The sequence below is a fragment of the Sphingomonas lacusdianchii genome (assembly GCF_022664395.1).
In the GTDB taxonomy this organism is placed as follows: domain Bacteria; phylum Pseudomonadota; class Alphaproteobacteria; order Sphingomonadales; family Sphingomonadaceae; genus Sphingomonas; species Sphingomonas lacusdianchii.
On the sequence record NZ_JAKRET010000002.1, the window covers coordinates 1 to 57,671 of the forward strand.

44 protein-coding genes and 2 pseudogenes (1 of these 46 running past the window's edge) are annotated in these 57,671 nt (G+C 66.1%); 28 read left to right on the forward strand and 18 right to left on the reverse strand.

The genetic code is table 11. The features are described from left to right. A partial coding sequence (locus MF607_RS02630) for an IS5 family transposase (RefSeq protein ID WP_242115925.1) occupies nucleotides 1-380 on the forward strand: 380 nt, incomplete at its 5' end. On the opposite strand, the pseudogene MF607_RS02635 reads toward MF607_RS02630, so the two are convergent. Next, nucleotides 380-823 (reverse strand): annotated as a pseudogene (locus MF607_RS02635) (aldo/keto reductase); the annotation flags it as partial. The gene MF607_RS02630 and the pseudogene MF607_RS02635 sit on opposite strands and share 1 nt — an antisense overlap. A 316-nt stretch (nucleotides 824-1,139) precedes the next feature. Then, nucleotides 1,140-1,439, reverse strand: coding sequence for a transposase (locus MF607_RS23030; protein WP_431311889.1), 300 nt, complete (start codon nucleotides 1,437-1,439; stop codon nucleotides 1,140-1,142). A 163-nt stretch (nucleotides 1,440-1,602) separates the two neighbouring features. On the opposite strand from MF607_RS23030, the gene glpK reads away from it, so the two are divergent. The 10 genes from glpK (at nucleotide 1,603) to MF607_RS02685 (ending at nucleotide 15,399) form a co-directional block, all read left to right on the forward strand. Beyond that, entirely contained in the window at nucleotides 1,603-3,087 is a 1,485-nt protein-coding gene (glpK, locus tag MF607_RS02640; RefSeq protein WP_242115926.1) for a glycerol kinase GlpK, read from the forward strand. Further along, nucleotides 3,084-3,815, forward strand: coding sequence for a triose-phosphate isomerase (tpiA, locus tag MF607_RS02645; RefSeq protein WP_242115927.1), 732 nt, complete (start codon nucleotides 3,084-3,086; stop codon nucleotides 3,813-3,815). The genes glpK and tpiA overlap by 4 nt, the downstream gene beginning before the upstream one ends. Before the next feature lie 70 nt (nucleotides 3,816-3,885). Further along, nucleotides 3,886-4,920 (forward strand): class 1 fructose-bisphosphatase, encoded by a 1,035-nt coding sequence (locus MF607_RS02650; RefSeq protein WP_242115928.1) that lies wholly within the window; start codon nucleotides 3,886-3,888, stop codon nucleotides 4,918-4,920. A 366-nt stretch (nucleotides 4,921-5,286) separates the two neighbouring features. Beyond that, entirely contained in the window at nucleotides 5,287-6,804 is a 1,518-nt protein-coding gene (locus MF607_RS02655; protein WP_242115929.1) for a glycerol-3-phosphate dehydrogenase, read from the forward strand. Further along, nucleotides 6,801-7,583, forward strand: coding sequence for a DeoR/GlpR family DNA-binding transcription regulator (locus tag MF607_RS02660; protein ID WP_277925692.1), 783 nt, complete (start codon nucleotides 6,801-6,803; stop codon nucleotides 7,581-7,583). Before MF607_RS02655 ends, MF607_RS02660 begins: the two co-directional genes overlap by 4 nt. 36 nt (nucleotides 7,584-7,619) lie before the next feature. Then, nucleotides 7,620-8,873, forward strand: a complete 1,254-nt coding sequence (locus tag MF607_RS02665; protein WP_242115930.1) for an MFS transporter — start codon at nucleotides 7,620-7,622, stop codon at nucleotides 8,871-8,873. Beyond that, nucleotides 8,870-11,251, forward strand: coding sequence for a glycoside hydrolase family 31 protein (locus MF607_RS02670; RefSeq protein WP_242115931.1), 2,382 nt, complete (start codon nucleotides 8,870-8,872; stop codon nucleotides 11,249-11,251). Before MF607_RS02665 ends, MF607_RS02670 begins: the two co-directional genes overlap by 4 nt. A gap of 207 nt (nucleotides 11,252-11,458) precedes the next feature. Then, nucleotides 11,459-13,771, forward strand: a complete 2,313-nt coding sequence (locus MF607_RS02675; RefSeq protein ID WP_242115932.1) for a TonB-dependent receptor domain-containing protein — start codon at nucleotides 11,459-11,461, stop codon at nucleotides 13,769-13,771. A 23-nt stretch (nucleotides 13,772-13,794) separates the two neighbouring features. Next, nucleotides 13,795-15,108, forward strand: a complete 1,314-nt coding sequence (locus MF607_RS02680) for an alpha/beta hydrolase family protein (protein WP_242115933.1) — start codon at nucleotides 13,795-13,797, stop codon at nucleotides 15,106-15,108. A gap of 63 nt (nucleotides 15,109-15,171) precedes the next feature. Beyond that, on the forward strand, nucleotides 15,172-15,399 hold the full coding sequence (locus MF607_RS02685; protein ID WP_242115934.1) for a hypothetical protein: 228 nt from the start codon (nucleotides 15,172-15,174) through the stop codon (nucleotides 15,397-15,399). Nucleotides 15,400-15,504: 105 nt separating this feature from the next. Here the strand turns inward: MF607_RS02685 and MF607_RS02690 are convergent, their stop codons facing one another. From MF607_RS02690 to MF607_RS02725, 8 genes are all read right to left on the reverse strand, one after another. Next, a complete protein-coding gene (locus MF607_RS02690; RefSeq protein WP_242115935.1) occupies nucleotides 15,505-17,103 on the reverse strand; it encodes a PepSY-associated TM helix domain-containing protein in 1,599 nt (532 codons plus the stop codon). A 6-nt stretch (nucleotides 17,104-17,109) separates the two neighbouring features. After that, nucleotides 17,110-17,406 carry a hypothetical protein gene (locus MF607_RS02695; protein WP_242115936.1) on the reverse strand — a complete coding sequence of 99 codons (297 nt, stop codon included), beginning with the start codon at nucleotides 17,404-17,406 and terminating at the stop codon, nucleotides 17,110-17,112. Then, nucleotides 17,403-17,678 (reverse strand): hypothetical protein, encoded by a 276-nt coding sequence (locus tag MF607_RS02700; protein ID WP_242115937.1) that lies wholly within the window; start codon nucleotides 17,676-17,678, stop codon nucleotides 17,403-17,405. Before MF607_RS02700 ends, MF607_RS02695 begins: the two co-directional genes overlap by 4 nt. After that, a complete protein-coding gene (locus MF607_RS02705) occupies nucleotides 17,675-18,493 on the reverse strand; it encodes an alpha/beta hydrolase (RefSeq protein WP_242116434.1) in 819 nt (272 codons plus the stop codon). The genes MF607_RS02700 and MF607_RS02705 overlap by 4 nt, the downstream gene beginning before the upstream one ends. A 2-nt stretch (nucleotides 18,494-18,495) precedes the next feature. Beyond that, nucleotides 18,496-20,655 (reverse strand): TonB-dependent siderophore receptor, encoded by a 2,160-nt coding sequence (locus tag MF607_RS02710; RefSeq protein ID WP_242115938.1) that lies wholly within the window; start codon nucleotides 20,653-20,655, stop codon nucleotides 18,496-18,498. 296 nt (nucleotides 20,656-20,951) lie between these two features. After that, nucleotides 20,952-21,182, reverse strand: coding sequence for a hypothetical protein (locus MF607_RS02715; RefSeq protein ID WP_242115939.1), 231 nt, complete (start codon nucleotides 21,180-21,182; stop codon nucleotides 20,952-20,954). Nucleotides 21,183-21,322: 140 nt separating this feature from the next. Further along, nucleotides 21,323-22,321 carry a cupin domain-containing protein gene (locus MF607_RS02720; protein WP_242115940.1) on the reverse strand — a complete coding sequence of 333 codons (999 nt, stop codon included), beginning with the start codon at nucleotides 22,319-22,321 and terminating at the stop codon, nucleotides 21,323-21,325. A 15-nt stretch (nucleotides 22,322-22,336) separates the two neighbouring features. Further along, on the reverse strand, nucleotides 22,337-23,230 hold the full coding sequence (locus tag MF607_RS02725) for a VOC family protein (protein ID WP_242115941.1): 894 nt from the start codon (nucleotides 23,228-23,230) through the stop codon (nucleotides 22,337-22,339). 101 nt (nucleotides 23,231-23,331) lie between these two features. On the opposite strand from MF607_RS02725, the gene MF607_RS02730 reads away from it, so the two are divergent. The 12 genes from MF607_RS02730 to MF607_RS02780 all read left to right on the forward strand — a co-directional run bounded on the left by MF607_RS02730 (nucleotide 23,332) and on the right by MF607_RS02780 (nucleotide 39,402). Then, nucleotides 23,332-24,219 carry a LysR family transcriptional regulator gene (locus MF607_RS02730; protein ID WP_242115942.1) on the forward strand — a complete coding sequence of 296 codons (888 nt, stop codon included), beginning with the start codon at nucleotides 23,332-23,334 and terminating at the stop codon, nucleotides 24,217-24,219. 157 nt (nucleotides 24,220-24,376) lie between these two features. Further along, nucleotides 24,377-25,933, forward strand: a complete 1,557-nt coding sequence (locus MF607_RS02735) for a bifunctional 3-(3-hydroxy-phenyl)propionate/3-hydroxycinnamic acid hydroxylase (RefSeq protein WP_242115943.1) — start codon at nucleotides 24,377-24,379, stop codon at nucleotides 25,931-25,933. Continuing rightward, on the forward strand, nucleotides 25,930-26,334 hold the full coding sequence (locus MF607_RS02740) for a GlcG/HbpS family heme-binding protein (RefSeq protein WP_242115944.1): 405 nt from the start codon (nucleotides 25,930-25,932) through the stop codon (nucleotides 26,332-26,334). Before MF607_RS02735 ends, MF607_RS02740 begins: the two co-directional genes overlap by 4 nt. After that, on the forward strand, nucleotides 26,334-27,179 hold the full coding sequence (locus MF607_RS02745) for a fumarylacetoacetate hydrolase family protein (RefSeq protein ID WP_242115945.1): 846 nt from the start codon (nucleotides 26,334-26,336) through the stop codon (nucleotides 27,177-27,179). Before MF607_RS02740 ends, MF607_RS02745 begins: the two co-directional genes overlap by 1 nt. Before the next feature lie 46 nt (nucleotides 27,180-27,225). Then, complete coding sequence (locus tag MF607_RS02750) at nucleotides 27,226-29,436, forward strand: TonB-dependent receptor (protein WP_242116435.1); 2,211 nt, start codon at nucleotides 27,226-27,228, stop codon at nucleotides 29,434-29,436. Next, the gene (locus tag MF607_RS02755; protein ID WP_242115946.1) at nucleotides 29,436-30,305 is read left to right on the forward strand and encodes an alpha/beta hydrolase; all 870 of its coding nucleotides are present in this window, start codon (nucleotides 29,436-29,438) and stop codon (nucleotides 30,303-30,305) included. The genes MF607_RS02750 and MF607_RS02755 overlap by 1 nt, the downstream gene beginning before the upstream one ends. After that, nucleotides 30,305-31,921, forward strand: coding sequence for a glycosyl hydrolase family 79 N-terminal domain-containing protein (locus MF607_RS02760; RefSeq protein WP_242115947.1), 1,617 nt, complete (start codon nucleotides 30,305-30,307; stop codon nucleotides 31,919-31,921). Before MF607_RS02755 ends, MF607_RS02760 begins: the two co-directional genes overlap by 1 nt. Nucleotides 31,922-32,172: 251 nt before the next feature. Further along, nucleotides 32,173-33,480, forward strand: coding sequence for a family 1 glycosylhydrolase (locus MF607_RS02765; protein ID WP_242116436.1), 1,308 nt, complete (start codon nucleotides 32,173-32,175; stop codon nucleotides 33,478-33,480). Then, nucleotides 33,477-36,806 (forward strand): glycosyl hydrolase, encoded by a 3,330-nt coding sequence (locus tag MF607_RS02770; RefSeq protein ID WP_242115948.1) that lies wholly within the window; start codon nucleotides 33,477-33,479, stop codon nucleotides 36,804-36,806. Before MF607_RS02765 ends, MF607_RS02770 begins: the two co-directional genes overlap by 4 nt. Then, nucleotides 36,803-37,270, forward strand: coding sequence for a hypothetical protein (locus tag MF607_RS02775; RefSeq protein ID WP_242115949.1), 468 nt, complete (start codon nucleotides 36,803-36,805; stop codon nucleotides 37,268-37,270). The genes MF607_RS02770 and MF607_RS02775 overlap by 4 nt, the downstream gene beginning before the upstream one ends. A 23-nt stretch (nucleotides 37,271-37,293) precedes the next feature. Beyond that, nucleotides 37,294-37,419 carry a hypothetical protein gene (locus MF607_RS22645; protein WP_277925694.1) on the forward strand — a complete coding sequence of 42 codons (126 nt, stop codon included), beginning with the start codon at nucleotides 37,294-37,296 and terminating at the stop codon, nucleotides 37,417-37,419. 855 nt (nucleotides 37,420-38,274) lie between these two features. Next, nucleotides 38,275-39,402 (forward strand): pyridoxal phosphate-dependent aminotransferase, encoded by a 1,128-nt coding sequence (locus tag MF607_RS02780; protein WP_242115950.1) that lies wholly within the window; start codon nucleotides 38,275-38,277, stop codon nucleotides 39,400-39,402. A gap of 41 nt (nucleotides 39,403-39,443) precedes the next feature. Here the strand turns inward: MF607_RS02780 and MF607_RS02785 are convergent, their stop codons facing one another. Continuing rightward, nucleotides 39,444-39,776 carry a UrcA family protein gene (locus MF607_RS02785; protein ID WP_242115951.1) on the reverse strand — a complete coding sequence of 111 codons (333 nt, stop codon included), beginning with the start codon at nucleotides 39,774-39,776 and terminating at the stop codon, nucleotides 39,444-39,446. 179 nt (nucleotides 39,777-39,955) lie between these two features. Between MF607_RS02785 and MF607_RS02790 the strand changes: the two genes are divergently transcribed. The 3 genes from MF607_RS02790 to MF607_RS02800 all read left to right on the forward strand — a co-directional run bounded on the left by MF607_RS02790 (nucleotide 39,956) and on the right by MF607_RS02800 (nucleotide 46,653). Continuing rightward, nucleotides 39,956-42,529 carry a TonB-dependent receptor plug domain-containing protein gene (locus tag MF607_RS02790; RefSeq protein WP_242115952.1) on the forward strand — a complete coding sequence of 858 codons (2,574 nt, stop codon included), beginning with the start codon at nucleotides 39,956-39,958 and terminating at the stop codon, nucleotides 42,527-42,529. Nucleotides 42,530-43,061: 532 nt separating this feature from the next. Beyond that, nucleotides 43,062-45,443: a TonB-dependent receptor gene (locus MF607_RS02795; protein ID WP_242115953.1), complete on the forward strand. Its 2,382-nt coding sequence runs from the start codon at nucleotides 43,062-43,064 to the stop codon at nucleotides 45,441-45,443. A gap of 115 nt (nucleotides 45,444-45,558) precedes the next feature. Then, nucleotides 45,559-46,653: an esterase-like activity of phytase family protein gene (locus tag MF607_RS02800; RefSeq protein WP_242115954.1), complete on the forward strand. Its 1,095-nt coding sequence runs from the start codon at nucleotides 45,559-45,561 to the stop codon at nucleotides 46,651-46,653. A gap of 70 nt (nucleotides 46,654-46,723) precedes the next feature. Here the strand turns inward: MF607_RS02800 and MF607_RS02805 are convergent, their stop codons facing one another. Then, entirely contained in the window at nucleotides 46,724-47,968 is a 1,245-nt protein-coding gene (locus tag MF607_RS02805; protein ID WP_347340855.1) for a sigma 54-interacting transcriptional regulator, read from the reverse strand. Between the two features lie 152 nt (nucleotides 47,969-48,120). Here MF607_RS02805 and MF607_RS02810 point away from each other — a divergent pair. Next, nucleotides 48,121-48,420 (forward strand): annotated as a pseudogene (locus tag MF607_RS02810) (transposase); the annotation flags it as partial. 351 nt (nucleotides 48,421-48,771) lie between these two features. Here MF607_RS02810 and MF607_RS02815 read toward each other — a convergent pair. The 6 genes from MF607_RS02815 to MF607_RS02840 all read right to left on the reverse strand — a co-directional run bounded on the left by MF607_RS02815 (nucleotide 48,772) and on the right by MF607_RS02840 (nucleotide 55,957). Continuing rightward, on the reverse strand, nucleotides 48,772-49,407 hold the full coding sequence (locus MF607_RS02815) for a carbonic anhydrase (RefSeq protein WP_242115955.1): 636 nt from the start codon (nucleotides 49,405-49,407) through the stop codon (nucleotides 48,772-48,774). After that, complete coding sequence (locus MF607_RS02820) at nucleotides 49,404-50,993, reverse strand: SulP family inorganic anion transporter (RefSeq protein ID WP_242115956.1); 1,590 nt, start codon at nucleotides 50,991-50,993, stop codon at nucleotides 49,404-49,406. The genes MF607_RS02815 and MF607_RS02820 overlap by 4 nt, the downstream gene beginning before the upstream one ends. Nucleotides 50,994-51,119: 126 nt before the next feature. Next, nucleotides 51,120-51,815 (reverse strand): carbonic anhydrase, encoded by a 696-nt coding sequence (locus MF607_RS02825; RefSeq protein ID WP_242115957.1) that lies wholly within the window; start codon nucleotides 51,813-51,815, stop codon nucleotides 51,120-51,122. 100 nt (nucleotides 51,816-51,915) lie between these two features. Further along, nucleotides 51,916-53,286, reverse strand: coding sequence for an ATP-binding protein (locus tag MF607_RS02830; RefSeq protein ID WP_242115958.1), 1,371 nt, complete (start codon nucleotides 53,284-53,286; stop codon nucleotides 51,916-51,918). Continuing rightward, on the reverse strand, nucleotides 53,264-53,974 hold the full coding sequence (locus tag MF607_RS02835) for a response regulator (RefSeq protein ID WP_242115959.1): 711 nt from the start codon (nucleotides 53,972-53,974) through the stop codon (nucleotides 53,264-53,266). The genes MF607_RS02830 and MF607_RS02835 overlap by 23 nt, the downstream gene beginning before the upstream one ends. Nucleotides 53,975-54,184: 210 nt before the next feature. Further along, on the reverse strand, nucleotides 54,185-55,957 hold the full coding sequence (locus MF607_RS02840; RefSeq protein ID WP_242115960.1) for a M14 family metallopeptidase: 1,773 nt from the start codon (nucleotides 55,955-55,957) through the stop codon (nucleotides 54,185-54,187). Nucleotides 55,958-56,269: 312 nt separating this feature from the next. Here MF607_RS02840 and MF607_RS02845 point away from each other — a divergent pair, with 312 nt between their 5' ends. Next, nucleotides 56,270-57,671 carry the 5' portion of an MFS transporter gene (locus tag MF607_RS02845; protein WP_242115961.1) on the forward strand. 170 nt of this gene lie beyond the right edge of the window, so only the first 1,402 of its 1,572 coding nucleotides appear in the window; the start codon lies at nucleotides 56,270-56,272; its stop codon lies beyond the right edge, outside the window.

Sequence of the window (57,671 nt, forward strand, 5' to 3'; positions counted from 1 at the left end):
AGCTCCATGCGGTCGCCGACGCGAACGGGCGCCCGTTGAGCTTCTTCATGACAGCAGGCCAGGTCAGCGACTACACCGGCGCGGCAGCTCTGCTCGATGATCTGCCAAAAGCACAGTGGCTGCTCGGTGACCGTGGCTATGATGCAGACTGGTTCAGGGACGCCCTGCACGCCAAAGGCATCCAGCCCTGTATCCCGGGCCGAAAATCTCGCAATCAACCAGTCAGATACGACAAGCGCCGCTACCGACGACGCAGCCGCATCGAGATGATGTTCGGCCGTCTGAAAGACTGGCGGCGTGTCGCCACCCGCTACGACCGCTGCCCAATCGCCTTCTTCTCGGCCATCGCTCTCGCCGCCACCGTCATCTTTTGGCTGTGATCAACGAGTCCTGACCCTAGATTGCTGACGCCCCAGCGCAGGATATTGCCTGCCGCGACAAGCCGCTCCATTGCCTCGACCGTCTCCGCCAGCGGCACGTTGCCGCGCCAGTGCAGCAGGTAGAGGTCGAGCCGATCGGTGCCGAGCCGTTCGAAGCTCGCCTCGCACGCGCGCGGCAGCCGGTCGCGTGAAGCGTTCTGCGGATAGGCCTTGCTGACAAGAAACACGTCGTCGCGCGTACCCGCGATGGCTTCGCCGACGAGGCGTTCGGACTCGCCGTCGGCATACATCTCGGCGGTGTCGATCAGCGTCAGGCCGAGTGATAGCCCCTCGCGCAACGAAGCGATCTCCTGCGACAGCCGGCCAGCGTCCTCCGCCATCATCCAGGTGCCTTGGCCGAGCGCGGGGACGGTCGTGCCGTCGGGAAAGCGAATAGTCTTCATGCGGCAAGGAACGCCTGACGTCGTCGATCGGATCACCTCGCGGGGCCGGCCGGATCGTTTGATCGGGCGTTTCCGCCCGTGTCAGCTGACTCCCAGCCCGCACGCCGCTGATTGTGCGTCCTGGGGCCGATCAAAGCGGCAAGATAGGTGTGCAAACACTGTTTGCGGACTGTGCCAATTCTCTGTAGCAACGGGCTGTGCAGACGGTTTCTGCATGTCAGTAATATCACGCACTTAATAGTGCCTTGTCTGGGGCGTGGAATCCTGCCGCCCTAGCCATCTGCATGAAATCCAAGCCAATCGGCTGCTAAGTGTTTCAAGGTGCTGGGTGACTATCAGGGTCAGCCGTTGGCACATGCACAATTGCGCATCGGATTGTGACAATGCTCTGGCCGGGAAGGCCGCGGTTTTGGACTGTCTTCAACACGTTTACCGGCGTGCGCATATTTTCTGGTGGCGTTGGATTCATCGTTTGTTGGATCTGCCACCGCACCCCTGTTCGCGCAATCCACATCATGCCTACGAAGAAGGCCTGGTTGTCACCGGCGGGACGACAGCCACGTCCGCGCTCGGCGGGTAACGGCGGCCCGATGAGCGACCATTCCTCATCGGACAAACCGATCCGCTCGCACTAGCCTGCCTCCGAATGCCAGCCTTGCATCACTAGCCAAGTGCGCCGTGAAGCTCTGTCCAGGATGCCCCACGAGACGTGACAAACGAAATTGTTGACGTTCGTCCGAAAATTGATACGCCTTCAAACGAAAATAGGGGAGGCGGCGGTGGCATCGCACATTCTGGTGATCGATCAGGGTACGACCTCTACGCGTAGTATCGTCTTCGATGGTGCGGCCCGGCGGGTGGCGATCGCGCAGGCCGAGTTCCCGCAACATTATCCCGCGCTGGGATGGGTCGAGCATGACCCGGAAGATATCTGGCGCGATGCGGTGGCGACCGCGCAGCAGGCGATCGAGCACAGCGGCGTCGACGCGTCGGCGATCGCGGCGATCGGCATCACCAACCAGCGCGAGACCGTTGTCGTGTGGGACCGCGCGACCGGCGAGCCGATCCATCGCGCGATCGTATGGCAGGACCGGCGCGGTACTTCATTGTGCCAACAGTTGAAAGCGGACGGTGCGGACGATCTGGTGCGCCAGCGGACCGGCCTGCTGATCGATCCCTATTTCTCCGCGACCAAGCTCGCGTGGTTGCTCGATCACGTCGAAGGCGCACGCGCGCGGGCCGAGCGTGGCGAACTGGCGTTCGGGACGATCGATAGCTTCCTGTTGTGGCGGCTGACCGGCGGTAGCGTCCATGCGACGGATGTGACGAATGCGAGCCGGACGATGATGTTCAACATCCATCGGGGCGAATGGGACGCGGAATTGTGTCGCCTGCTGCGCGTGCCGATGGCAATGCTGCCCGAAGTGCAGGATAACGCACACGTCTTCGGTACGACCGACCTGTTCGGGGCGGCGATCCCGATCGCCGGCATGGCGGGCGACCAGCAGGCGGCGCTGTTCGGTCAGGCCTGTTTCCGGCGCGGCATGGCGAAGTCGACCTATGGCACGGGCTGCTTCATGCTGCTCAATACGGGCGAAGAGGCGGTGGCATCGCAGCACCGGTTGCTGACGACGCCCGCCTATCGACTGGATGGCAAGACGACCTATGCCCTTGAGGGATCGATCTTCGTCGCGGGCGCGGCGATCAAGTGGCTGCGCGACGGCCTGGGCGTCATCACCCATGCCCGCGAGACCAACGACATGGCGACGCGCGTGCCCGACAGCCATGGCGTCTATATGGTGCCCGCCTTTGTCGGGCTGGGCGCGCCCTATTGGGAGCCGGATGCACGCGGAGCGATCTATGGCCTGACGCTGGACGCGACGGCGGCGCATCTGGCGCGGGCGGCGCTGGAATCGGTCGCGTATCAGACGATGGACCTGGCCGAAGCGATGCAGGCCGATGCCGGCACGGGGCCCGCGATCCTGCGGATCGATGGCGGGATGGCGGCCAACGACTGGTTGTGCCGCTTCCTCGCCAGCATGATCGAGACGCCCGTCGAACGCCCGGTCGACCTGGAGACGACGGCGCGCGGCGCGGCGTTCCATGCCGGGTTGGCGACCGGGATGTGGTCGGGGCTCGATGCGCTGGAGCGGCTATGGTCGCGCGAGGCCTGTTTCGAACCGGCCATGGATGCGCCGACCCGCGCGCCGCTGGTCGCGGGCTGGCGGCATGCCGTGCAGCGGACGCTTCGGACGGTTCGATGAAGCGGCGCATCCTGATCGGCAACTGGAAGATGCATGGCGATGGCGGCTCGCTGTCGGCGATGGCGACGATCGCCGAACAGGCCGCTGCGGCGTCAGGGGTGGCGGTGGCGCTATGTATCCCGGCGACGCTGATCCACCGGGCGGCGTCGGCGTTCCCGATGCTATCGATCGGCGGGCAGGATTGTCACCCCGCCGCGGCCGGGGCGCATACCGGCGAAGTTTCGGCGACGATGCTGCGGGAAGCCGGTGCGCGCCTCGTCCTGGCCGGCCATAGCGAGCGACGCGCGGCGGGCGAGGACGATGCACTGGTCGCCGCGAAGATCCGCGCGGCGCAGGCGGCAGGTCTTTGTGCGGTGCTGTGTGTCGGTGAATCGATCGAGATGCGGCAGCAGGGACAGGCGCACGCGATGGTCGAGGCGCAGCTTCGCCAGTCGCTTGCCGGCGTCGATTTGGCCAATCTGGTCATCGCGTACGAACCGGTCTGGGCGATTGGCAGCGGGACGATGCCGACGGCCGCCGAAGTGGCCGAGATAACGCGACGGATCGCGGCGCAGGTCGGGGACGTGCCGATCCTCTATGGCGGATCCGCGACGCCGGGCACGTGCGAACCGTTGTTGGCCGATGGCGGCATCGACGGTTTCCTCGTCGGCGGGGCCAGCCTGTCGCCGGTGTCGTTCGGGGCGATGATTGCCTTGCTCGAACAGGCGGGGCGGCCGGTGTCCGATTAGTATCCGATACGCATGCAACATAATCGCCGCCGGGAATGGAATTCGGCGGTCCGGTCGGTGAAGGAACCCGATGATGACGTTTGACAATCCACCGGCGCAAGGCGCGATCACCCTGTCGCGGTTCCTGATCGAGCAGCAGCGCCGCGACGCCGAAAGCTGCCCGGCCGAACTGCGCCTGCTGATCGAAACCGTCGCGCGGGCGTGCAAGACGATCGGCCATGCGATCTCGAAGGGGGCGCTGGGCGACGTGCTCGGCGCGCTGGGCAGCGAGAATGTGCAGGGCGAGGTCCAGAAGAAGCTGGACGTGATCGCCAACGAACTGCTGCTCGATGCCAATGAATGGGGCGGCCATCTGGCGGGCATGGCGTCCGAGGAGATGGAGACGATCCATCGCATCCCCAATCGCTATCCCAAGGGCGAATATCTGCTGCTGTTCGATCCGATCGACGGGTCGAGCAATGTCGATGTGGACCTGTCGGTCGGCACGATCTTTTCGGTGCTGCGCGCGCCGGAGGACTGCGCCGGGCGCGACGTGACCGAAGCCGACTTCCTGCAACCCGGCCGCGATCAGGTGGCGGCGGGCTATGCGATCTACGGACCGCAGACGCTGCTGGTGCTGACGGTCGGCGACGGGGTGTATGAGTTCACGCTCGACCGCGAGGTCGGGTCGTGGCGGCTGACCGACGGGCCGATGCGCATTCCCGCCGGCACGCGCGAATTCGCGATCAACACCTCGCGGCGGCGGCAATGGTCGCCGGGGGTAAGCCGCTATATCGAAGAACGGATTCAAGGGTCCGAAGGGCCGCTCGGCATCGATTACAATATGCGCTGGACCGCATCGATGGTGGCGGACATTCACCGCATCCTGAAGCGCGGCGGGGTGTTCCTGTACCCGGCGGATCACCGCAGCGCCGGCAAGGCACGGCTGCGGCTGCTCTATGAAGCCAATCCCATGGCGATGCTGATCGAACAGGCCGGTGGGCTGGCCAGCAATGGCTATCAGCCGATCATGACCATCGCGCCGGTCGGCCTGCACCAGCGGGTAGGCGTCCTGATCGGCGATGCCGAGGAAGTACGGACATTGACCGAGACGTACGACGGATAAGCGCGGGATCGCGGTCCTCGACGGTCGGCGGATCATCGGGGGCTGAGACGGGCGAGCGACGTTCGGACGACGGCGCATTCCGAACATAGCGTAAGCAACGGACGTCCCGCCCCCGCCCTGCGAGGCAGCGGTGCCGTGGCGTCGAGACCGGCGGCGGCCAGCGTGTCGGACCGAATGCCCACGGTTGCGCGATCGCCGTGCGGCTGCTGCCGCTCCACGCTCCAAGCGGCCAATCCGGCACATCTGCTGGTTCGGACACGGGCGGCCTTACTTAGAGCGGGCGCGCTTTCGAACTATCGCCACAAATCGATGCGAAAGTTCGTTTTTTCGATTGATTGCTTTCGTTCGCGCGTAGATATGTTCGTTATGCGAGTCGAAGCGAAACCTTCCGAGTTCGATCTGCTGGTCGTCGGCGGCGGCATCAACGGTGCCGGCATCGCGCGCGATGCCGCCGGCCGGGGGCTGTCGGTGATGCTGGTCGAGCAGGACGATCTGGCCAGCCACACCTCGTCGGCATCGACCAAGCTGATCCATGGCGGCCTGCGCTATCTGGAATATGGCGAGTTCCGTCTGGTGCGCGAGGCGCTGATCGAGCGCGAGCGGCTCTGGGCGATGGCGCCGCACATCATCTGGCCGCTGCGCTTCGTCCTCCCGCAGACCCAGTCGCCGCGACCGGCGTGGATGGTGCGGTTGGGACTGTTCCTCTACGACCATCTGGGCGGGCGCAAGAAACTGCCGGCGACCGAGACGGTGCGGCTGAACGCGTCGGCGTTTGGCAACGGGCTGAAGGATCGCGCCGGTCGCGGCTTCGTCTATTCGGATTGCTGGGTCGAGGACAGCCGGCTGGTCGTGCTGAACGCCCGCGATGCCGCCGATCGCGGAGCGCAGGTGCTGACCCGGACCCGGCTGGTGCGCGCGACGCGCGACGGCGACGTCTGGACCGCGACGATCGCGGACGGTGCGGGTGAGCGGACGGTGCGGGCGCGCATCCTCGTCAACGCTGCCGGCCCATGGGTCGCCGACGTGCTGGAGCGCAGCGGCGACCACCGCGCTGAACGGCCGGTGCGGCTCATCAAGGGCAGCCACCTGATCGTGCCGAAACTATATGACGGCGATCATGCACTGATGCTGCAGAACCCGGACCGCCGGATCGTCTTCGCCATTCCCTATGAGCGCGATTTCACGCTGGTCGGCACCACCGACGAACCGTGGGAAGGCGCACCCGGCAAGGCGGCGATCGGTGCGGAGGAGACGCGCTATCTGCTCGACACCATCGCGCGCTATTTTACCCGCAGCGTGGGGGCCGACGATATCGTGTGGAGCTATGCCGGCATCCGCCCGCTCTACGACGACAATGCCGGCAGCGCGTCGGCGGTGACGCGCGACTATGTGCTCGACCTCGATGCCGATGACGGCAAGGCGCCGAAGCTCAGCATCTTCGGCGGCAAGATCACGACCTATCGCAAGCTGGCCGAACATGCGCTCGAAAAGCTCGCGCCCTTCTGTCCGGGGGCACGCGGGGCGTGGACGGCGGGCGCGACGTTGCCGGGTGGCGATTTCGCCGATTTCGACGCCTATCTGGCGAAGCTGGTCGCCGAACGACCGGGTCTGCCGCGCGACCTGCTGCACCGGCTGGTCCGTGCCTATGGCAGCTGCACGCGCGATCTGTTGGGCTCGGCCATGACGATGGCGGCGCTGGGCGAGGATCTGGGCGGCGGGCTGACGGTGCGCGAGGTCGAGTATCTGCGGACGCGCGAATGGGCGGTCGATGCCGAGGATATCCTGTTCCGCCGCAGCAAGCTGGGGCTGCATGTCCCAACCGGCACCGCCGAGCGGCTGGCGGCGTATCTGGCCAATGCGGCTCCGGCGCTGAGCGCGGCATGATCGCGACCGACCTGCCCGATGCGGTGGCGCAGCGCCATGCCGCGATTCTCGCCGTTGCGCGGCGGACGGGCAGCGTCGCGGTCGACGCGCTGGCCGCCGAACTGGGCGTCACGCCGCAGACGATCCGCCGCGACCTGAACCTGCTGGCCGAACGATCGATGCTGTCGCGCGTCCATGGCGGCGCGGTGGTCACCTCGGGCGTCGACAATCTGGACCGCGAGGCGCGCGGGCATATCGCGGCCGAGGCGAAGGCGGCGATCGGCCGGGCCGCGGCGGCGCTGGTGCCGAACGGGGCCAGCCTGTTCATCAATATCGGCACCACCACCGAAGCGATCGCCCGTGCGCTGGTCGATCATCGCCATCTGCTGGTCGTCACCAACAATCTGAACGTCGTGTCTATTCTGGCGTCGCGACCGACGATCGAGGTCGTGGTGGCGGGCGGACGGGTGCGGCCCAGCGACGGCGCGGTCGTCGGCGCGCTGGCCATGGATTTCATCGGGGGGTTCAAGGTCGATTATGCGCTGATCGGCGCATCGGCGATCGACCGCGACGGCAGCCTGCTCGATTTCGACATCGATGAGGTGCGGGTGTCGCAGCGGATCATCGATCACGCGCGCACCACGATCCTCGCGGTCGATCGCAGCAAGTTCGGCCGGCCTGCGCCGGTCCGTATCGCCGGGCTGGACCGGATCGACCATCTGGTGACCGACGCGCTCGACGATCCGCAGATCGCGGCAGCGTGCGAGGCGGCGCAGGTGAAGGTGACGCAAACCGCCTGACCGGAAGCACCGGCGGGCCAGGAGAGGGAGGGGAGCATGCGGCGGATTTCCAATCTGCGCTGGTGGATCGTCGGGCTCATCTGCCTCGGCACCATCGCCAATTATCTGGCGCGCAATTCGCTGGGCGTGCTCGCGCCCGAGCTGAAATCGACGCTGTCGATGTCGACGCAGCAATACAGCTATGTCGTCGGCGCGTTCCAGCTCGCCTATACCATCGGCCAGCCGATCGCGGGGGCGATCGTCGACCGCATCGGGCTGCGCGCGGGTTTCGCGATGTTCGGCATCGCGTGGTCGCTGGCCAATATGCTCCATGCGCTGGCGGCCGGATGGCTCGGCCTCGCGCTGTTCCGCGGGCTGCTGGGATTGGCGGAATCGGCGGCGGTGCCGTCGGGGATCAAGGCGATCGCCGAGTGGTTCCCGGCCCGCCAGCGCTCGGTCGCGGTCGGATGGTTCAATGCCGGCACCTCGCTTGGCGCACTGATCGCGCCGCCGGTGGTGGTGGCGGTGTCGCTCTGGGCCGACTGGCGGATGGCGTTCGTCGTCACCGGCGCGGTCGGGCTGTTGTGGGCGGCGGCATGGTATGCCTTTTACCGCAGCCCGGCGATGCACCCCGCCATCACCCCCGACGAAGCGGCGCTGATCGCCGCCGATCGTCCGGCCGCCGTCGCGCCGTCGAGCGCGCGGCAGATCGTGAAGAGCGGGCGCTTCTGGGCGCTGGCCGTGCCGCGCTTCCTCGCCGAACCGGCGTGGCAGACGTTCAGCTTCTGGATCCCGCTCTATCTCGCGACCGAACGCGGCATGGACCTGAAACAGATCGCGCTGTTCGCATGGCTGCCCTTCCTTGCTGCCGATCTGGGCGGGGTGTTCGGCGGCTATCTTTCGCCGCTCTTGATGAACCGGTTCAACCTGTCGCTGATCCCGTCGCGGGTGACCGGCGTCGCGATCGGTGCGGCGCTGATGATCGCGCCCGGCTTTATCGGTCTGGCCGGCAGCCCGTATCTCGCCATCGCGCTGTTCAGCGTCGGCGGCTTTGCGCACCAGATGATCTCGGTGCTGATCAATACGCTGTCGGCCGATGTCTTCACGCCGCAGGAGATCGGCACCGCCAACGGCTTTATCGGGCAGGCGGGGTGGACCGGCGGGCTGCTCTTCTCGCTGCTGATCGGGCAGCTCGCCGACGTCACCGGCTATGCGCCGCTGTTCGCCGCGCTGTCGCTGTTCGACGTGATCGGCGCGGTCGTGCTGATCGCCTGCCTGCCCATTCTCTCCCGGCCCAAGGAATTCCGATGAGACGCGCCACGCTTTCGAACCCGCCGCGCTTTGCGCTGACCGAACGGGCGCGGGGCCGGCTGACGCTGACCGCCGATACCGGTGCGGTCGCGCATCTCTTCGTGCTGGAGGAGGATGTCGCGCGGTTGCTGCTGCTGGCCGACGGAACCGTCACCAGCCCGCCGAGCTGGGCGATCGCGCCGGGCGCCACCGATATCGCCGAGCCGGGCCGCGACAGGATGGACGTGGCGGGTTTCACCTGTCCCGACCCCATGGTTTCCGAAGCCGACGACACGATCACCGTCACGACGCAGCGGTTGCGCGTCACCATCCGCCGCCACGGCCTGCATTGCACATGGGAGCAGCGCGACGGCGACGACTGGTGTCTGATGGCGACCGACCGACCGACGCAGGCCTATGATTTCGGCTGGTGGGACGGACGCGCGCACCATTATGTCGCGCGGCGGCCGGGCGAGCGCTTCTATGGCCTGGGCGACCGGACCGGCGATTGCGACCGGGCGGGGCGGTCGTTCCGGCTGACCAATGTCGACCCGATGGGCTTCGATGCGGAGACGAGCGACCCGCTCTACAAGTCGATCCCCTATCTGCTCGTCGCCGATGCCGAAGGGCGGTGTCATGGCAGCTTCTATGACAGCAGCGCCGATATCGCCGTCGATCTGGGGCGCGAGCTCGACAATTATCACGGTCTCTACCGCCACGTCGTTGCGAGCCATGGCGATGTCGACCTGTGGATGATCGCCGGCCCCGATCCGCTGGCGGTGACGCAGCGCTTTACCTGGCTGACCGGTCGCCCGGCGCTGATGCCGCGCTGGTCGCTCGGCTATTCGGGGTCGACCATGACCTATACCGACGCGCCTGATGCCGCGGCGCAGATGGGCGGGTTCCTTGACAAGCTGGCCGAACATGATCTCGGCTGCACGTCCTTCCATCTGTCGTCGGGCTATACGTCGATCGGCGACAAACGGTACGTGTTCCACTGGAACCGCGACAAGTTCCCCGACCCCGCCGGTTTTGTCGCCAGCTATGGCGATGCCGGCGTCCGGCTGGTCCCCAATATCAAGCCCGCCCTGCTGCGCAGCCATCCGCGCTATGACGAGGTCGCCGCCGCCGGCCTGTTCGTCAACGATGTCGACGGGCAGCCGGTCGAGGCACAGTTCTGGGACGAGGTCGGCAGCTATATCGACTTCACCAATCCCGCCGCCGCCGACTGGTGGCGCGCGCAGGTGCGCGATGCGCTGCTCGACCACGGCATCGTCGCAACGTGGAACGACAATAACGAATATGAGCTGTGGGACGCGCGCGCCCGGTTCGCCGGGTTCGGCAAGGCCGTTCCGGCGGCGGCGATGCGCCCGGTGCTGCCGCTGCTGATGACCCGCGCATCGCGCCGTGCGCAGGTCGAGGCGCGGCCCGACGAACGGCCCTATGTCGTCACCCGCTCGGGCATGGCCGGGCTGCAACGCTATGCCCAGACATGGAGCGGCGACAACCGCACCGAATGGAAGACGATCCGCTACAACGCGCGACAGGCGATCGGCCTTGCCCTGTCGGGGGTGTCGAACAGCGGTGACGATGTCGGCGGCTTTTCGGGACCTGCACCGTCGCCCGAACTGCTGGTGCGCTGGGTCCAGGCGGGTGTGCTGATGCCGCGCTTCTCGATCCATAGCTGGAACGACGACCGCACCGTCAACGAACCGTGGATGCACCCGGAAGCAACGCCCGCGATCCGCCGGCTGCTGGCGTTGCGACAGACGCTGGTGCCGTTCCTGTACGACCTGCTGCTGCGCTATCATCGCGACTATGCGCCGATGGTGCGTCCGCTCTGGCTGGATTTCCCGAACGATCCGGCGGCGTGGGGCGAGAGCGACGACCATCTGCTGGGGCCGGATTTGCTGGTGCCGCTGGTCGTCGAGCCGGGCGTGGCCGAGCGCGACGTGCGGCTGCCGGTCGGTGCCGACTGGATCGATGTCTGGACGGGCCGGCGCTTCGCAGGCGGCAGTACCGCACGACTGGCGGCACCGCTCGACGGACCGCCGCCGCTGCTGGCGCGGGCGGGATCGGCAATGCTGGTCGATCTGGCGACGGGCGGTTGGCGGCCGGGCGCGATGCAGCCGGGCATGTGGCTGTTCCCGCCGGAGACGGGCGCATTCGCCGCCGATGCGTGGGAGGATGCGGGCGACGGGCATGGCGCGGCGTGGCGCTGGTCGGTGACCGGCACCGCCGATGCCGCGTCGGTGCGGTTGCAGGTCGCGTGTGATGGCGCGCCGGCAGGACGCGCCATCACCCTGTTGCTGGCGCCCGGCGACCACCGCGAGATGCTGGTCGAGGGTGGCGAACCGATCGAGATCGCCGGGCGACGGGGCATGCGACTGATGCGATAACGGCAGCAGTCCCGCAAGTTCTGTCCAGTGTTCGGCATAGATCGGCCGATCGAATTCGTGCGTCTCAAGTATTTGTACAGCCACAATAGTTGTTTGTCAGTCCATTCAAGATAAATATACTTGATATGGCCTGACCAATGTGGAAGATGAGTGAATTGGGCGGCCGTAGAGAGTCGCCGAAATCAAAATTGCATTGGGGAGGGTTCGATGAATCTCATGCATTCGGTATGCCACGCGGCGCTGATCGTCGCGGCAACGGTCGCGGCGCAGCCGGCACTGGCGCAGGACGCGGATCAGGTCGCGGCGCAGACGCCGCCCGGCGCGCTGACCGCCGATCAGCAGAGTGCGCCGAACGGCCCGACCAGCGAAGTCGCCCCCAGTCCCGACGATGCCGGCGAAATCATCGTCACCGCCAACAAGCGCGCCGAGAATGTGCAGAAGGTGCCGCTCGCCGTATCGGTGATCGCACCGGCGCAACTGGCCAGTGCGGGCGTGCGCAACTTTGCCGATATCGGCAAGATCGCACCGTCGCTGGTCGTTCGCCCGGCCGAACAGCCGCAAAATTCGAACATCTCGCTGCGCGGCGTCGGCACCTTCGCCTTCGGCATCGGCGTGGAATCGAGCGTGGCGGTGATGGTCGACGAAGTGCCGCTGGCGTTCCAGGCGCGCGCCTTCACCGATCTTCCCGATGTCGAACGGATCGAGGTGCTGCGCGGGCCGCAGAGCACGCTGTACGGCAAGTCGGCCTCGGCGGGCCTGATCAATCTGATCACCCGCAACCCGACCGATACGCTGCGCGTGCGTGGCAATGCGTTGCTGACCACCGACGAGGAGCGCGGGCTGAATTTCAGCGTGTCCGGCCCGGCAGGCGACAATCTGGGCTATGTCGTGTCGGCGGCCTATAACTATTGGGACGGCAATGTCCGCAACGTGGTCAATGACAAGGAGGTCAATGGCCGCGAAACGCTGAACCTGCGCGGCAAGCTGCGCTGGGAACCGACCAGCGACGCCTCGCTGACCGTCGCCGCCAATTACATCAACGGCAACAGCGACGTGGGGCGCCCGTTCCTGCGCTTCCGCCAGAATGCCCGGTTGCGCGGGATCGCCGGCCAGACGCCGGACGTGGTGCTGCCCGGGGTAACCGTCGGCCCGGACAATCAGGACATCGCCAACAACTACGATTCGCGGACCAAATATCAGGGCGGCGGCGGCTATATCCGCGGCGAGTTTGCGCTGGGCGACATGAACCTCGTCACGATCAGCTCCTATGACCGGTTCCACCTGTACGACTATCTCGACCATGACGATACGGCGGCGACGGTCGCGCAGGGCAGCAATATCCAGGTCGGCCAGTTCAAGTCCGAACAGGTGACCGAGGAAGTCCGCCTTCAGTCGCCGAGCGAACAGCCGTTCCGCTACACCATCGGCGCCTATGTCGCGGGCGTGAAGTTCGAACGGCCCTTCTTCCGCGGGCCGTCCTTCTCGCTGGCCAACTGGTATGCCACGGCGCGCTCGCGGCAGGTCGCGGGCTTCGTCCAGGCCGACTGGTCGGTGATCGACGCGCTGACGCTGACCGGCGGGGCGCGCGTGCAGAATGAACGCGTGTCCTATACCTTTGCCGACAATCTGGCGCGCACCCGCTATGCCGGCAATGCCAGCGACACGGCGGCCACCTACCGCCTCAGCGCGCGCTATGATTTCACGCCCGACATCAACGGCTTCCTGACCTATGCGACGGGGTATAAGGGGCAGACCTACGACCTGACGACCGGGTTCAACCTGAACCGTGCATCGGCAGGACCGGTCCGTCCGGAACGGTCGCGCGACAAGGAGCTCGGCATCCGCAGCCAGTGGTTCAACCGGCGCCTGACGCTGAACGCGACGCTGTTCGACACCAATTATCGCAACCTGCAGGCGCAGACGATCGAGACGCTGGCCGATGGCACCTCCAACTACCGACTGACCAATGTCGGACGGCTGAACACTAAGGGCGTCGAGGTCGAGGGTTCGTTGCGGCTGGGTGAGGATGTCAGCCTGAACGGCGCGGTCACCTATCTCGATGCGCGCTATACCAGCTTCGACGTCGCCCAATGCTATCCGCTGCAGACCGCGGCGCAGGGCTGCACCGGCACGCCGACCCGCCAGAACCTGACCGACACCCGCGTGATCCAGGCGCCGGAATGGAAGTTCAACCTGGGCGGAGATTATTCGCCCGCGCTGACCGAGAACTTGCGCGGCATTGCCCAGTTCAACTGGCAGTATCAGAGCAGCCTGTATTTCCAGCCGCGCGACCCCGAGACGTTCCAGCCTGCCTTCCACATCGTCAATATCGGGCTGGGCGTGCGTGACGAAGATCGCCGTTGGGAGGTCGTGGCGTTCGTCAACAACCTGTTCGACCAGCAATATTACGGGTCGCTGGTCAACACCGCCGGCAATTTCGGCGGCAATATCGCGACGCAGGCGGTCCTACCGCGCGATTTCCGCCGCTATGCCGGTATCCGTGCCGGCGTGAACTTCTGATCGCGGCGGCCGGGAGCGGGACCATGGCGCGCTGGAGCAGGGCGGTGGCTGGCCTCGGCATGGCGCTGGCGCTGATGGCGGCGGCAGAGCCCGACGCCCCGGCACGCCCCGGCGTCGATGCGCCCGAACTCGCGGCACTGGGACGCTATCCGATCGGTGTCGCCGATATGGTCTTCGTCCAGCGCGATCAGCTCTATCCGCTCGCCGACGGTTCCGATCCAAGGCCGGCTGATCGGCGGCTTGCGGTGAAGATCTGGTATCCGGCGGCAGCGGGTGCCGGGGGCGGCACGACCTACCGCACCGCCCTGCCCGGGGAGGACGGCCGGCCGGTCGCCTTCTCCGTGCCGGGTCTCGCCACGCCTCGATCCGCGCCGGTGCGCGGGCGATTCCCGCTGGTGATCCTGGCGCACGGCTACAGCAATACGCCCGAGATATTGTCGTGGCTGGGGGAGAATCTGGCCAGCAAGGGCTATGTCGTGGTCGCGCCGGCCTTTGCCGATCCGTCGATCACCATTCGCACGCCCGAGGCTCAGGCAGGGCCGCTGGCGCGTCGCCCGCTTGATATCGTGTTCGTCGCAGCCGAGGCGCAGCGGCGCGCCCGTGCCGGCGAAGGGCCGCTGGCTGCGGCCGATCCGGGTGCGACCGCGCTGATCGGTTATTCGATGGGCGGCTATGGCGCACTCGCGGCGGCGGGTGGGCGGCTCGCCAGCTCGCTCGGGCCTGCAACGCGGGGTGTCCTTACCCCCTATGTCGCAGACGGCGTGCAGCGCGCAGCGTTGCGCGTCGACGGGTTGAAGGCGGTGGTGGTGATCGCCCCGCCCAGCAACCTGCGCGACCGGGTACTATGGGCCGAGGACGGCATGGCATCAATCACGGCGCCGACCCTGTTCATCGTCGGCAGCCAGGACCGCGTCGTCGGCTATGATCCCGGCGTACGCACCTTGTTCGATCGAGCGAGTGCGACACGCCGCTACCTGCTGACCTTCCGCGATGCCGGGCACAGTATCGCGCTGGTCGGCGCACCGGCGGAGATGCGACGCAGCTTCTGGGATCTGGACTGGTTCGAGGACGCGGTCTGGCGCAAGGACCGGTTGCTGGCGGTGCAGACGCACTTCATCACGGCGTTTCTGGACCGCTATGTGAAAGGCGACGCCACGCGGGCTGGCTATCTCGACGGACTGGTGCCGGATTCGAGTGCGGGAAGCTGGCCGAACAGTCCTGTGGGTCGCTATGCCGGGTATAGTCCGGGCCCACCGGCCTCGACCATCTGGAAGGGGTTCCAGCCGAGCCGACGCGCCGGCCTGCTGTTCGAAGCACTCGGCCAGATCCCCCGATAGGTTCTCATACACGTCATGCGCCGACGTGGTCCGGGAGCGGCGCGTTACGCAGCATGTATTTACGTGACGGTCGCCGCCTATGACCTGTTCATCCTCAAGCGTCCGGGGGCGGATAGGAGCTATTCCGATGCCGTTCGCGTGGCGGTAGTAGAAGGACGCACGGCCGAGCGGCGACCAGGCATTGGCACGGAAGAGCAGCAAGAACGCGGCGAATGGCAGCATCCATACCAGCGCCTTGAACGGAATGTGATCGGCACAGTCCCGCAACAACAGCGGGAATTGATCGGGTGACGCTGCGCCGCTCACCAGCAGGACATCGCTGATCGCCCAGCAGATCAAACCAAGGACGCCGGTGATCCCGGCGGCGCGGACGGCGGAAAAGTTCAAGTCGCGCTTCTACGGCGTTGCGGCGGCAGGAGCGGCCCAGACGCTGTCGCGCGGCCCCGCCACGGCCCGCCGCCGGGCGGCGCGCGCCATGAAGGCGAAACCCGCCGCACCGAGGAGCGCGACCAAATCGACCAGTCGGCTCGCGCCGGCATGGCTCCAGCCTTGGGCCAGCACAGGCGACAGCAGGGTGGTGAGCGGAATGGCGGCGGTCGCCGCGGCCGCGAGCCACAGCAATTCCGATCCGCTGCGCGCTGCGCCACGTATCAGTGCCCAGAGGACGGCCACGACGAACGCCAGATAGTAGATGCGGCTATGCCATATGGCAATATCGCCCTTGTCGGCGGGAAGCCATTTGGCGGCAGCGATCGTCAGCGAGATGCCGGCGATACAGCCCAGCGGCACGCCTACGGTCAGACTCCCCAGGACGCGGGTGGTGCGGGTCTGCGTCACCGCGCCTGCCTTGCGCTCCTTGCGGCGACGGCTCTCGATCCAAAGGAGATTGCCCGAGTAGAACAGGAACGCACCGGCAAGACCCAGCAGGAAATACGACCAGCGCACGGGCGCACCACCGAAGCTGCCGAAATGCAGCGTGAAGAAGGATGTCACCGCCGCGAACCAAGGCCCCTGCCGCCCCGGCATATAGTCGGCGCCAGTAATCGCGCCGGTGCGCGTGTCGATCTCCGCCCGACCATAGGTCGGCGCGCGCATCCCATAGCGCGGATCGACGCCGGTGATGTCGCCGTGCGCACCGTCCTTTGCATCGTAGCGATAGGTGATCGAGCGAAGCGCGAAGCCGGGTGCCTGGGTCGCGATGCGCCGTTGCAGCTCGGCGGGCGACAGCGTGCCTTGCACCGCCTCGAACGCGGGCGGCAGCGCCGGCCCGGGCCGCGATGGCGCGCGCCGCTCGACCCGGGCCGCACCGACCTGATGCACCGCGCCCTGCGCGTCGTAGATCTGGTCGTGGAAGGCGAAAATGACGGCGGTAATCGCCATCACGATGTGGAACGGCAGGCTGAACAGCCCGAGCAGATTGTGCAGGTCGAGCCACATCCGCTTGACGTTCTTGCCGAAGCGTAGCGCGAACAGGTCCTTCACCAGACTGGGCAGCAGACAGATGACGCCCGAGATGATCGCCACGGCGTAGAGCAGCGAGATCACGCCCATAACCGGCATCGCCGCGCTGCGGCTGATCGGCAGGCCGACCTTCTGGTGGAGCACGTCGACGAACTCCGCGACCGGTGAGGCGTCCTGTCGGATCACCTGCAACGTGCCGGTGGGCGCCAGCGCGGCGAGGAAGGTCGGGCCGGGCGCGCGGCGGGTGCCGGTGGTCCAGCTCACCCGCGCGGGCTGATCGGGACCGGTTTCGAGATGCACGGTATAGGCCGCACGCGCGTCCGGTCGGACGCGCAGCACCTTTTCAATCAACTCGGACGTACGATCGAGCGACGGCGGGGGCGAGATGTCGGTCGGCGCGGAGGCCCAGCGGTTCAACGGCTCTGCGAACATCGTGATCGCGCCAGCGTAGAAGGCGATAAACAGCGCCAGTCCCGCGATGATGCCGACCCAGCTATGGACGTCCTTATAGGTCTTTACGATATCGGTTCGCATCGGCGATCATCCGAGAACAAGGCGAGTGGCGATGTAGAGCGCCCAAGCGAGCAGATTGGCGAACGCGAGCCAGCCCCATGCCCGCGCGCTGCTGCCGAACAGGAAACAGAGGCCGAGTATCGCGCACCAGATCGGCGACGCGAGCCACATGGCGAGTTGTCGCTGTGCGCTGAAGACGTCGTCGTCGGTCGCGCACAGGGTTGCGAAAATACAGGTCAGCGCGAGCGTGAGGGGAAAGCCGAGGATGGCGGCGGCCGATATTTTCCCGAACCAGTCGCGACTGGTGAGCGGCGGGCGGCTCATCGCGCCGCCTCGTGGTGGAACCGCCACCAGCGGACGATGGCGGGCACGATGCTCCACACCAACATGGCGCCCGTCGCCCAGGTGAAGACGGCGGTCGCCGGTCCCTGCATCGTCAGCAACAGCACCAGCGCGATCAGCAGGAGCAGCGATCCGGTCATCCGGTAAGGACGGCTGCCGGCACCATGACGTACCAGCGCCTGATGCGGCGTGCCGACATAGACACTCAATGCCCCACCGACCGTCGCAAACGCCGCGCACCACGCCGCGATCATCGTTCCGCTCCCGGAAAGGCGAAGCGGATCGCGGGAGCCATCGCCGCCAGCATGGTCGTTCCATGGGACTGGCTGGGCAGTGGCAGGAAGCGCGCCCGACCAGCGTCCCCCCTCCGATCGATCGACCGGATCAGTTCTGTCGGAGCGACGGCGGCGCCATCGCCTTCGGCGATCAATATAGGAGGCACATGCTTGGCCGTCGCGACCTCCCGCGCGATCAGGCCGTCCCCGAACCACAGCGACGGACTGACCGCCACGACGCCACCGAACATCGCCGGTCGCGTCAATGCCGCATGGAGCGCGAGCAGACCGCCGAAGCTGTGCCCCAGCAACGTCTCCCGCGAGCGATCGACCCGCCAGCGCTGGCGGACCAGTGGTTGCGCCCGCCGCTCGACGAAATCCAGAAACGCTTCGGCCCCGCCCGTGGTCATGCCGCTGGCAGGCCGGTTCGCGGGGATCGTCCAGCCCGGGGTGGCGGGCGTATAGTCGCGAGTGCGGCGCGGCAAAGGCCCGGCAGCGATCCCGACGACGATACCGTCGGAGATACCCGTCCGCGCGCCGGCGCGCGCCAGCCGACGGGCGGTCAGTGCCGCGATCGCGAAATTGTCCTCGCCGTCCAGTACATACAGGACCGGGTAGCCCGCAGGCGGCGGAGGTCCCTCCGGCCAGGCGATCATGATGCGATAGGCCTCGCCATTCTCGGCATGGACGACCTGCTCGACGCTGTTCGACAGCGTGTAGGGCGTCGCCGCTGAAGGCTCCTTCGTGACCGGCGCACCGGGCGCCGCCGACATGAGCATCACCGCCGCGAACATGCTCACCACCGGTATTGCAGCCGCAGGTTCAGCGTCCGTCCCGATCCGTAGAAACAGGCCGCAGGCGACGAGCACAGTGCGACATAGCGATGGTTGGTCAGGTTGCGCGCATTGACCGACAGGATGATGCCGCTGGCAAAGGCCTTGCGCAGGAACAGGTCGTACAAGGTGTAGCTGGGTACACGATACGCATTGACGGTATCGCCGTACGACACGCCGACATAGCGTACCCCGCCGCCCAGTCCGACTCCGCCCAGCGCGCCCTCCTCGGCAAAGCGATAGTCGGCGAACAGCGACCCCATCCAATCGGGCACCTGCGCCAGCCGGTTGCCCTGCTGCCCGGGCGCGCCGCGCGTGATCTCGCTGTCCATATAGGTGCCGGTCGCGATCATGCTGAGGCCGCCGACCAGCGTCGCCTTGCCCTCCAGCTCGATCCCCCGGATGCGGCCCTGTCCGGTCTGGACCTGGCAGGTCGTGCCCGCGCAGACATGGCTTTCGTCCGGGTCGGGACTGGCGAGGTTGTTCTGGGTAAGCTGGTACAGCGCGGCAGTGAGCAACGCGTTGCTGCCATGCGGCTGGTATTTGACGCCGGCTTCATATTGCTCGCCGGTCGTCGGCTTGAACGGCGTGCCGTCGAAATACTGGCCGGTGGTCGGCTGGAACGAGGTGGAGTAGCTCGCATAAGGCGCGATGCCGCGCGGCGAAACCCAGGTGACCCTCGCCCGCCACGTCGGTTTGTCCGCCTTGGTCAGCGTCACGGGATCGGTGGTACCGGGCGCCAGTTCGTTGACCTGATGGTTCTTTGCCCAGTCATAGCGCGCGCCCAGCGTGACATGAAGATGGCCGAGCGTGATCTGATCCTGGCCATAGGCGCCGACCTGCTCCAGCCGTGCATTCAGATGGACTTGCGGCGCAAGCGTCTGCAGGACCCTGCCGATACCCTGCGACACGGGGTTGAAGATATCGGGCATCGGCGGAACGGCCGTCGACAGGTCGCGCAGGTGCCGCCACTCGGTATCGAGCATGTCGACGCCGACCAGTACACGGTGCGCCAGCGCGCCGGTGTCGATACGACCTTCAAGCTGCGTATCCAGGCCATAGCCATCGGAATGACCAATGCCCTGCACCGCGCGACGATTGATCGTCTGCCCGTTGGCGAGCGTCCCTCCGCGCAGCACCGTTCCCTGGAACAGCGTCTCGACGCGGGTGTAGCGGCCATTCTGCCGCAGTTCGAACCGGTCGGAAAAGGCGCGGCGCAACGCGTATCCGAGCAGATACTGGTTGCGGTCATAGGTGTTGAACTGCGGTTCGCCCAGAAACGCGTCAAGGCGGATATGGCGGCCGCCTGCGCCCGGCTGCTGCGATCCGACATAGGGCAGGAACTGGAAGGTCGATCCGCCCTCGTCGCGCTGATACTGGGCCATCAGCGTGATGCTGGTGGCCGCATCGGGCACCCAGGTCAGGCTCGGCGCGATATAGTAGCGCCCGGTCTTGATCGCATCGATCTGGGCATCGCCATAGCGTGCGAGGCCGACGAGCCGCGCGCGGATCGTGCCGTCGGCGACTAGCGGCCCCGACACGTCCGCCGCGCCCTGATACTGCCATTTGCCGAGCTCGGTGAACCCGGCCCCCTGCAGCATGATCTCGCCGCGCGGTTGCGCGGTGGGGTGCTTCGTCACCAGATTGACGATACCGCCCGGCGCCACCTGCCCGAACAGCACGGCCGAGGGGCCCTTCAACACCTCGATCTGCTGGAGCGCAAAGGGATCGAAGGCCGTGCGCGTCCATTGCCCGCCCGCCGGCAGGCGAATGCCGTCGAGGAACAGATTGTCACTGAAGCTTCCCGCCGAAAAGCCGCGGACCGAAAAGCTGTCGGCGCGGCTGTCGATGCCGTCCTGCTCGGCCTGGACCCCTGCGGTATAGGCGAGCGCCTCGGTCACGCTGTGGACCGCGCGGACGTCCAGTTCCTCGCGGGTAATGACCGAGATCGACTGCGGCACCTCGATCAGCCGCGTCGTGGTCTTCGTGCCCGACGTCGCCTGGGTCTGTCCCGTCGCGGTCACGACGATATCCGTATCGCGCAGCACGTCGCCATTGTCCTGCGCCGCCACCGGCGATGCTGCCGAGGACAGCATCAATCCAATACCCCAATATATCTTCATGGGTCTCCCGCCCCCTCTGTTCGCCGTCCCCGACGGCGCATTTCCCGAAAGATTTCGAGGGGCGTCTAGTAACCCAAGATAATGCGAGTCAATCGCATTTGGTAAGTGGCTGGGATGGCTGGAAGTCTGATAAAGCCCCAGCCTTGCCGAATCGGGACGCGGCCGCAATTGCTCGCCAGCTACCTTGCGTCTGCTTCGCACCGGAAGCCGTCCGCCGCCGCTGAGCACATGATGATGACTTCGTCATAAGGACGAAGGCGCCGTGCGGCAGCTTTGTGGGTCGTATCGGGATTAGGTCACGCAATCATATTGCCAGAGCCAATCCCGATGGTGGCGAGAATCAGCAGCGCGACCCCGGAACATATCGTGGCGCGGCGTCCTTCCATTCCTTCAGCGCAAAGACCGACAGCGTTCCGAAGGTGATCGACCCCATGTCCAGCGAAAATCGCGACGGCGATGCCCTTGCGGACATCAACTTCCGCGACCGCCGCGGCCTTTTGCCCGGGGGGATCGCTGGTCTGGACCAAGCCTAAGAACCAAAGTGCGGAATTCCATGAAAATTCCGCCGGTCAGCCAGTAAATCTCCCACGACCAGCGCTGCACGCCGCGCCATTATAGCGGAAATCGATGATGAACTCGGTGATCCCCTCCGCGCGACATTAGGGTATCAGGGCGCTTCGGCGTCCATCGCCAAGTCGAGACCGGCGGCGGGCGACAATGATCCGCCGGATGCGTCAAGATGGGTAAAGGCGTCGGTCATCGTGCCGGCGTGGTCCCAGAAGGTGCCGCCATTGCCACCCGAACTCGCCGCCAGCCAGCGCGCCGTCCCGCCGACGATGCGCGTCGCATAGGCCGTGCCCGCCGGCAGGCTGACCGCATCGCCGGCGGTGACGAGGTGCGCGTCGCCATCGATCGTCACCTCCAGCGACCCGTCGAGGAGGTACAGGAACAGGTGCGTCGCCGCGTGCCGGATCGTCGGCAGCGTCGCGCCGCGCCCGCCCTCGATCACCCGCATGTCGAACAGGCCGTTGCTCTGCTCGGCACCTAGAAGTTGGGTCGACAGATGGCCACGCAACGCATGGCGTGCGCCATATCCGGCGTCGAGGAAATAGGATCGATGATCCGCCGGAAGCGCCCGGTCGGCATCGTCCATCGGGGCGGCGTCGGCATAGACGGGCGCGTCGACGCGCATGATGCGATGCTTGCCCATTGCCGGCCCCATCCGCGAAAAGTCGAACGGACGATCGGCCTCGGGCAGGCCGGTCATGCCCCATACTTCACCGGCGTCGACGAAGAACTCCTCCCATCCGCCCGGCGCGACGATGCCGAAGAAGCGGGTGCGGGGCGCGACGCTGCGATAGCTGTGCGTGTCGCCGGGGCGGACATATGCGAAATCGCCCGGCGTCAACACGCGCGACCGGTCGCCGCACCACACCTGCAACCGGCCGCGCGTGCAATACCAGGTATCATGTTCGCGTTCGTGCCAGTGCATCGGGATCGGCCCGCGATCGAGCGGCGCGTCGCATACCACCGCGCCGAAGCCCCCGGCCGTTTCCTCGACGCCGGCCAGCGTGCGGATCACCTGTCCGGCGACCAGATGCGCCGGGCCGCTCCCGTCGCGCAGGACATAGGCGGTGTTGCCGGGCAGGCGGGGGGTATGGGTCATCGCTCTCTCCTGTGATTATCGGACGAACGGGATGGCGAGCTGTGCCGCCTTGCATTCCGCCGTCTTGGGCGGGGCGATGCCCCAATGGTCGGTGCGGCCCGCAGGCCAGGTCCAGTCGTCGGGCGTGCCGACGCGGTAGCTGTCGTCGACCTGCAGCACCTCTGCGGTATATTCGACGACGAAGCCCGCCGGATCGACGAAATAGGTGAAGACATTGTCGCCGGGGCCATGCCGTCCGGGTCCCCAGCCGATCGGGAAATGGTGGTCGACCATGCGACCGGCGGCCCGCATCACGCCTTCCCAGGTCGGTAGCTGAAAGGCGACGTGGTTGAGCGTGTTGACGGGCGCGTCGGCGATCACGATCGAATGATGGTCGTCATTGGTCCGCACGAACGCCATCATCTTCGACCGGTCGGTCAACGCGAAGCCGAGCGCTTCGACGAAGAAGGCGGTATCGCGCGCCACGTCGTCGCTGTTGATGTTGACATGCGCGAGCCGTTCGGGTCGGTCGGCGGCGGCGGGAAGCGGCGGTACCATGGCGTCATGCTGCACCAGCCGCACCGTCCGGTCGCAACGATCGGCGATGATCGCCATCGTCCCGCCGCCGTGGTCGTGGGCAGGGGCAAAGGGGCGGATCAGCCGCGCACCGGCGGCCAGCGCCCGGGTCAGCAGCGCATCGCGGTCCGCGGCAGGATCGACCCGCAAGGTCGTCGACCGGATCGCGGAGGCTTCGCCGGCATGAAGCGCCACCACGTGCGGATCGCTACCGGTCGCGCGCAGCCATGCCGATGTGGCGCTGCGTTCGGCTAGGGTCAGGCCCCAGATGCGCGAATAGAAATCCACCGCCGCGCCGAGGTCGGCAACGACGAGGTCGACGCTGCGCAGCGCGGTGACCGGGAAACGGGCCATGGTTCCTCTCCGACGCCGCGTCATCGCGGTCTATCCTCTCCTATTGCACCCGACTTTGCGATGTAAAATAATAGATACCTAGACATGTATAGGTATGGACTATGATCGACCCCCGCCTGCTTCGAACGTTCCTGGCGGTCTGTCGCGAGGGGTCGATCAGCGGCGCGGCGCGTCGGCTCAACATATCGCAGCCATCGGTGTCGGTCGCGATCGGCCAGCTCGAACACGCATTGGGCGGCAGCCTGTTCGATCGTGGACGCCGCGGCATCGTGCTGACCGCCGCCGGCATCGCCCTGTTCGAGCGATCGGAACGCATGGACGCCCTGCTGCGCGAAGCCGAAGAGGCGGTGAAGCTGGCGCGCCATGGCGTGGCCGGACCGCTGCGCATCGGCGGGACGCCCGGCGCGCTGGTCAGCCTGGTTCCGGCGGCGCTGGGGCGGATGGAGCAGGGCGGCCATGTCGCGGTCCATGTGCTTGAAGGATCGGACGCGCATCTCGCCGACCTGTTGCGACGTGGCGAGATCGAGGTGGCGGTGGTGACGACCGGTATCGAGCCGCCGCCCGAGGATATTTCCGAACGCAGTATCGCGCGGGATCCCTTCGCCCTGATCGTGGGCCGTGCGCACGACTCGCTGGGGCCGAGCGTCGCATTGCCGGAGATCGCCGGGATGCCGTGGGTGTTGCCCCATGCCGGTGGCGCCTTCCGTCGTCAGATCGAGGCCCTGTTCCTGTCGGCGGAGGTGCCGTTGCCGCTGAACGTCATTCGGTGCGATTCGCTGCTGACGTCGAAGGAGATCGTCCGGCGGAGCGAGCGGGTGACGGTCCTGCCGCGCGGCGTGGTCGCTGCCGAACTGTCGATGGGGCTGTTGCGGGCATTGCCGATCGAAGGCGCGGAGATCACCCGCAATATCGGCATCCGTATGCTTGCCGATCGATCGCTGTCCGATATCGGCGAGGCGTTCGTCGACGCGATGCTCAAGGGTATCTGATGCATAGGTAATTCCTATGCCGATCGAAAAATCCAGTATTTTACAATATTGATGATCGCCCGGATGAAGGACCCGACCGCCGAAACAGGCGGCATGAGAGGACCTGATCGATGGCGTGCCATTCCCGTCCATGCCCCGTTTGCACGACGTCGCCGCGATGAGCAGCGCCGCGTATGACGTGGCGGTGATCGGATGCGGTCCGGTCGGTGCGCTTGCCGCCAACATCGCCGCCACCGCGGGCCTGCGCGTCCTGGTGATCGACCGTGCCGACGGACCGCACCCCCTGCCGCGCGCGGTGCATCTGGATCACGAAATGATGCGCCTGTTCCAGTCGGTCGGGCTGGACGCCGTGCTCGCCCCGGCGATGCGGGAGACCGAAGGGCATCTGCATATCGGCGCGGATCATGGCGTCATCCGCTATATGGGCACGGCGGGACGTCCCAAGCCGTTCGGTTGGGCCAACGACTATTTCTTCTACCAGCCCGAACTCGAAGCGCTTCTGCGCGACGGACTGGCGCGGTTCGACGGCGTGACGCTGCGCAACGGTACCGAACTGACCGGGTTCGAACAGGATGCGGACGGGGTCACGCTGCACCTCGATCATCGCGGCACGACCGATCGGGTGCGGGCACGCTGGGTCATCGCCTGCGACGGCGCGCGCAGCATGGTGCGCAAGACGCTCGGCATCGCGCTCGACGACCTGCATTTCGAGGAGCCGTGGCTGGTCGTCGATGCCGAAGTCGACGCGCCGGTCCGCTTTCCGGCGCTGACCGGCGTGCCCGAAGGCGCCGATCTGCAACAGCTGTCGGTGATGATGTGCGATCCGGCCCGCCCGGCGACGATCGTGCCCGGGCGCGGTACCATCCGCCGTTGGGAATTCATGCTGCTGCCGGGCGAGGACGAGGCGGCGATGACCCGTCCGGACGTCGTCGCCGGGCTGCTTGCCCCCTATCTCGACGGGGTGCCGCACCGGTTGCTGCGCGCGGCGACCTATCGGTTCCATGGCCTGATCGCCGAACGCTGGCGCGCGGGTCGCGTGTTCCTCGCCGGGGATGCCGCGCATCAGACGCCGCCATTCTTCGGGCAGGGCATGTGCCACGGGATGCGCGATGTCGCCAATCTGATGTGGAAGCTGGCACTGGTGATCGGCGACCAGGCGGACCCGCGCCTGCTCGACAGCTATCAGGTCGAACGCGACCCGCATGTCCGCGCCGTCGTGTCCGCCGCGGTTGAGGCGGGGCGGTACATCTGCGAACTCGATCCGGTGCGTGCGGCCGAACGGGACGTCGCGATGCGCGAGCGGGCACGCAGCGGGGCGACCGGCACCGCCGCCGACCTTATCCCGGCCTATCGCGCGGGTATCGTCGCGAACGGGACGGCGGGGGCGGGCGAGCGCTTCGTTCAGCCGCGCGTCGCGAACGGCGCGTTGCTCGACGGCGTGACCGGATCCGGGTGGCGGCTGGTCGCAATCGACAGCGTCGCCGCGGACGCGGCGCGGCCAGCCGTCGCCGCCGCCGGCGTGCCAATGACGCTGGTCGATGCCGCGACGATCGGCGACGACGGCACGCTCGCCCGCTGGTTGCAGGCGCGCGCCGCCCGGTTCGTGCTGGTGCGTCCCGACGCCTATGTGTTCGGCACGTCCGATGGCGATGCTGCCGCGCTGATCGCGCGGATGCACGATGCGCTCGGCCTGCGCATGGCGGTGGTGGCATGAAGCTCGCCGCCGCCCGGGTCGCACTCGACGCCACGCTCGCCGCTGTCCGCGACCTGCCGATCGCCGCGATCGTGCTGGACGCGGGCGGTCATCCCGTCGCCTTCGCCCGACAGGACGGTGCCAGCCTGTTCCGGCACGACATCGCCCGGGCCAAGGCGCTGGGCGCGATCGGCATGGGACAGGACAGCGCCGGGATCGCCGAACGGGCGCGCGCCAACCCGGCTTTCTTCACCAGTGTCGCGGTCGCGACCGGTGGCGCGCTGGCGCTGTCGGCGGGCGGCGTGCTGATCCGCGATGCCGATGGCGCCATCCTCGGCGCGATCGGGGTCAGCGGCGATACCCCCGCTATCGACGCGGCCTGCGCACAGGCGGGCGTCGCCGCCTTTCACGGAGATCGATAATGGCATTCGTCAGCTTCCGCCGCACCGACGGCACCACCGGTTTCGGCCGCCTGCACGGCGACGATATCGCCGATTGCAGCGCGGTGCCGGGCGCGCCGCCGACCCTGAAGGCCGCGATCGCGGCGGGGGCGCTCGAAAGCCTTGCCGACGGGCCGTTGCTGCCGGCGCGCGACATCTTGCTGCTGCCGGTCATCCCCGATCCGGGCAAGATCATGTGCGTCGGGCATAATTATGAAACCCACCGGCAGGAGACCGGCCGTGCCAAGGTCGATTATCCGTCGATCTTCCTGCGCTTTGCCGACACCCTGATCGCCGATCGCCAGCCGATCCTGCGGCCGCGCGTGTCGACCAGCCTCGATTTCGAAGGCGAGCTGGCGGTGGTGATCGGGCGCGGCGGGCGGGCGATCGCCGAGGACGACGCCCTGGCGCATGTCGCGGGCTATGCCTGTTTCAACGACGCATCGGTGCGCGACTGGCAATGGCATACGACCCAGTTCGCGCCGGGCAAGAATTTCCCCGGCACCGGTGCCTTCGGGCCCAGGCTGGTAACGCCGGCCGAGGCGGGCGACCTGAACGACGTGCGCGTCGTCACCCGGCTGAACGACGTCGTGGTCCAGGATCAGCCGATCCGCGACATGCTGTTCCCGATCGCGCGGATCATCGCCTATGTCTCGACCTTCACGGCCCTGTCGCCCGGCGACGTGATCGCAACGGGCACCCCCGGCGGCGTCGGCGCGAAGCGCAATCCCCCGCTGTGGATGCAGTCCGGTGACCGTGTCGAAGTGTCGATCGGCCCGGTCGGTACGCTGACCAACCATGTCGTGGACGAGGCCGACGCGGCCTGATCCACGCACGACAACGAAAAGATATGGGAGAGGAACAGTGAGCAAGATGATCGCAACGCTGGTGTGCAGCGTCAGTGTCCTGGCCGTCGCAGTCCCGGCATGGGCGCAGGACGCAGCCCCCGCCGCACCGACTGCCACCGACGCCCAGACCGAATCCGAAGGCGAAATCGTCGTCACCGCACAGCGTCGTTCCGAACGCGTGACCAAGGTGCCGATCTCGATCACCGTTGCCGACCAGTCGCAGCTGGAGCGGCAGCAGGTCAACAACCTCAACGATCTGAACCGTATCGCTCCGGCACTGGAAATCCAGCAGGCGCCCGCGCAGAACACCGGCGGCGGCGGCGCGATCCGCGGCATCGGCACCCAGAGCTTTTCGCCCGGCGCGACCGCATCGGTCGGCGTCGTCGTCGATCAGGTGAGCCAGGGCAACGCCAACATCGCCGACCTGTTCGACGTCGCCCGGATCGAGGTGCTGAAGGGGCCGCAGGGCACGTTGTTCGGCCTGACCACCTCGGCGGGCGTCATCAACATCACGACCAACGCGCCGGACCCCGGCGGTTACAGTGCACGGGTGCGGACCGAATTGTCCGACGCGGGAACGCTCGGGTCGGCCTATGGCCAGCAGATCGTGCAGAGCGTGGTCAACGTGCCGATCAGCGCCGACAGCGCGGTTCGCGTGTCGGGCATGATGAACCGGCGGCAGGGGCCGGCCCGCAATCTCGTCACCGACGACCTGAACAGCGTCAACCGCTACGCGCTGCGCGGCAGGTTCCTGTGGGACGTCACGCCCGACCTGACGCTCAACGTCATTGGCGACTGGTTCAAGAGCACGTCGCAGAATGGCGGCGACTTCTTCACCTTCATCAGCAACACCGCCGCCAACAACACGCTGCTGGCACGCTGCGGCATCGTCCCGGGCGAAGGCAATCGCGACTTCTGCATCGCCAACGAATTCGCGTCGCAGGTAAAGGGCTATGGCGGGTCGGCGCAGCTCGATTACGATGCCGGGCCGTTCGTGCTGACGTCGATCACCGCATTCCGCAACACCGACACGATATCGCTGGGCGGCAACATCTATCGCGCCGACCCGATCGTGGCCGAACTGCGATCGGGTCCGACCAGCGGGCGTATCCGGCTGTTCACGCAGGAGTTCCGCATGGCTTCCGCGCCGGGCGGGTTCCTGAACTATACCGCTGGCGCGTTCTTCTCGCGCCAGCGTACCGTGACCGAGCCCGAGCGGTTCTCGATCACGCTGCGGCCGGCACCGGGTGTACGTATCCCGTTGGTCAACACACCGGGTGCGCAGAACGATGTGAAGGACGATTCGCTCTCGGTGTTCGGGGAGGCGACGTTGAACCTCGCGCCGGTGTTCCGTGTCATTGCCGGTGGCCGCTATACCAGCGGGCGCCTGTCGCTCGACCGGACCGATGCGGCGACGCGGGCACTGACGCGGCAGGTGCTGAACGTGGACGAAATCTCGTATCGCGTCGGCGCGCAGTTCGACCTGAACCCGCGCACCATGGCCTATGCGACGGTATCGCGCGGGTTCAAGGGCGGGCAGATCGCGGTGCCCACTGCGCCCGCGCTCCCCTATGTCGTGCTACCCGAAATCCCGATGAATTATGAAGGCGGGATCAAGACCACGCTGTTCCGTGGCCTCGTCGCGGATCTCAGCGTCTTCTACCAGGACATCGGTAACTATCAGGGGCAGCAATGCTCGGTGAACCCGGCGACCGCCCAACTCATCTGCGCCCAGACCAATATCGATGGCGTGAAGTCGCGCGGGGCGGAGATCAACCTGTTCGGGCGGGTGACCAGCAACCTGTCGCTGAACGGCGGCTTCGCCTATACCAAGGCGACCTATCCCGACGGGTTCATCGGCACCGACGGTAGTGGACTGGGCGGCGAGCAGCTGGCCTATGCGCCGCGCTACAAGGGGACGGTTTCGGGCGAATATGAGCATCCGGTCACGTCGAGCGTGAATGCGTTCATCGCCGGCGACGGTATCTGGAAATCGCGGGTCCGGTTCCAGAATTCGCTGAACGCCGCAGAGACGTTCCGCCCGCACTGGATCGTCGGCGGCCGGGTGGGCGTGCGGACCGGGGATGACCGCTTCTCCGCCGCGATCTTTGCCCGCAACCTGTTCGACGTGCATGAACCCGCATTGCTGCAAAGCAATTTCGGTGGTGGCGTCGGTGCGATCTATGGCCCGCAGGCGTTCCGGCAGGTCGGCCTGCAACTCGACGCTCGGTTCTGATGCCGGGGTCGGGATCAGGCGCGATCGCCGCGCTGGGCGATGCGATCGGACCGGACGTGCTTGCCGCCGTGCAGGCGATGTACGCGCCGGAACAGGCGCGCATCGCCGCCGACGTGCCGGTCGCGGCTTCCGACCTGCGCTACGGCGACGACGAACGCCACACGCTCGACCTGTACCGTCCGGGGGAGGGGGGCGGAGCGGCCCCCGTCCTGCTGTTCGTGCATGGCGGCGGGTTCGTACGCGGCGACAAGCGCAGCCCCGACGATCCTTTCAACGCGCATGTCGGGCGCTGGGCCGCGCGGCACGGCATGATCGGGGCGGTGATGAACTATCGCCGCGCGCCCGACCATGGCTGGCCGGCGGGCGGTGCGGATGTGGCAGCGGCCATCGACTGGTTGCATCGAAACGTCGCCGATCATGGCGGCGATCCGGCGCGGATCGTGGCGATGGGCACATCGGCCGGCGCGGTGCATGTCGCTACCGCGTTGATGCTGCGTGGCGCGACGCTGGGCGCGGCGGCGGCGGTACTGCTGTCGGGCCTGTATGGTCATACCCCTATCGATGCGCGCGATGCGCTCTATTATGGCGATGCGACGGACTATGGCGCGCGGATGCCGCGCGACGCGGTGGCGGCGGCGACGCTGCCCATGTTCGTCGCCTGCGCGCAATATGACCCGCCCCGGTTCCAGCGGGAGACGATCGGGCTGCTCGCCGACCGTCTCGAACGGCACGGCACGCTGCCACCCGCTACGATCCTGTCAGGGCACAACCATTACAGTCTCGCCATGCATCTCGGCACCGCCGATACCCGGCTCAGCGATGCGATCCTCGCCTTCCTCGTCGACAACGCCATTGTGGAGCGAACCTGATGCCGATCGATGTCCGGACCGCGCGCGCTGCCCGCAATCGCCGCCTGCGCTCGACCCTGCTGGCGATGGTCGCGATGGCCGCTAGCGGCGCGGCCCCGGCTGCAACGGACGGCGCGCCCGCCGCTGTCGAGGTGAATGTCCAGCGGCTGCCCCGTATCGGTTCGGTCAGCGACCGGTTCCAGTCCTACACCATCGAGATGCTGGAGGTGATCGGTGGCAAGTTCTGGAAGCCCTATGACGCTCCCTCGATCGTAGCGCAGGGTTCGTCGCCTGCGACCGCATCGCGCGCGGACATGTACGCCTATCGGCCGCCGATCGACCTCGACAACCGGCGGTTGCGGCTGATGGCAAGGGCGCTCGGGCCGGCCTATCTGCGGGTAAGCGGAACCTGGGCGAACGGTGTCTATTTCGCCGGACCCGGCGAGACCGTCGCCCAGCCGCCCGCCGGCTTCACCGGAGTGTTGACCGCTGCCCAATGGCGCAAGGTCATCGACTTCGCGCATGCCGTCGATGCGTCGCTCGTCACCTCCTTTGCGATCAGCGACGGTACGCGCGATGGCAAGGGCCTATGGACCCCGCAACAGGCGCGGCGCCTTCTGGACTATACTCGGGCGATCGGCGGGCGGATCGCCGCCGCCGAATTCATGAACGAGCCGTCGATGGCCGGGATCGGCGGCGCGCCGAAGGGCTATTCCGCCGCCGACTATGCGCGCGATGCCGGCATCTTCGCGAAGTTCATGCGTGCCGAGGCGCCGGGCACGATGATCCTCGGGCCGGGTTCCGCCACCGAAACGCCGGGGCCATGGGGTATTCCGGCGACGCTGCCGGGCAGCATCGCGACCGAAGCGATGCTGCAGGCGGGGACGCCCGACATCGACGCCTTTTCCTACCATCATTATGGCGCGGCGTCGCAGCGTTGCGCGGCCATGCACATGCCGCAGACGCGGCTGGAGGATGCGCTGTCCGAACAATGGCTGGCGCGTACCGGGCAGACCCGGCAATTCTACGCTGCGCTGCGCGACCGGTTCGCGCCTGGAAAGCCGTTGTGGATGACCGAGGGGGCCGATGCGGCCTGTGGCGGCAATCCGTGGGGCGGCAGCTTCATCGACAGTTTCCGGTACCTCGATCAGCTCGGCCGGCTCGCGCGCGACGGGGTCGATGTCGTGTTCCACAACACGCTGGCGGCCGGCAACTACAGCCTGCTCGATCCGGAAACGCTCAAACCGAAGCCGAACTACTGGGCGGCGCTGTTGTGGCGCCGGACCATGGGCCGCATCGTGCTCGACAGCGGGCTGCCGCTGCGCGAAGGGCTGCACGCCTATGCCCATTGCGCGACCGGCGGTCGGGGTGCGGTCGCGGTGTTGCTCATCAACAACGATCCGACCCGCCCGACTTTCGTGCGTTTCGGCGTGCCGATCGTCACCTATACGCTGACGCAGGCCGGCGGGTCGCCATTCGATGTCGCACTGAACGGCCGGCTGCTAAGCCTTGGAAAAGGGGACGCTTTGCCGACGTTATCGGGCCGCCGTCACGGTTCGGGGCAACTGCAACTTCTTCCCCAAAGCATTACATTCATCACCACCCCCACCACCCAAAACCCCTCCTGCCGATCCTGACCCGGCGGATCGGGCGTGGCCATCGATTCCATAGGCACAACCTATGTCGATCGCAAAATCCCATATTTTACAATATTGCTGGGGGCGGGGGATAAGCGTTCGACCGCCGGGACAGGCGGCGGAGAGGACCTGAACGACGGCGCACCTTCAGTATGGCTCGTTTGCGCCGGCGCGACCTGCGCCCCTCTTCGCCGCCCGGCACCGCCATTCGAAGCCGCCACGTATCAAATACGGAAATGGGGAACGACATGCTGATTGATCGCCGCACCGTTATCGTCGCTGGCGCTGCCCTGGCCGCCGCACCCGCGCTCGGCCAAACGCGCAAGACGGCGCGGTTCCCCGCCGGCTTCTTGTGGGGTGCGTCGACCGCCGGCCATCAGGTTGAGGGAAATAACGTTTCCAGCGATACGTGGCTGCTGGAGAACGTCACGCCAAGCGTGTTCGCCGACAAGTCGGGCGATGCCTGCAACAGCTTCGATCTTTGGGCGCAGGACCTTGATCTGGTGAAGGCGCTGGGTCTGAACAGCTACCGCTTCTCGATCGAATGGGCGCGGATAGAGCCTGAGCAGGACATGTTCTCGGCCGCGATGCTCGATCATTACAAGCGGATGATCGAGGGCGCGCGGGCACGCGGGCTGACCCCGGTCGTGACCTATAGCCACTTCACTGCACCGCGCTGGTTCTCGGCAATAGGGGGCTGGACCAACCCGAAGGCACCGCAGCTGTTCGCCCGCTTCTGCGACCGGGCGACGCGGCATCTGGGTGCGGGGATCGGCCATGCGGTGACGCTCAACGAACCGAACCTGCTGCGGTTGTTGAAGACGATCGGCCTGCCGCCGCAATTGCTGGATGCGCAGCGTGCGATGCTGGTGGCAGCGGCGAAGGCGGCGGGGACGCCCAAATTCGTCGCCGGCAACGTCGCCAATGCCGAAGACCTCGACACAATGCAGACGATCATGATCGCCGCGCACAAGGCGGCCCGCGATGCGATCAAGGCGGTGCGTCCCGATCTGCCGGTCGGCGTCAGCCTCGCCATGTTCGACGATCAGGCATTGCCCGGCGGCGAGGCGAAGCGCGATGCCGCGCGTGCCGATCTGTATGGCGCATGGACCGATGCGGTGCGCGGCGACGAATTCTTCGGGGTGCAGAATTACGAACGTGCCCGCTGGGACGCGAACGGCAAGGTCGCCGCACCCGCCGATGCCGTCCGCAACTGGAGCGGGAGCGAAGTATGGGCACCGTCGCTGGCCGGCGCGGTACGCTATGCGCATCAGGCGACCGGCCTGCCAATCCTCATCACCGAACATGGTGTCGGCACCAACGACGATGCGATCCGCGCACGCTTCATCCCCGCCGCGCTCGCCGATCTGAAGAAGGCGATGGACGACGGCGTGCCGGTGCAAGGATATATGCACTGGTCGCTGCTCGACAATTTCGAATGGATTTTCGGCTACAAGCCCAAATACGGGCTGGTCGCGGTCGATCGCACGACCTTCCGCCGCACGCCCAAGCCGAGCGCGCATGTGCTGGGCCGCATCGCCAGGGCGAACGCGCTGTGACGCGGATCGCGCTGCTCGCCGCCGCGCTGCTCGCGACCTCCGCCGCCTTCGCGCAAACCCCGCCCGACCCGCTGGCGGCGGGGTTCGACAACCCCCCGGCAGAGGCGCGGCCCCGTACCTGGTGGCACTGGCTGAATGGCAACATCACCGAGGACGGGATCGTCAAGGATCTCGAATGGATGCAGCGCATCGGCCTGGGCGGCGTCCAGAATTTCGATGCGCAGCTGATGACGCCGCAGGTCGTCAAGGACCGGGTCGTCTACATGACACCCGAATGGAAGCGGGCCTTTCGTCTCGCCGCGACGACGGCCGATCGGTTGCAGCTCGAACTCGCCATCGCCGCTTCGCCGGGATGGAGCGAGACCGGCGGACCCTGGGTGCCTGCCGCCGATGGCATGAAGAAGCTGGTGTGGAGCCAGATCGATGTGACCGGCGGTCGCCGCCTCGCTGTCGCCTTGCCGGCACCGCCGGGCAATACCGGCCCGTTCCAGTCGCTGCCGTTCGACGATCCGCTCGCCGCGTTCGGCGGGCCGTCGTACAAGCCGCCGGCCGATTACCGCGATGTCGCGGTGTTGGCCTTCCCGGTCGCGGCGGACACGACCCCGCTGCCGACCGCGACGGTGGGCGGCAAGGCGGTCGATGCCGCAGCGCTTGCCGACGACGATGCGAAGACGGTCGTGACCCTGCCCAAGGGCGCGGCCGGCCGTCCCGCCACGATCGACTTCGCCTATGCCCGGCCAACGAGCATCGCCAGCGCGACGCTGTTCATCCCCGGCGCCCTGCCGCCCTTCGGCGATCCCGATTACCTGCCGGTGCTGGAGGTGCAGGACGGTACCGACTGGCGACCGCTCGCCACCCTGCCGCTCGGCATCGTGCCGACCACGGTGTCGTTCGCGCCCGTAACCGCGCGCGCATTCCGCATCGTCATGGGGCCGGACACCGGTCCAAAGCGCGTGGGATTGAACGCCCCGGTCGCCGGCGTGGTGATGGAGGGGCTGTTCCCCGACCGGCCCGATACCGGCATCCCGCTGGCGCAGCTGCGCCTGTCGGGCGAAGCGAAGATCGACCGGTTCGAGGCCAAGGCCGGGTTCGCGACCGTGCTCGACTATCACGTGCTGTCGACCGGCGTGCCCGACATGGCCGGTGTCGATCCGGCGCGCGTCGTCGACCTGACCGCGAAGCTGCGCAGCGACGGCACGCTCGACTGGACCCCGCCCACCGGCCGCTGGCGGATCCTGCGTATCGGCAGTTCGCTGCTCGGGACGACCAACCATCCGGCGACCCCGGAGTCTACCGGACTGGAGGTCGACAAATACGACGGTGCCGCAGTGTCGCGCTATCTCGACCAATATCTGCGCATGTACCGCGATGCCGCCGGCAGCGACCTGATCGGTGCGCAGGGCGTGCGCGCGCTGCTGACCGACAGTTTCGAGGCGGGCGATGCCAACTGGACGCCGCGGATGATCGAACAGTTCAGGCGGTTGCGCGGCTACGACCCGACGCCGTGGCTGCCGACGCTTGCCGGTGTCGTGATCGGCAGCCGGGCGCGCAGCGACGCGTTCCTCTACGACTATCGCCGGACGCTTGCCGACCTGATGGCCAGCGAACATTACGGGACGATCGCCAGGGTCGCCCATGCCAATGGGCTGAAGGTCTATGGCGAGGCGCTGGAAGACAGTCGCCCGGCGCTGGGCGACGACATCGCGCTGCGGGCGCATGCCGACATCCCGATGGCGGCGATGTGGACCTTCGGACCCGACGAGGCGCCGCGCCCGACGCTGATCGGCGACATTCGCGGGGCTGCGTCGGTTGCGCATCTCTATGGCCAGAACCTCGTTGCAGCGGAATCGATGACCTCGGGCTTTTCGCCCTGGGCGTTCGCGCCCGCCGACCTGCGCCGGGTAATCGATTTCGAATTCGTCAACGGCGTGAACCGTCCGGTCATCCACACCTCGGTCCATCAACCGGTCGACGACAAGGTGCCGGGACTGAGCCTCGCCATCTTCGGCCAATATCTCAACCGGCACGAAAGCTGGGCGGAGATGGCGCGGCCGTGGATCGATTACATCGCCCGGTCCGCCTACATGCTGCAACAGGGGCGCAACGTGGCCGATGTCGCCTATTTTTATGGCGAGGAAGCGCCGCTGACAGCACTCTACGCCCATGCGCCGCTCAAGGACGTGCCGCTTCGCTACGGCCATGACTTCGTCAACGCCGATGCGCTGGCGAATGTCCTGTCGGTGGAGCAGGGGTGGATCGTAGCGAAAGGCGGCGCGCGGTACCGCGCGCTGTATCTGGGCGGGTCGAGCGCGCGGATGACGCTGCCGACGTTGCGGCGGATTGCGGCGCTGGCGCAGGCGGGTGCGACCGTGATCGGCGAAGCGCCGACCGGCTCGCCGTCGCTGAACGACGATCCGGCCGCCTTTGCCGCGCTGGTCCGGCAATTGTGGAGCGGACAGGCGGTGACGCCGGTCGGTGCCGGGCGGGTGATCGCGGGGCGCGATCTCGAGCGAGCTTTAGGCAGCATCTCGATCGTGCCCGACTTCGACTATGCAAAGGCGGCGCCGGACACCGAGTTTTTGTTCGCGCACCGGACGCTGGCGGATGGCGAAATCTATTACGTCGTCAACCGCCGCAATCGCGCCGAACGTACCGAGGCGCGTTTCCGTGTCGTCGGGCGAGTGCCACAATTATGGCATGCCGATACCGGGCGCGCGACGCCGGTATCCTACCGGATCGAAGGGGGGCAGACGATCGTGCCCCTCGATCTGGCAGCGGAGGAATCGGTGTTCGTGGTGTTCCGCGACCCGACCGGCGCGACCAGCGCCACAGTCGCGCCGCCAGCGGTAACGCCGCTGGTCAAACTCGACGGGCCATGGACCGTCACGTTCCAGCCGGGGCGCGGCGCGCCGGCGGGTACGACGCTGCCGACGCTGACCCCGCTCGATGCGAGTGCCGTACCCGGCATCCGCTATTTCTCCGGCGTGGCGACCTATACGACCGACTTCATCCTGCCGCGGACGACGGCCAGATCGCTGACCCTCGATCTGGGGCGGGTGGGCGATCTGGCGGAAGTGCTGGTCAACGGGCGGAGTGTCGGCACGGTGTGGCACGCGCCGTATCGCATCGATATCGGCGCGGCGGCGAAGCCAGGCCGCAACCGGATCGAAGTGCGCGTAGCCAATCGCTGGATCAACCGTCTCATCGGCGATGCGCAGCCCGGTGCGACCAAGGTTACCTGGACGTCGATGCCGACCTATCGCCCGGACGCGCCGCTGCGTCCTGCCGGGCTGATCGGGCCGGTGGTCGTCGGTGAAGCGCGATGACCGCGGCGCAGCGCCGCTATCGCCGGACCGAGATGGTGGTCGCGGCCGCGATCAGCGCGGTGCTGAGCGGTGTGTTCGTCGCGCTGCTGTTCGGCGGGCAGGCTGTGGTGCCGGTGGCCGGCTGGAACGGGCTGATCGTCGATGCGCTGCCACAGACGGCGATGATCGCGCTGATGAGCAGCCTCGTGCCGACGCTGCTGACCCGTCGGCGCACCCGCCGCGGGAGTATCGCACCGCTGTCGACGGCAGGCCGCTGGCCGGTGACGATCGTGCTTAGGATCGGCGCGTTCGTCCTCGTCGCTACGATGTTGGCCGGCGGGCTGCACGTCGCGCTGTTGCCGCTGGGACCGTCGGCATGGCCGCTGTCCGCCGTGTTCGCCGGCAAGATCCTGTATGGCGCAATATTGGGCATGGCGGTCGCGGGGCTGGCGGTAACGGCGGCGCTTCGCGATCCGGTAGGATGATCGTTTGAGAGGGGAGAGGACCGATGCAAAGGAACGAAAGGCCGAACCGTCGCGCCGCCATCCTGGCCGAAGTGCGGTGCACCGCGATGGCACTGACCGCGCTTGCGGCGTTCGTCGGTTCGTTCTGGATGGCGGGGCTGTTGTTCTGAGGTTGTTTACCAGCGAAGAGCCGCTGGCATTCGACCGCCGCCGCTTTTTGAATGCCGCGACCGCGTCGCTCGATGTTACGCTAGCCATCCTGCCGTTGGCGGACCCCGGTCGATGAACAACTCGGTCAAGGCCGCCGACATATCCTCGGAGCTGGCAAGTCACCTTCTATGCCAGACATTCCCCGCGTACCTCGCGATGATTGTGAGGATGACTGACGGCCGATCATCCTGTTCGTCGCCTAATGCGTCCTGTACTCCGCCAACGCCCACTTCATCCTCCGCCCCGACCGCCGGCATCCTGTTCCCCCGCCTAAGACAGAGGCGACCGGGCGTTAAGCAGGGTGATTCCGATGGAGGCAACAATGTGCAGAAATCGACACAAAGGCAACGCACGGGATGGCCTGATATCGCGGCCTGTCAACGGAAAAATGGCCATAAAGTTCTGAAAAATAAGGACAAGTTGCCAGTTACAATTCTCGGTTAAACAACCTTGCACACCCCGTCAGGGATGATAGGCTAACGCCATAATAATAAACCCCGCAGGATGAAAAATAGCCGATCCCGGCACCGGGTAGAGCAGCAAAGGTTGCCACCGGGCACGGTTCGCGCATGCTTTGGGAGAGGTACGGACACTATCGGGGATGTCCTTACCTATGGCATTAGTTTCTTCACGAGGACTGGGCCGTCCCTTATCGGACGGTTATTACTCGCGTGCGTCATCAACGCCGCGAATAGTGTCGATTGGACGCTGCCCTGCCGTGCGAACTCCGCCGGCATATGCTTGGCCTGAAAGCCGGCTCTCGCTGCATGCCGCCCCGCGCCCCCGCGTTTTTTCGCGTTCCTGAGGAGACTTTCATGGCCGTTTCTACCGTCCCGTTGCTGTCGCGCCGTCGCATGTTGGGCGTATCGACCCTCGCTGTCGGTGCGATCGGTTCCGTGCCCGCACTGGCCGCCGGGGGTGGCGGCGCCCCGCCGGTCTTTGGTCCGGCTGATGGCGTCGCGCTGCTGTCGCGCAACGAAAATCCCTATGGTCCCAGCCCCAGCGCACTGCGCGCGATCGACGAACAGGCGACGAAGGGCGCCTATTATGCCGAAGGGGGCATCCAGCGGCTCGCGGCCATGATCGCCGAGCGCCATGGCGTCACCGCCGAGCATATCGTGATCGGCAACGGGTCGAGCGAAGTGCTGAACGCGATCGGGCTGGCATGGAAAGGCCGTGGGCCGATGGTCGGACCGGCGCTGTTCTGGGACACCTGCGCGCTCTATGCCACGCGGCAGGGCGCGACGCTCAAGCGGGTGGCGATGACCCCCGATCTGGAGATCGACCTGGCGGCAATGGACGCGGCGGTGACGCCGGGCACGTCGCTGGTCCATGTCTGCAACCCGAACAACCCGACCGGGCGGTTGATCCCGGGGGCGACCATGGCGGCGTTCGTGCAGAAGGTCGGCCCGCGCGCGACGGTGCTGGTCGACGAAGCCTATAACGAATTGACCGACGACCCGCAGGCATCGAGCGTCATCCCGCTGATAAAGGCGGGCGCGAACCTGATCGTCGCGCGGACTTTCTCCAAAATCTATGGCATGGCGGGGCTCCGCATCGGCTATTCGATCAGCTCGCCCGAACATGCCGCGCTGATCCGCAGCCATATCATGTCGTCGGCCAATACCGCAGGGCTGGCCGGGGCGATCGCCAGCTATAATGACGAACCCTTCCTGCGCTATTCGAAGGGCAAGGTGGTCGAGGCGCGCGAGATGATCGTCGACGCGGCGAAGCGCGCGGGGCTGCGCGTGCTGCCGTCACAGACCAATTTCGTATTCGTGCAGGTTCCGGACGCCGACAAGCTGCGCGCCGCGATGGCCGAGCGTAACGTGCTGATCCGGGGGACCTATGGCCCATGGAAGAACTGGTCGCGGGTCAGCACCGGGCGGATCGAGGACGTGGCGCGCTATGCCGCTGCGCTGCCCGAACTGGTCCGCGCGTGACCCGGGCGGCGCGGCATGTGGCGCACCGCCCCGACCGGGGTTCAGCCGCGTGCCGCGCGCGCCGCGATCTGTTGCCGGGCGTTCGCCAGTGCCGCCGTTTCGCAACGGACATAGTCGGCACGCGGGCGCAGGCCCCACATGCTGCTGTAACCGCATACGTCGCGCGCACCGGCGACAAGGCGGCGGTTGATCGTCGCATCGTCGCGCACGCCGGCCAGGTCGATCGCGACCGAGCGGACGACGCGGCCATCGGCATCGCTGGCGGTCATGGCAATGTTGGCGACGTCCTCCGCATAGGCGGCGGGCGTCGCGGCGAACAGCGCGCCGGCGGCACCGAGCGCCAGCGACAGACGGCGAACGGACAGGGCTGACATCCTCTTCTCCCGATTTTCTGCGCGGGCGGTCCGAACCTGCCGTCCGCGCCTGTGCCGACCCGTATCCGGCACGACCAACCGTATACCGGGTTCCAACGAAAAAAGACACCGGAGAGGCCCATTTCGCGCCACAACCGAGGGGGCCCATGCAAATAGCGAATATCATTTCGATTTGGGCGATGACCAGCGCCATCGCAACGCCAGCACTGGCACAGGAAGGCGGTTCAGCGCCCGTGACGGCGACGCCGGAGGAGGCACCGCCCGAGGATATCGTGGTGGTGGGCACGCGCCGGACCGACCGCACCGTTGCCGAGTCGGCGGTACCGGTCGACGTGTTCGATTCCGCGACGCTGGGGCAACAGGCGCCCGCCGACATGAACACCGTGCTGCGCAACCTGATCCCGTCCTTCAATGTCGGCCGCTTCGTCAGTTCGGACGGGTCGGCGATCGTGCGGCCCGCGACGCTGCGCGGCCTGCCGCCGGACGAGGTCCTGGTGCTGGTCAACGGCAAGCGGCGCCATCGTTCCGCGCTGGTGCAGCTGGCCGGCGGGTCGTTGGCGGCCGGGTCGCAGGGCGTCGACCTCGCGCAGATTCCGGCGATCGCGATCGACCGGATCGAGGTGCTGCGCGACGGTGCCGCCGCACAATATGGCTCGGACGCGATCGCCGGCGTCATCAATTACGGGCTGAAGCGCAACCGCGAAGGGGGTTCGCTCACTGCCCGCTATGGCCAGTTCTATGCCGGCGATGGCGAGAATATCCAGGTCGCGGGCAATGTCGGGCTGGGGCTGGGCGACGGGTTCGTGTCGATCAGCGGCGAATATGTGAAGGCCCAGCAGACGAGCCGGGGCGGGCAGCGCATCGGCGCCTTCGCATTGGCGGCGGCGCGGCCCGACCTTGCCGAAGACATCCGCGATCCCGCGCAGCTGCGCGGCGATCCGGCGATCGAATCCGGGCGGATCTTCGTCAATGGCGGCCTGCCACTGGGCGAGAAGGACGAACTGTATTTCTTCGGCAACTGGGGCCGCAGCCATAGCGAGATCGACTTCAACTATCGTCAGCCGGTGACGGTCACCGGCCCGAACCGCTTCGGCACGGGCAACGCGACCTATGGCTATGCGTCGGGGGTGTACGAGACGCTGTACCTCGACCGCCTGGCCAACGGCAATTACGATGCGAACGGCCGCACGTTCAACTTCACCTCGGTGTTTCCGGCCGGCTTCACCCCGCGCTTCATCGGCGATGTCGACGATCTGTCGGCGGCGGTCGGCTATCGTGGCGAGACCGGCTTCGGGCTGAAATATGATCTGAGCGCCAGCTATGGCCAGAGTCGCATCGATTTCTCGATGAACGACACGGTCAACCCGTCGATGGGGCCGGACTCGCCGACCGACTTCTATCTCGGCCGGCTCGAACAGCGCGAGACCAACTTCAACGCCGATTTCGTGCAGACGGCGAATATCGGCATCGCCAGCCCGCTGACGATCGCCTTCGGCCTCGAGGCGCGCGAGGAGGCCTATACGATCGGACTGGGTGATCCGGCGTCCTATGAAGTCGGCCCCTTCGCCTTCCGCCGGGTCCAGCGCAGCGACGGGTCGACGTTCAACGTGACGCAGCAGGTCGGCGCGAACGGCTTTCCGGGATATGGCCCCGACGCGACGGTCGACCGCTCGCGCCAGAGCTTTGCCGGTTATCTCGACGTCGAAGGCGACGTGACCGAGGCGCTGACGCTGGCCGGAGCCATCCGCTACGAATATTTCGCCGATTTCGGCGGTACGACCAATATCAAGGGGACGGCGCGCTATGCGTTCAGTCCGGCGGTCGCGGTCCGCGCGGCGGCGAGTACCGGGTTTCGCGCACCGACGCCGGGACAGAGCTATACGACCAATATCGCCACCGCATTCGTCGGCGGCAATCCGGTCGAAACCGCGACGCTGCCGCCATCCAGCCCGGCGGCGCAGCTGTTCGGCGCCCGCGCGCTGGCCCCGGAAACCTCGGTCAACCTGTCGGGCGGCATCGTGCTGACCCCGGTCCGCGCGCTGACGGTGACGATCGACGCCTATCAGATCGACGTCAGCGACCGCATCGGCATGTCGGGCAATTTCGACATCACCACCCAGGCGCGGCGCGACCAGTTGCGCACGCTGGGCGTCGAGAACTGGGCGAGCCTTGGCCGGCTGCGTTACTTTACCAACGCGTTCGATACGCGCACCCGCGGCATCGACCTGGTGCTAAACCATGTCACCGGCACCGATTATGGCCGGTTCAATACCGTGTTCGCGATGAACTACAACCGGACCGAGGTGACCGCGTTCAACCCGACGATCATCACCCGAGAACGGCGCGGCGATATCGAGAATCTGACGCCGCGCGTCCGCGCCAACTTGTCGGAAAGCTGGTCGGACGGACCGCTGGCGGTGACCGCGCGGGCGCAATATTACGGGCCGATCACCTCGTTCGACCTGCCCGCCAATGGCGGCGACAAGCGTTTCGGGTCCGAAGTCATGTTCGACCTGGAGGTCAGCTATCAGGTGACCCGCGCCATCCGCGTCGCGGTGGGGGCGGAAAACCTGTTCGACAATTATCCCGATCGCGATTTCCGCGCGACCGGAGGAACCGGGGCGGGTGGCACGCCGCTGCAGAACTATTTCCTTGCGACCGATGCGACGGTGGCGGGCGACCGCTATCTCGGCAATGCGCCGACCGGGTTCAACGGCGGCTTCTGGTATGCGCGGGCGCAACTGACCTTCTGACGATAATGATCGACAGTGCGATGTCCGGCGGGCCCCTTCGGGCCTGTCGGGCATCGTGCGTTTCGGCTTTATCGACGGGCTGGCAGGAAGCGACGGCCGAGACGGCGGCACTGTCGAAATGCTCGTTTTAACTGGAAAATTCACTGGTCATAATAAGGTGAAGCGAAGCAATTGTCGGGCCAAGGCGTACGGGAGTTGCCTGCCTAAGAACAATCCCCCCGCAAGGGCATTCAACATTTTGCCCACGTTCTTGAAATTTAACAAGATTGAGAAGTGCAGATAGTTCTTTTGAACAACTGGAAAATTCAGTCATATAAGTGAAAAAGTTCGCCATTAGGCGCAGCGCTTTCCAATGTTACCTGGGGGCGACGTGACTATAAAATGGAACGGATTGGTCGGCATCGGCGGCATATGTCTATGCGCTTTCTTGCCGGAGATGGCGTTCGCGCAAACTGCAGGTACGGCCGCGGCCGAAGATCAAGCGGAACAAGATATTATAGTTAATGGCGAGCGCACCCGTGCGCCTTTGGTCATGGAAGTGCCAAACTCGCCCAAGGCCCGCGCGATCGTTACGCAAGACCATATCGAGCACACGGTCCCCGGCCAGTCGATCTTCAACGCGATCAACCTGGTACCCGGCGTCAACTACACCGCGGGCGACCCCTATGGCGGCAATGGCGGCGGCATCCGTATCCGCGGGTTCGATGCCAGCCGTATCGCCTTCACCTTCGACGGACTGCCCCTGAACGATGCGGGCAACTACGCCATCTATGCAAACCAGCAGATCGATCCCGAACTGGTGGAATCGGTCAACGTCAATTTCGGCTCGACCGACGTGGACTCGCCGACGGCAAGTGCGGCGGGCGGAACGGTCAATTATCGCACCGTCCTTCCGACCGAAACGTTGAGTGCGACGGCGGTCTATTCGCACGGCGACGGCAACATGAACCGCGTTTTCGGCTTACTCAACACCGGCGATCTCACGTCCAGCGGCACCCGGGCCTGGCTGTCCGCCAGCAGCCAGAGCTACAATCTCTATCGCTACGCCAATGTCCGGAAGGCCCAATATAACGCGCGGATCTATCAGCCGCTCGGCGGGAAGGACTTCGTGTCGCTGGCAGGCTTTTTCTACCAGCATCGCAACAACGGTTATGGCACGCCCTCGCTCGCCAATATCAACAGCGTGCTTGGCAATCCCTTTCCCGTGTCCTCGACCGGGCCGGCGCGGGTCGATCTGACGCGGGCCCAGTTCGACAAACTGTTTGCCGACCAGAGCAACAGCTATCTCAACAGCACGATCTGCGCCCTGCTGTCGCAGGTGCAGGCCGGAAAGGGCACGGTGCAGGACGACCGTGCCAGATGCACCAACACCCGGCAGATCGGTCTGAATCCGGTGGATACGGGTAATCTCCGCTTCAACAGCCTGTTCGCCCTGTCCGACCGGCTGACCTTCTCGATGGACGGCGGCTATACCTATACCCGCGCCAATGGCGGCGGCTCGACCGTGTTCGCCGAAAGCGATGCCAATGCCGGGCAAAGGGGCGCCAATGGCAATCAGTTTGGGCGGATCGGCGCGGGCGTCGCATCGGGCCGCGACCTGAATGGCGATGGCGACATGCTGGACTATGTCCGCGCCTATTATCCATCGAACACCCTGACGCATCGGCTGATCGCGATCTCGGGACTGCGATACGATATCGATCCGGACAATCTGGTACGCCTGGCCTATACCTGGGATCGCGCACGGACGCTGCAGACCGGCGAGGCCAGCCTGCTCGGCCCGGACGGCACGCCCCCGCTGCCGTTCAGCACCAGCGACATGGACAATCCTTATGCCATGCTGGATGCGGCGGGCAACGTGCCCAACAAACGCAACCGCCTGACCTATTCCATACTGCACCAGATTTCGGGCGAGTATCGCGGCAAGCCGTTCGACGACTCGCTGTCGTTCATGGTCGGCCTGCGCGCGGCGCTGTTCCGGCGCAACATGAACAACTATTGCTACACCATCCCCGGTAGCAGCAACGAAGCCTATTGCACCTCGCAGACCCAGGCTCAGGTCCAGGCCGACAGTCGGACCCGGAATTTCGCGCCACCCTATGCAGGGCGCATCAAGGAATATCGGGCACTTCTGCCCAATCTAGGCCTGACCTGGCAGATGACGCCGGCGCTCAGCCTGTTCACCAGCTACACCAAGGGATTTTCCGCGCCGAGCACCGAAGTCTATGCGTATGACGACAAGGTCATTCGTCCGATCGGCGAAGAGGCAAAGCCGGAGCGAACCAATTCCTTCGATCTGGGTCTTCGCTACACCATGGGCATCGCGCAGGCGCAATTGGGCGGCTGGTTCATCCATTACGACAATCGCATCGTCAACGTGACCACGCCGGTCGAGGGCGGCGGGACGATCAGCGCCGCCCGTAACGTCGGCGCAGTCGACAGCAAGGGCATCGACGCTTCGTTGTCAGTCAGTCCGGTTCGCTGGCTGTCGCTCTACGGCTTCACGTCCTATATGACCGCCACGCTGAAAGACGATGTGCTGAACGGCGCGACCGGCGCGGTGGCGATCGCGACCAAGGGCAAGTCGTTGGTCGATACGCCCAACTGGCAATATGGCGGCCGGGCGCAGGTGAACCTGCCCTTCGGCGTGATCGGTCTGTCGGCCAAGCATGTCGGCGATCGTTTCGTGACCGACGTCAACGACGTGAAGGTGGCGGGCTACACGCTGGTTGATCTGGATGCGCAGATCGGCATGCGCTGGATCGGGCTGGAGAAGACCTATGTCCAGTTCAACGTCGTGAACCTCCTCGACAAGGCTTATATTTCCAACCTTGGCACTGCCACCAGCAACGGCGGCTTCTTCAACTTCGGCAATCCGCGTACGGTGATCGGAAGCGTGCATTTCCAGTTCTGACGTCACGGGCTGCGACGGCGGATGCGTCGTCGCAGCCGATCGCTGCATTGTCGGGCACGGTGTACAGACGTGGCGGCCATGCCGGGCCGCCGGTCATCAGATGATGGAGCAGGGCATGAGGCGCAGGGCGATCCGGGGAATGGCGGCGATACTGGCGGTCGGGTCTGCGCCAGGGCTCTCCACGGCCGAACCGACGGCGTCGTCGCCGCTGGAACTGATCGGCGCAGCGGAAATTCCCTTCGGCGCCCGCTTTCAGGGGTACCCGATCGGCGGCCTGTCCGGGCTCGACCGGCTTCCGGGGGGCGACTTCATCGCCATTTCCGACGACAAGGGCGATGGGCGGCAGCCCCGCTTCTATCAGCTGGCGATCACGTTGGATCCCGCGCAGCATCGGGCGCGGGTCCGGGTGAAGGGGCAGGCGATCCTGCGTGATGCGCAGGACGTGCCCTTTCCGATCGACCGCCCGGTGGTCGACCCTGAAGCTATTCGGCATGGGGATGACGGCCATGTCTATTGGTCGTCGGAGGGGACGTGGAGCGACGATCCTGCCCGGCGCGTCCAGCCCGGCATTTACGAAAGCGATGCAACGGGCCGCGTCCTTCGCAGCTTTTCGCTACCTGCTGCCTATCTCTATACCGACAACAAGACGCGCGGCGCTGTATCCAACGGCGTGCTGGAGGGGTTGGCGGCAGGACCGACCGGAACGGTGTACGCCATTAACGAGGTTCCCGCCTATGAAGACGGCGTGGCCGATGGCGGGTCCGGCAAACCCATGCGTCACCGACTGACCAGCTTCGATCCCAAGAACGGCAAGCCGCTTCACCAGTACGTCTATGAGGTGCCAGACGGGCAATATAGCGTGTCTGAACTGCTGGCGGTCGATGACCGCCATTTCCTGTCGATCGAACGGATCGTGCCCTTCGACGCGAAAAAGGGTGTGGATGCCAGGATCGTGCTGTCTGGCATCACTGATCGAACGACCGATGTCCTGTCCTGTCCGGGGCTGAAAAGCTGCCCCGCGATTGCGATGACCCGCACGATATTACTCGATCTGCCCAAGCGGTATCGCGGCATCAAGATCGACAATCTCGAGGGTTTGGCCTGGGGCCCCAGCCTGGCGGACAATCGCCGCACGCTGATCGTCGAGGCGGACAACAATTTCAATAAGGAAGAGGTATCGCAGTTTCTCGTATTCGCCTGGTCGCGGTGACAGATCGAGCTGCAATACGGTCTCGGAACCTTCTTGATAGAGGATCGGTCCATATTGCAGAAGGTAGTCCTCAGCCCGCAATGTCCGCCCAGCTGAGATCGAAGCGCGCGAGATATTTGCGCAGCCGATCGGCGTCGTTGGTCGAGGTGCGCTGGCGGCGCGAGGCGGCGAAGAGGGTGCGGCCGGCGTCGGATAGCGAACGGCAGGCGCGACAGGTTTCGACGACATGCGCCAGCTGGACACGATCGAAGGGATCGAGCGCACCCAGTTGCTCTGCGGTCATCAGGTTCGACAGCGCGTCCGCTTCCGCTTTTCCGCTTCGCCATAGCCGTTGCAGGCGCGCAATCTCGGCGGTGACGCAGTCGAGATTGATCCGCCCGGCCGGGCTGAATGTCGCCATCCGCGTCACGCTGGCGGCGAGGTCGCGGAAATTACCGGGCCAGCGCGCCTCGGCACTGGTCGCAAAGGTGAGATAGCGGTCGCGCGCCTCCTTGTTGAAGGTGATGCGGTCACCCTCGCGCTCGGCATGGCGGTCGAGTTCATAGTCGAGATTGGGCGCGATATCCTCCCGCCGTTCGGCAAGGCCGGGGAGGGCGAAGGTCCAGAGGTTGAGACGTGCATAGAGGTCGTCGCGGAACGTGCCGTCCGCTACACAGGCGGCAAGGTCGCGATTAGTGCCCGCGATCAGTTGAAAGTCGCTCGCCACCTCCCGGTCGGCACCGACGGGGAGAAAGCGCTTGTCCTCGATCGCGCGCAGGATCATCGCCTGCTCGTCCAAGCCCAGTTCGCCGATCTCGTCGAGAAACAGGACGCCGGTATCGGCGGTGCGCAACAGGCCGGCGCGATCCGCTGCAGCACCGGTAAAGGCGCCCTTGCGGTGCCCGAACAGTGCCGACATCGCGCCGTCGCCCTTCAGCGTGGCGCAATTGACCTCAACCAGCGGTCCTTTCACCTGACGCTTCAGCCGCTTGAGTTCGTAGATGCGCCGCGCAAGCTGGCTCTTGCCCGCGCCGGTCGGCCCCATCAGCAAGAGCGGCGCACGGCTGCGGATCGCGACCTGTTCGATCTCGTCGATCATAGCGTTGAAGGCAGTGTTGCGGGTGTCGATGTCCGATTTGAGAAAGCTGTTACTTTCGACGCTGTCCGCGGCGAAGCGGGTGGCTGAGCGGCAAGTATTGGGTCCGCTTTTGCCGCCGGCGTCGGTTCGTGGTCGTTGGCGACGGACGCCGCTGCCGCGGATCGTGAACGCGTTGCTGTATCTGCTGTAGTTGGGATGTCCGTGGCGTGGTCTGCCGCGTGATTTTTCTCCGTTCACGACCGTGAAGTATCAATTCTACCGCTGGCGCGATCAGGCCTGGTGACCCCGGATCGATGCGTTGCTGATGGCTCGCTCGCGGATGCTCAAGGGACGCGACCCTGAACCATCGGCGGTGGTGATCGACAGCCAGAGCGCCCGCCACCGAGAGCGGAGGTCCGCGCTGGTTCGATGCCGCCAAGAAGGTTGAGGGTCGCAAGCACCACATTGCGACCGATACATCAGGCCGATTGCTCAAGGCGCGGATCGCCCCGGCCAACGTGCAGGACAGCCATGGCGGCGTGTCGTTGCGCGAGGCACTGGCGGTACGGTTTCCAACGCTGCGCCATGTCTATGCCGACCGCGCCTATCGCGGCAACAAGCTGCTCACCGCGGTCGCCGATCCAAAACCATGGGCTGCCGAGCCCATCACCCGCTCACAATGCGTCGGGCACTTCGTCCACGCACGATGACTTTGGGTCGTCGAGGTCTTTCGCATGGCTCAGTCGAAACCGGGGTCTCGCCAAAGACTATGAAACCTCCAAACGGCCGCAGTAAGCTTGGTGGGCCTCGCCTCTGTCGAACCCCTCACAAGAAATATCGCAAGAACACGATAACGGGTCGGACACTCAGCACGAACGCGTTGTTCACGCGCTCACATCCCATTTCCACCTCAACCCCCAAACCGTTCGCCTTGAGCAGCTTCGCGCTTGTCGAGAATCGTAATCGAAAAGGAGTAAGCGATCACGTTCTCAACGGACGCTTCTCGACAGGCTCGAAGCTGCTTTAACCGAACGAGTGGGGCGGGGTGGAGCGGGAGGGTCCTAAACCAGCACCTTCTCCGGCGTCGGAACGGTGCCGAGCGGGGTGGTCGCGTCAATTTCCATCAACGGTTTCAGCAACCCGTCGCGCAGGTCATAGACCCAGCCGTGTAGTTCGAGCGGCTGGCCCGCGGCGAAGGCACGCTGGACGATGTCGGTGCGGGCCAGCGCAACCAACTGGTCGCGGACGTTGAGTTCGACCAGCCGGTTGGCGCGCTGCTCCGCGGGGAGGGCGTCGAGTTCGTCGCGGTGGCTGTCGATCACGTCGCGGGCGATCGCCAGCCAGTCGTGGACATGCCCCTGCACGCCGCCTTCCAACGCCGCCTGGATGCCGCCGCAGCCATAATGGCCGCACACGATGATGTGCCCGACCTTCAGCACCTCGACCGCGAACTGCACCACCGACATCAGATTCTGGTCGTCGGGGTGGATCAGGTTGGCGATGTTGCGATGCATGAACATGCCGCCCGGTTCGGTATTGGTCAGCTGGTCGGGGGCGACGCGGCTGTCCGAACAGCCGATCCACAGGAATTCAGGCTGCTGCCCGGCAATCTGCCGCGCGAAATATTCGGGATTTTCCTCGAGCCGCTCGGCGGCCCATGCCTTGTTGGCAAGGAGCAGATGTTTGTATTCCCTCATGCGTAGGCGACCTCCTTGCGCGGCGCCTTGATCTGGGGCGCGGTCTTTTCGCCGATATCGCCGCGTACCAGCACGTTGATCCCGCGATACTGCGCATTCTTGATGAAGCCGTTGATGATGTCGATATTGTCGAGGTCGACATAGTTGGTCGCCGACAGGTCGATCACGACCGTGCAGTCGTCGGGCACCTTCTCCAGCTCCTTGGTCAGTTCGACCTTGTGGATGAAGTAGAGGTTGCGCTTGGCGCGGACCATGCAGCTGGCACCGGGGCCTTCGCCGTCCTGCACGAACGTCACCGCCGGGCGGAAATTGCGCGCGATGACGAACACGAAGCCGACGGCCAGCCCGACGACGATGCCCTTCAGCAGGTCGGTGAACAGGATGGCGAGGATCGTGACCACGAACGGCACGAACTGGGTCATGCCTTGTTTCCAGCGTTTGGTGAAAAGTTCTGGCTTGGTCAATTTATAGCCCGTCTGGATCAGCACCGCGGCGAGGGCCGATAGCGGGATCATGTTGAGCAGCATCGGCACCAGCAGGACGCTGAGCAGCAGCCACGTGCCGTGCAGGATCGTCGACATCTTCGACGCGGCATTCGCATCGACGTTCGCCGACGAGCGCACGATGACCGAGGTCACCGGCAGGCCGCCGATCAGCCCGGAGATGATGTTGCCGCTGCCCTGTGCCAGCAATTCGTGATTCTTGTCGGTCACGCGGCGCTTGGGATCGAGTTCGTCGACCGCCTTCACCGACAGCAGCGATTCGAGACTGGCGACGATCGCCAGCGTCACCGCCACCGTCCACACCGTCGCGTTGCCGATCTGCCCGAAATCGGGAAGGCTGAACAGCTTCACGAACCCGCCGAGGCCATCGGCGATCGGCACGCTGACCAGATGGGTCGGCTTCACCTGAATGGCCGGGGCGATGACGCCCAGCAGCGCGTTGATCGCGACCGAGCCGACGACGACGACCAGCGGGCCGGGGACGAAGCGCAGCGGGCCGTCCTTCGGCTTGTTCTTGTCCCACCAGAACAGGAAGGCGATGCTGATCGCGGCGATGATCGTGGCGCCCCACACCACCTGTTCGCGCAGCACGAAGAGGATGGTGTTGAACGTGTTGAGGCCATCGCCCTGATTGAACTGGAAATCGCCCGCCGGATCGCCGTCATAGCCGATCGCGTGCGGCACCTGCTTCAGGATCAGGATCAGGCCGATCGCCGCCAGCATGCCGGTGATGACCGAGGACGGCACGAATTCGCCGAGCACGCCCGAGCGCGAGAAGGACAGCAGGATCTGCATGCAGCCGGCAAGGAACACGGCGAGCAGGAATGCCTCGAAGCTCGGGAGCTTGGTGATCGCGTCGAGCACGATCACGGTCAGGCCGGCGGCGGGGCCGCTGACCGACAGCGGCGACTTGCTGAGCGAACCGACGACGATGCCGCCGACGATCCCGGCGATCAGCCCGGAAAAGAGCGGCGCACCCGATGCCAGCGCGACGCCGAGGCACAGTGGCAGCGCGACGAGCGCGACGACGATCGAGGACGGCACGTCCTGACGCAGATTGGCGAGTAGGGAGGGTTGCGACATGGCTGCGATGGCCTTGTTCTGAAACGAGGTGCGCCGAGCGTGCTTGGGGGAAGCACGCCCGGCGCGGTGCCCGGGATCGACGGAACGGGGGAGGGAAGGTTCGCCCCGCCGATCTTGCGGGAACGGCTATTCGGCGGCTTCTGCCGTCACGAAATCTGCGGCCAGGCGCTTGGCGGCGGGCAATGCCACCGGCAGCGGGCGATCCGGCTTGATCGGCACGAAGCGGCCGGTCGTGCCGTCGAGCGCGAGGATCGAGCCGGCATGGATGTCGACGAACCAGCCATGCAGCGTCAGATCGCCCTTGGCGATGCGCGACGCGACGGCCGGATGGGTGCGCAGGTGCGAAATCTGGACCACGACGTTTTCAAGGCTGGCCGCGCGGACCGCGGCGGCATCGTCGAGATCGGGATAGCTGTGCTGGATGACCGAATGGGCGGCATGGCTGTGGCGCAACCACGCGGCGACGCTGGGCAGCCCTTCGAGCGTCTCGGGCTTCATCAGCGCGCCCATCGCGCCGCAGCCCGAATGACCCGACACGATGATGTCGGTCACGCCGAGGACCGCGACCGCATATTCGACGGTCGAGGTGGTGCCGCCATTCTGCTGGGTGAAGGGGGGAACGATGTTGCCGGCGTTGCGGATGACGAACACGTCGCCCGGCTTCGCCTGCAGGATATGCTCGGGGACGACGCGCGAGTCCGAACAGGAGATCATCAGCACCTTCGGGCTCTGACCATCGGTGGCGAGCTTCGAATAGAGGTCGGCATCGCTGCCGAACACGTCCTTTTCGAACCCGAAAACCCGGCCGATCACGTCGTTCACGCAGCGTCTCCCTCAAAACCTGTCGGCCAGTGCAACCCTGCCGCTTGGGTCCATGCTATAGCCGGGGGAATCTTGCTGCGTTCGCCTGCGATGTAACGAATTATTGCTGGACCGCGAATGGCGCGGGCAGGATGATTGCGGCGCACAGCCCGCCGCTGACCCGGTTGCGCAGTTCCAGCCGGCCGCCTTCACCCTCCACCGCGCGCTGCACGATCGACAGGCCGAGGCCGAAGCCGACCGTGTCCCGCTTGCGCGCGGTGTCGAGCCGGACGAACGGTTCGAGCACGTCGCCCATCGATTCATCGGGAATGCCGGGGCCGTCATCCTCGACCCGGATCACCGTCGCGCCATCCTCCACGGCCAGCGTCAGCGTGACGCTGCCGCCATAATGGATCGCGTTTTCGACCAGGTTGATGACCGCACGGCGAAAACCGGAGCGACGCACGGCGCGTTCGAAATGGTCGGGGCCGACATAGGTCGCATCATGGCCATGGTCGGCGGCATCGTCGACGATACTGGCGCACAATACCGCCAGATCGACCAGCACGGCGCGTTCGGGTTCGCTCTCGCCGCCGAGAAAGGCGAGCAGCGAGGTGACCATCGCCTCCATTTCGGCGAGGTCGTTCTGGACCGTCTCGCGCACGTCGCGGTCGTAAATGGCGTCGGTGCGCAGCCGCAGCCGGGCGAGCGGGGTGCGCAGGTCGTGGCCGACCGCCGCCAGCGCGCGGGTCCGCTCGTCGATCAGGCGGTGGATGCGCGCCTGCAACCCGTTGAAGGCGACGACGAGGCGGCGGACCTCGCTCGGCCCCGCTTCCTCGATGGTCGGGAGGGTGGAGCCGCCACCGGGACCGAAGCGGTCGACCGCGTCGGCCAGTTGCCGCATCGGGCGCAGCGTGCGGCGGATCAGCAGCCCGCCGACCACCATCAGCGCGATCGCCGGGATCAGCGCCAGCAGGATGCGGCCGATGGCGAGGTCAAAGGCGCGCAGCGGTTCGAGCGTGCGGAAATAGAGCCAGCTGCCATCGTCGAGCCGTAGCGCCCCGCTGACCACCGATCGGCGGCCCTGTCCGATCAGCGTCAGATGCAGGCCGGTAGGGGCGAGGCTCGGCTCCCATGCCAGCACCTGTTGTTCCATCTCGCGCAGTTCGGTGCCGCTGGCGGGCAGTTCGGGCGCGGTCGCGCGCCATTGGACCGCATAGCGTTCGGTGGTCAGTTCCGCTGCCATGCCCGCCCGCTGGGTCACCGGGCGTTCCTCGACGATGCGTCTGGCGATCACCAGATGTTCGGCCAGCCGGCGGGCTTCGTCGTCGCGCACCGAAAACTGGCTGGCGCGTTCGTAGAGCAGCACCGACACGCCGAATTCGATGACGATCGTCAGCAGCAGGATCGCGACGATCCGCCCGATCAGGCCGAACGGAAGCGCCGGTATCCGCCGCGCCTCTGCCACCTCAGCGCCGCTCGACGGGGACATTCAGCATATAGCCGACGCCGCGCACGGTGACGATCGGCGGCGTGCCGCCGGCGGTCGACAGCTTGCGGCGCAAACGGCTGATGAGCACATCGATGCTGCGGTCGGACGAATCGCCCAGCCGGGTACGCGACAATTCGATCAGCCGTTCGCGCGCGATCACCCGTTGCGCATGGTCGAGCAGCACGACCAGCAGGTCGAATTCGGCCCCGGTCAGGTCGACCGCCGCGCCGGTGGGTGAGGTCAGTTCGCGGCGCGGCAGGTTCGCGGTCCAGCCTTCGAAGCTGTAGATGCCTTCCTCGCGCTGCGCCGCCTGTGCGTTCAACTCGCCCCGGCGCAGCACGGCGCGGACGCGGGCGATCAGTTCGCGCGTGCCGAACGGCTTGGGCAGATAGTCGTCGGCACCGAGTTCGAGGCCGATGACGCGGTCGACCTCGCTGCCCTTGGCCGACACGAAGATGATCGGCACGGCGCTGTTCTGCCGGATCTGGCGGCACAGGTCGATGCCGCTGGTGCCGGGCAGCATGATGTCGAGCAGGATCAGGTCGACCGGCCCCTGTTCCAGCGCCAGCCACATTTCGGGCGCGGCGGAACAGGTGCGGACATGATAGCCATTTTCCTGCAGCGCGCGGGCGGTCAGCGTGCGGAGCGCGGGATCGTCCTCGACGACGATGATCGATGGGGCGGTCATGCGGGGTGGCTCGGGTTGGTCATGGCGTATTCGGTCCCGGCGGCAATCGATGAAATCGTTCGTCCCGAGTAGCCGCTGAGCCTGTCGAAGCGGCGTATCGAAGGACCGTTTGTGGCGGGTGCTTCGATACGGGCCTTCGACTACGCTCAGTCCCTACTCAGCACGAACGGCATTTGAGAATACAGACTTAGGGGAAGGCTGCGACGCCGGTCAATTCGTCTCGCGCCCGATCGGATACAGCAGAAACCGTTCGTCATAATAAGGCGTGCGGGCATAGAACCACTGCAACCGCGCAGTGGCGTCGTTCGCGAATTCGGGATCGGCGGCGAGCTTCGCGTCGAATTCCGCCTTCAGCTTCGGGTTGCTTGCCAGCATTTTGTCGGCGAGCGGGGCGATGGCATAGCCTTCGATATATTCGGTGCGGGCCAGCATCGCCGGGGCCATGTTCCATGCCAGCACCCCGTCCTCGCTTTCGGGTTCGAGCAGAAAGGCGGCGAGCAGACCCAGCGGCTGCTCGGCGGGGACGCGGACCGATCCAGGTGGCATCGTCTCGCGGCGGCGTTCGTGGACGATCTTTGCCTCCAGCGGGACATGGCCTTCGCTGGCCGGCTGCAATTTCGGTTCGGTCGCGCGCGCCATGTCGAGGTCGAGCGTGCGGGGGGCGTCGATCGGCTCGTAGCGGATGCCATGCAGTTTCAGCAGGTCGATGACGTGCGGCAGAGTGGCGGGAACCCACCATGCTTTCGGCAGGCTGACGGTCTTGTCGGGCAGGCTGCCGAACACCGGCATTTTGAACGTCACCGGCTTGGGCAGCCAGCGCAGTTCGTCGCGGCCCGATGCGGGCGAGCGGTAGCTGTCGTGCGCCAGTCCGAGGAAATCGACGCTGTAGAGCGGGGTCGGGTTCGGTTTCCATGTCATCGTCGCGCTGGTCGGGCGGTCGGCGCGGTCGGCGTCGATCGCCGCGCGCAGTTCGGCGGCACGATCGGCGGCGATGCGGAGCGATTCCTCGACGAACACATAGGTGCCGAGCACGCGCTGGTAATAGGGTTTGAGCGAATGCGTCTCGACCAGCACGGTCGGGATATGGGCGATGTCGCCATAGCCGGTCGAGAAACGCGGCGTGTCGACGTCCTGGCTCATGCCCTTTTCCGGGGCGCGATTGTCGAGCGTGCTGACATAATAGCCGGGGGTGTGGCCGCCACGTTTCAGCGCGGCGTCCATGGCCGGGCGCAGCCGCGTGTCGAGAAACCGGCCGATGGCTGCCGAGCGGGCGTAATAGCCCCGCCAGCCCGAAAAGGCGTAGGTGACGTCGTAGCGATGATCAATGCCGTCGGTGACGTGCAGGTCGAGATACAGGACCGGGTCGAGCCGGCGGATGAGGCCGATCATCGCCTGCGTCTCCGGCGCGTCGGCTTTCAGGTAATCGCGGTTGAGGTTGAGATTCTGCGCGGTGGTGCGCCAGCCCATATCCTTCGGCCCGCGCTGGTTCGGGCGGTTATACGGGCCGGAGCGTTCGTGGCCGTCGACATTGTAGATGGGGACGAACACCAGATCGACCTTGTCGAGCAGCCTGTCCTTGCCGCGCAGCGCGATGTCGCGCAGCAGCATCAGCCCGGCATCCTTGCCCTCGATCTCACCGGCATGGATGCCGGCTTGCACCAGCACGACCGGCTTGTTCGCCGCGCCCTTGTGTGCGCGGACCGCGTAGAGCTCGCGGCCTTGCGGGCTTTTGCCGAAGATTTCGATGGTCAGTAGCGGGGACGCCGCGACCAGCCGGTCGATCCATGCGCGGGTTGCCGCATAGTCGGGCGTGGTGACGAAACCGCTCGCTTCGGCCGGGGTGATCCACGGGTCGTTCGGTTTGGCGACCAGCTTCTCGCTGGCGCCGTGCCACGCGCGGATTGGTGGCAGTGGGGCTTCGAGCGGGCTTTGGGCGGTGGCGGCGGAGGCGAGCAGGGCGGCGGCGAGGATCAGGAAACGCATGGCGCAATCGTAGCGGATGCTGGCAGCGACGCCAGTGTCCGTATTCCGTCGCCCCTGCGCAGGCTGGGGCATCCTGCGGCGGGGAGGCGCTTCATTACCGGGAGATCCCGGCCGTCGCAGGGATGACGATGGGGGCAGGATTGCTCGCCAATCCATTCCCCAGCCGGAACGATCCGTTCCGTAACAAGTTGTTGCTCGGCAATACCCCTGTATGGAGCCACGGCGATCGCCCCGGCCTATGAGTTCAAGCCGCACGAACGGCCGTTCCTGCCCGGTTCGCCCGCCACGCCCGAGCACCCGTTCGCGCGTCGCGTGGGCTATTTCGCGATCGGCATGTTGCTGGGCGTCACCGGCGGGTTCAATAACGGGCTGCTGATCGCCAACCTGCCGCAGATCCAGGGGTCGCTGGGGCTCACCCCGGTCGAGGGCGGGTGGCTGACCGCGATCTATTCGATGACCAGCGTGTGCATGTCGATGCTGCTCATCAAGTTCCGTCAGCAATTCGGGTTACAGCGGTTTACGCGTATCTTCCTGTTGGCCTTCCTGATCCTGAACGTGTTGCAGGTTTTCGTCCACAGCTATGGCGTGCAGTTGATCGTGCGCGGGGCCGCCGGGGTGGCGGGCAGCGCGCTGACGACCTTGTGCTTCCTCTATATCATGCAGGCGCTGCCCGCCGCCGCGCGGCTGTCGGGGATGATCATCGGCTTTGGCGCGTCGCAGGTGGCGCTGCCGCTGGCGCGCACTTTATCGCCGCTGCTGTTGGCCGATGGGCGGATCGAGGCGCTGTTCCTGTTCGAACTGGGGCTGACGCTGATGTGTCTCGGCGCGGTGGCCTTGCTGCGCCTGCCGCCGTCGGAGCGGACCCCGGCGTTCGAGCGGATCGACTTCCTGACCTTCGCGCTGTTCGCACCCGGCATCGCGCTGCTGTGCGCGGTGCTGGTGCAGGGGCGGATCCAGTGGTGGTCGACGCCGTGGCTGGGATACGCCACCGCCGCCGCCATCCCGCTGATTGGCGGGGCGCTGCTGATCGAGCATAACCGCGCCAATCCGCTGCTCAACACGCGATGGATGCTCGGGCGCAACATCGTGCGCTTCGCGATCGTCGCCGCATCGCTGCGTATCCTGCTGTCCGAACAGACGTTCGGCGCGGTCGGGCTGCTGACCGTCGTCGGCATGGGCAATGATCAGCTGGTGACATTGAGCCTCGTCATGACGCTGGCGTCGATCGCGGGGCTGGTCGTCTGCCTCAAGACGCTGAACATGCAGGATTTGTACAAGCCGGTGGTGATCGCGGTCGCGCTGATCGGCATCGGCGCGTGGATGGATTCGGATTCGACCAACCTGACCCGCCCGTCGAGCCTGTATGTCAGCCAGTCGATCATCGCCTTTGCCGCGCTCTACTTCCTCGGACCGATGGTGATGATCGGCATCTTTCGCGCGCTGGCGCGGGGGCCGAGCCATATCATCAGCTTCTCGGCGATCTTCAGCATTTCGCAGACGATGGGCGGGCTGGCCGGGACCGCACTGCTGGGATCGTTCCAGATCGTGCGCGAGAAATATCACGCGTTCGAACTGACCCAGAGCCTGACGGTGACCGATCCGCTGGTCGTGCAGCGTATCCAGCAACTGGGTGGCGCCTATGCCCGCGTGCTCGGCGACGCGACGCTGCGGCAGGCGTCGGGCACGGGGCTGCTGGGGCAACAGGTGACGCGGG

Coding starts and splice junctions, on each gene's coding strand:
- tpiA (WP_242115927.1), top strand. CDS start 3,084: ATGAAGCGGCGCATCCTGATCGGCAACTGGAAGATGCATGGCGATGGC.
- MF607_RS02650 (WP_242115928.1), top strand. CDS start 3,886: ATGATGACGTTTGACAATCCACCGGCGCAAGGCGCGATCACCCTGTCG.
- MF607_RS02655 (WP_242115929.1), top strand. CDS start 5,287: ATGCGAGTCGAAGCGAAACCTTCCGAGTTCGATCTGCTGGTCGTCGGC.
- MF607_RS02660 (WP_277925692.1), top strand. CDS start 6,801: ATGATCGCGACCGACCTGCCCGATGCGGTGGCGCAGCGCCATGCCGCG.
- MF607_RS02665 (WP_242115930.1), top strand. CDS start 7,620: ATGCGGCGGATTTCCAATCTGCGCTGGTGGATCGTCGGGCTCATCTGC.
- MF607_RS02670 (WP_242115931.1), top strand. CDS start 8,870: ATGAGACGCGCCACGCTTTCGAACCCGCCGCGCTTTGCGCTGACCGAA.
- MF607_RS02675 (WP_242115932.1), top strand. CDS start 11,459: ATGAATCTCATGCATTCGGTATGCCACGCGGCGCTGATCGTCGCGGCA.
- MF607_RS02680 (WP_242115933.1), top strand. CDS start 13,795: ATGGCGCGCTGGAGCAGGGCGGTGGCTGGCCTCGGCATGGCGCTGGCG.
- MF607_RS02690 (WP_242115935.1), bottom strand. CDS start 17,103: ATGCGAACCGATATCGTAAAGACCTATAAGGACGTCCATAGCTGGGTC.
- MF607_RS02695 (WP_242115936.1), bottom strand. CDS start 17,406: ATGAGCCGCCCGCCGCTCACCAGTCGCGACTGGTTCGGGAAAATATCG.
- MF607_RS02700 (WP_242115937.1), bottom strand. CDS start 17,678: ATGATCGCGGCGTGGTGCGCGGCGTTTGCGACGGTCGGTGGGGCATTG.
- MF607_RS02705 (WP_242116434.1), bottom strand. CDS start 18,493: ATGTTCGCGGCGGTGATGCTCATGTCGGCGGCGCCCGGTGCGCCGGTC.
- MF607_RS02710 (WP_242115938.1), bottom strand. CDS start 20,655: ATGAAGATATATTGGGGTATTGGATTGATGCTGTCCTCGGCAGCATCG.
- MF607_RS02720 (WP_242115940.1), bottom strand. CDS start 22,321: ATGACCCATACCCCCCGCCTGCCCGGCAACACCGCCTATGTCCTGCGC.
- MF607_RS02725 (WP_242115941.1), bottom strand. CDS start 23,230: ATGGCCCGTTTCCCGGTCACCGCGCTGCGCAGCGTCGACCTCGTCGTT.
- MF607_RS02730 (WP_242115942.1), top strand. CDS start 23,332: ATGATCGACCCCCGCCTGCTTCGAACGTTCCTGGCGGTCTGTCGCGAG.
- MF607_RS02735 (WP_242115943.1), top strand. CDS start 24,377: ATGAGCAGCGCCGCGTATGACGTGGCGGTGATCGGATGCGGTCCGGTC.
- MF607_RS02740 (WP_242115944.1), top strand. CDS start 25,930: ATGAAGCTCGCCGCCGCCCGGGTCGCACTCGACGCCACGCTCGCCGCT.
- MF607_RS02745 (WP_242115945.1), top strand. CDS start 26,334: ATGGCATTCGTCAGCTTCCGCCGCACCGACGGCACCACCGGTTTCGGC.
- MF607_RS02750 (WP_242116435.1), top strand. CDS start 27,226: ATGATCGCAACGCTGGTGTGCAGCGTCAGTGTCCTGGCCGTCGCAGTC.
- MF607_RS02755 (WP_242115946.1), top strand. CDS start 29,436: ATGCCGGGGTCGGGATCAGGCGCGATCGCCGCGCTGGGCGATGCGATC.
- MF607_RS02760 (WP_242115947.1), top strand. CDS start 30,305: ATGCCGATCGATGTCCGGACCGCGCGCGCTGCCCGCAATCGCCGCCTG.
- MF607_RS02775 (WP_242115949.1), top strand. CDS start 36,803: ATGACCGCGGCGCAGCGCCGCTATCGCCGGACCGAGATGGTGGTCGCG.
- MF607_RS22645 (WP_277925694.1), top strand. CDS start 37,294: ATGCAAAGGAACGAAAGGCCGAACCGTCGCGCCGCCATCCTGGCCGAA.
- MF607_RS02780 (WP_242115950.1), top strand. CDS start 38,275: ATGGCCGTTTCTACCGTCCCGTTGCTGTCGCGCCGTCGCATGTTGGGC.
- MF607_RS02785 (WP_242115951.1), bottom strand. CDS start 39,776: ATGTCAGCCCTGTCCGTTCGCCGTCTGTCGCTGGCGCTCGGTGCCGCC.
- MF607_RS02790 (WP_242115952.1), top strand. CDS start 39,956: ATGACCAGCGCCATCGCAACGCCAGCACTGGCACAGGAAGGCGGTTCA.
- MF607_RS02795 (WP_242115953.1), top strand. CDS start 43,062: ATGGAAGTGCCAAACTCGCCCAAGGCCCGCGCGATCGTTACGCAAGAC.
- MF607_RS02800 (WP_242115954.1), top strand. CDS start 45,559: ATGAGGCGCAGGGCGATCCGGGGAATGGCGGCGATACTGGCGGTCGGG.
- MF607_RS02815 (WP_242115955.1), bottom strand. CDS start 49,407: ATGAGGGAATACAAACATCTGCTCCTTGCCAACAAGGCATGGGCCGCC.
- MF607_RS02820 (WP_242115956.1), bottom strand. CDS start 50,993: ATGTCGCAACCCTCCCTACTCGCCAATCTGCGTCAGGACGTGCCGTCC.
- MF607_RS02830 (WP_242115958.1), bottom strand. CDS start 53,286: ATGTCCCCGTCGAGCGGCGCTGAGGTGGCAGAGGCGCGGCGGATACCG.
- MF607_RS02835 (WP_242115959.1), bottom strand. CDS start 53,974: ATGACCGCCCCATCGATCATCGTCGTCGAGGACGATCCCGCGCTCCGC.
- MF607_RS02840 (WP_242115960.1), bottom strand. CDS start 55,957: ATGCGTTTCCTGATCCTCGCCGCCGCCCTGCTCGCCTCCGCCGCCACC.